Source organism: Neptunicella sp., assembly GCF_048268085.1.
Classification (GTDB): domain Bacteria; phylum Pseudomonadota; class Gammaproteobacteria; order Enterobacterales; family Alteromonadaceae; genus Neptunicella.
On the sequence record NZ_JBLWWF010000004.1, the window covers coordinates 1 to 57,671 of the forward strand.

Annotated in this window: 58 protein-coding genes (1 of these 58 running past the window's edge); 21 read left to right on the top strand and 37 right to left on the bottom strand. The window is 42.7% G+C overall.

Annotated features, from left to right (window positions below; genetic code table 11):
• Positions 1 to 136: 136 nt before the first annotated feature.
• Positions 137 to 2,311, bottom strand: coding sequence for a YgiQ family radical SAM protein (locus ACTD55_RS03840; protein WP_438862989.1), 2,175 nt, complete (start codon positions 2,309 to 2,311; stop codon positions 137 to 139).
• 256 nt (positions 2,312 to 2,567) lie between these two features.
• The gene (locus ACTD55_RS03845) at positions 2,568 to 3,467 is read right to left on the bottom strand and encodes a LysR family transcriptional regulator (protein ID WP_438862990.1); all 900 of its coding nucleotides are present in this window, start codon (positions 3,465 to 3,467) and stop codon (positions 2,568 to 2,570) included.
• A 140-nt stretch (positions 3,468 to 3,607) separates the two neighbouring features.
• Between ACTD55_RS03845 and ACTD55_RS03850 the strand changes: the two genes are divergently transcribed.
• Both ACTD55_RS03850 and ACTD55_RS03855 read left to right on the top strand, forming a co-directional pair.
• Complete coding sequence (locus ACTD55_RS03850; RefSeq protein WP_438862991.1) at positions 3,608 to 4,306, top strand: CoA transferase subunit A; 699 nt, start codon at positions 3,608 to 3,610, stop codon at positions 4,304 to 4,306.
• 2 nt (positions 4,307 to 4,308) lie between these two features.
• Positions 4,309 to 4,965 carry a 3-oxoacid CoA-transferase subunit B gene (locus ACTD55_RS03855; RefSeq protein ID WP_438862992.1) on the top strand — a complete coding sequence of 219 codons (657 nt, stop codon included), beginning with the start codon at positions 4,309 to 4,311 and terminating at the stop codon, positions 4,963 to 4,965.
• Positions 4,966 to 5,024: 59 nt separating this feature from the next.
• Here the strand turns inward: ACTD55_RS03855 and ACTD55_RS03860 are convergent, their stop codons facing one another.
• Together ACTD55_RS03860 and ACTD55_RS03865 are read right to left on the bottom strand one after the other, a co-directional pair.
• Positions 5,025 to 5,690, bottom strand: coding sequence for a glutathione S-transferase family protein (locus tag ACTD55_RS03860; protein ID WP_438862993.1), 666 nt, complete (start codon positions 5,688 to 5,690; stop codon positions 5,025 to 5,027).
• 123 nt (positions 5,691 to 5,813) lie between these two features.
• Complete coding sequence (locus ACTD55_RS03865; protein WP_438862994.1) at positions 5,814 to 7,865, bottom strand: methyl-accepting chemotaxis protein; 2,052 nt, start codon at positions 7,863 to 7,865, stop codon at positions 5,814 to 5,816.
• 276 nt (positions 7,866 to 8,141) lie between these two features.
• Between ACTD55_RS03865 and fur the strand changes: the two genes are divergently transcribed.
• Positions 8,142 to 8,570, top strand: a complete 429-nt coding sequence (gene fur, locus ACTD55_RS03870; RefSeq protein ID WP_438862995.1) for a ferric iron uptake transcriptional regulator — start codon at positions 8,142 to 8,144, stop codon at positions 8,568 to 8,570.
• 55 nt (positions 8,571 to 8,625) lie between these two features.
• Here fur and pyrF read toward each other — a convergent pair whose 3' ends face one another.
• The 9 genes from pyrF to gyrA form a co-directional block, all read right to left on the bottom strand.
• Entirely contained in the window at positions 8,626 to 9,321 is a 696-nt protein-coding gene (pyrF, locus tag ACTD55_RS03875) for an orotidine-5'-phosphate decarboxylase (protein ID WP_438862996.1), read from the bottom strand.
• The gene (gene lapB / locus ACTD55_RS03880) at positions 9,321 to 10,490 is read right to left on the bottom strand and encodes a lipopolysaccharide assembly protein LapB (protein WP_438862997.1); all 1,170 of its coding nucleotides are present in this window, start codon (positions 10,488 to 10,490) and stop codon (positions 9,321 to 9,323) included. Before lapB ends, pyrF begins: the two co-directional genes overlap by 1 nt.
• Before the next feature lie 4 nt (positions 10,491 to 10,494).
• Entirely contained in the window at positions 10,495 to 10,758 is a 264-nt protein-coding gene (locus ACTD55_RS03885) for a LapA family protein (protein ID WP_438862998.1), read from the bottom strand.
• Between the two features lie 206 nt (positions 10,759 to 10,964).
• A complete protein-coding gene (ihfB, locus tag ACTD55_RS03890) occupies positions 10,965 to 11,255 on the bottom strand; it encodes an integration host factor subunit beta (protein ID WP_438862999.1) in 291 nt (96 codons plus the stop codon).
• A gap of 77 nt (positions 11,256 to 11,332) precedes the next feature.
• A complete protein-coding gene (gene rpsA, locus ACTD55_RS03895; protein WP_438863000.1) occupies positions 11,333 to 13,006 on the bottom strand; it encodes a 30S ribosomal protein S1 in 1,674 nt (557 codons plus the stop codon).
• 105 nt (positions 13,007 to 13,111) lie between these two features.
• Positions 13,112 to 13,786, bottom strand: a complete 675-nt coding sequence (gene cmk / locus ACTD55_RS03900) for a (d)CMP kinase (protein WP_438863001.1) — start codon at positions 13,784 to 13,786, stop codon at positions 13,112 to 13,114.
• Between the two features lie 125 nt (positions 13,787 to 13,911).
• Positions 13,912 to 15,195, bottom strand: a complete 1,284-nt coding sequence (aroA, locus tag ACTD55_RS03905; RefSeq protein WP_438863002.1) for a 3-phosphoshikimate 1-carboxyvinyltransferase — start codon at positions 15,193 to 15,195, stop codon at positions 13,912 to 13,914.
• Complete coding sequence (serC, locus tag ACTD55_RS03910; RefSeq protein ID WP_438863003.1) at positions 15,195 to 16,280, bottom strand: 3-phosphoserine/phosphohydroxythreonine transaminase; 1,086 nt, start codon at positions 16,278 to 16,280, stop codon at positions 15,195 to 15,197. The genes aroA and serC overlap by 1 nt, the downstream gene beginning before the upstream one ends.
• 103 nt (positions 16,281 to 16,383) lie before the next feature.
• On the bottom strand, positions 16,384 to 19,017 hold the full coding sequence (gene gyrA, locus ACTD55_RS03915) for a DNA topoisomerase (ATP-hydrolyzing) subunit A (protein ID WP_438863004.1): 2,634 nt from the start codon (positions 19,015 to 19,017) through the stop codon (positions 16,384 to 16,386).
• A 395-nt stretch (positions 19,018 to 19,412) separates the two neighbouring features.
• Between gyrA and ubiG the strand changes: the two genes are divergently transcribed.
• The 4 genes from ubiG to yfaE all read left to right on the top strand — a co-directional run bounded on the left by ubiG (position 19,413) and on the right by yfaE (position 24,425).
• A complete protein-coding gene (gene ubiG / locus ACTD55_RS03920) occupies positions 19,413 to 20,138 on the top strand; it encodes a bifunctional 2-polyprenyl-6-hydroxyphenol methylase/3-demethylubiquinol 3-O-methyltransferase UbiG (RefSeq protein ID WP_438863005.1) in 726 nt (241 codons plus the stop codon).
• 431 nt (positions 20,139 to 20,569) lie between these two features.
• Positions 20,570 to 22,894: a class 1a ribonucleoside-diphosphate reductase subunit alpha gene (gene nrdA / locus ACTD55_RS03925; protein WP_438863006.1), complete on the top strand. Its 2,325-nt coding sequence runs from the start codon at positions 20,570 to 20,572 to the stop codon at positions 22,892 to 22,894.
• 127 nt (positions 22,895 to 23,021) lie between these two features.
• Positions 23,022 to 24,152, top strand: a complete 1,131-nt coding sequence (gene nrdB, locus ACTD55_RS03930) for a class Ia ribonucleoside-diphosphate reductase subunit beta (protein WP_438863007.1) — start codon at positions 23,022 to 23,024, stop codon at positions 24,150 to 24,152.
• 27 nt (positions 24,153 to 24,179) lie between these two features.
• The gene (gene yfaE / locus ACTD55_RS03935; RefSeq protein WP_438863008.1) at positions 24,180 to 24,425 is read left to right on the top strand and encodes a class I ribonucleotide reductase maintenance protein YfaE; all 246 of its coding nucleotides are present in this window, start codon (positions 24,180 to 24,182) and stop codon (positions 24,423 to 24,425) included.
• A 41-nt stretch (positions 24,426 to 24,466) separates the two neighbouring features.
• Here yfaE and ACTD55_RS03940 read toward each other — a convergent pair whose 3' ends face one another.
• The 14 genes from ACTD55_RS03940 to ACTD55_RS04005 form a co-directional block, all read right to left on the bottom strand.
• Entirely contained in the window at positions 24,467 to 24,688 is a 222-nt protein-coding gene (locus tag ACTD55_RS03940; protein WP_438863009.1) for a hypothetical protein, read from the bottom strand.
• Positions 24,689 to 24,720: 32 nt separating this feature from the next.
• Positions 24,721 to 25,353 (bottom strand): urease accessory protein UreG, encoded by a 633-nt coding sequence (ureG, locus tag ACTD55_RS03945; RefSeq protein WP_438863010.1) that lies wholly within the window; start codon positions 25,351 to 25,353, stop codon positions 24,721 to 24,723.
• 20 nt (positions 25,354 to 25,373) lie between these two features.
• On the bottom strand, positions 25,374 to 26,087 hold the full coding sequence (locus ACTD55_RS03950) for an urease accessory protein UreF (protein WP_438863011.1): 714 nt from the start codon (positions 26,085 to 26,087) through the stop codon (positions 25,374 to 25,376).
• A gap of 5 nt (positions 26,088 to 26,092) precedes the next feature.
• Positions 26,093 to 26,554 carry an urease accessory protein UreE gene (gene ureE / locus ACTD55_RS03955; RefSeq protein WP_438863220.1) on the bottom strand — a complete coding sequence of 154 codons (462 nt, stop codon included), beginning with the start codon at positions 26,552 to 26,554 and terminating at the stop codon, positions 26,093 to 26,095.
• A gap of 38 nt (positions 26,555 to 26,592) precedes the next feature.
• Positions 26,593 to 28,296 carry an urease subunit alpha gene (ureC, locus tag ACTD55_RS03960; RefSeq protein WP_438863012.1) on the bottom strand — a complete coding sequence of 568 codons (1,704 nt, stop codon included), beginning with the start codon at positions 28,294 to 28,296 and terminating at the stop codon, positions 26,593 to 26,595.
• The gene (locus ACTD55_RS03965) at positions 28,289 to 28,633 is read right to left on the bottom strand and encodes an urease subunit beta (protein ID WP_438863013.1); all 345 of its coding nucleotides are present in this window, start codon (positions 28,631 to 28,633) and stop codon (positions 28,289 to 28,291) included. Before ACTD55_RS03965 ends, ureC begins: the two co-directional genes overlap by 8 nt.
• Before the next feature lie 11 nt (positions 28,634 to 28,644).
• Positions 28,645 to 28,947, bottom strand: coding sequence for an urease subunit gamma (locus tag ACTD55_RS03970; protein ID WP_438863014.1), 303 nt, complete (start codon positions 28,945 to 28,947; stop codon positions 28,645 to 28,647).
• A gap of 40 nt (positions 28,948 to 28,987) precedes the next feature.
• Entirely contained in the window at positions 28,988 to 29,902 is a 915-nt protein-coding gene (locus ACTD55_RS03975) for an urease accessory protein UreD (protein WP_438863221.1), read from the bottom strand.
• An 8-nt stretch (positions 29,903 to 29,910) separates the two neighbouring features.
• Positions 29,911 to 30,606 carry an urea ABC transporter ATP-binding subunit UrtE gene (gene urtE / locus ACTD55_RS03980; protein ID WP_438863015.1) on the bottom strand — a complete coding sequence of 232 codons (696 nt, stop codon included), beginning with the start codon at positions 30,604 to 30,606 and terminating at the stop codon, positions 29,911 to 29,913.
• A 2-nt stretch (positions 30,607 to 30,608) separates the two neighbouring features.
• Positions 30,609 to 31,409: an urea ABC transporter ATP-binding protein UrtD gene (urtD, locus tag ACTD55_RS03985; protein WP_438863016.1), complete on the bottom strand. Its 801-nt coding sequence runs from the start codon at positions 31,407 to 31,409 to the stop codon at positions 30,609 to 30,611.
• A complete protein-coding gene (urtC, locus tag ACTD55_RS03990; RefSeq protein WP_438863017.1) occupies positions 31,406 to 32,557 on the bottom strand; it encodes an urea ABC transporter permease subunit UrtC in 1,152 nt (383 codons plus the stop codon). Before urtC ends, urtD begins: the two co-directional genes overlap by 4 nt.
• Complete coding sequence (gene urtB / locus ACTD55_RS03995) at positions 32,554 to 34,185, bottom strand: urea ABC transporter permease subunit UrtB (protein WP_438863018.1); 1,632 nt, start codon at positions 34,183 to 34,185, stop codon at positions 32,554 to 32,556. The genes urtC and urtB overlap by 4 nt, the downstream gene beginning before the upstream one ends.
• Before the next feature lie 81 nt (positions 34,186 to 34,266).
• Positions 34,267 to 35,550, bottom strand: coding sequence for an urea ABC transporter substrate-binding protein (urtA, locus tag ACTD55_RS04000; RefSeq protein WP_438863019.1), 1,284 nt, complete (start codon positions 35,548 to 35,550; stop codon positions 34,267 to 34,269).
• A gap of 106 nt (positions 35,551 to 35,656) precedes the next feature.
• Positions 35,657 to 36,613, bottom strand: coding sequence for a porin (locus ACTD55_RS04005; RefSeq protein ID WP_438863020.1), 957 nt, complete (start codon positions 36,611 to 36,613; stop codon positions 35,657 to 35,659).
• A 274-nt stretch (positions 36,614 to 36,887) separates the two neighbouring features.
• Here ACTD55_RS04005 and ACTD55_RS04010 point away from each other — a divergent pair, with 274 nt between their 5' ends.
• Together ACTD55_RS04010 and ACTD55_RS04015 are read left to right on the top strand one after the other, a co-directional pair.
• On the top strand, positions 36,888 to 40,256 hold the full coding sequence (locus tag ACTD55_RS04010; RefSeq protein WP_438863021.1) for an ATP-binding protein: 3,369 nt from the start codon (positions 36,888 to 36,890) through the stop codon (positions 40,254 to 40,256).
• Positions 40,246 to 41,139 (top strand): response regulator, encoded by an 894-nt coding sequence (locus ACTD55_RS04015; RefSeq protein WP_438863022.1) that lies wholly within the window; start codon positions 40,246 to 40,248, stop codon positions 41,137 to 41,139. Before ACTD55_RS04010 ends, ACTD55_RS04015 begins: the two co-directional genes overlap by 11 nt.
• 200 nt (positions 41,140 to 41,339) lie before the next feature.
• Here ACTD55_RS04015 and ACTD55_RS04020 read toward each other — a convergent pair whose 3' ends face one another.
• Positions 41,340 to 41,882: a hypothetical protein gene (locus ACTD55_RS04020; RefSeq protein ID WP_438863023.1), complete on the bottom strand. Its 543-nt coding sequence runs from the start codon at positions 41,880 to 41,882 to the stop codon at positions 41,340 to 41,342.
• 111 nt (positions 41,883 to 41,993) lie between these two features.
• Positions 41,994 to 42,521, bottom strand: a complete 528-nt coding sequence (locus ACTD55_RS04025) for a hypothetical protein (RefSeq protein ID WP_438863024.1) — start codon at positions 42,519 to 42,521, stop codon at positions 41,994 to 41,996.
• A 154-nt stretch (positions 42,522 to 42,675) separates the two neighbouring features.
• On the opposite strand from ACTD55_RS04025, the gene yfbR reads away from it, so the two are divergent.
• Together yfbR and ACTD55_RS04035 are read left to right on the top strand one after the other, a co-directional pair.
• Positions 42,676 to 43,287: a 5'-deoxynucleotidase gene (gene yfbR / locus ACTD55_RS04030; RefSeq protein WP_438863025.1), complete on the top strand. Its 612-nt coding sequence runs from the start codon at positions 42,676 to 42,678 to the stop codon at positions 43,285 to 43,287.
• Positions 43,284 to 44,603, top strand: coding sequence for an anti-phage deoxyguanosine triphosphatase (locus ACTD55_RS04035; RefSeq protein WP_438863026.1), 1,320 nt, complete (start codon positions 43,284 to 43,286; stop codon positions 44,601 to 44,603). The genes yfbR and ACTD55_RS04035 overlap by 4 nt, the downstream gene beginning before the upstream one ends.
• A gap of 24 nt (positions 44,604 to 44,627) precedes the next feature.
• On the opposite strand, the gene ACTD55_RS04040 is transcribed toward ACTD55_RS04035, so the two are convergent.
• On the bottom strand, positions 44,628 to 44,990 hold the full coding sequence (locus ACTD55_RS04040; RefSeq protein WP_438863027.1) for a hypothetical protein: 363 nt from the start codon (positions 44,988 to 44,990) through the stop codon (positions 44,628 to 44,630).
• A gap of 232 nt (positions 44,991 to 45,222) precedes the next feature.
• Between ACTD55_RS04040 and ACTD55_RS04045 the strand changes: the two genes are divergently transcribed.
• The gene (locus tag ACTD55_RS04045) at positions 45,223 to 45,603 is read left to right on the top strand and encodes a hypothetical protein (protein ID WP_438863028.1); all 381 of its coding nucleotides are present in this window, start codon (positions 45,223 to 45,225) and stop codon (positions 45,601 to 45,603) included.
• A gap of 62 nt (positions 45,604 to 45,665) precedes the next feature.
• Complete coding sequence (locus ACTD55_RS04050) at positions 45,666 to 46,067, top strand: YchJ family protein (protein WP_438863029.1); 402 nt, start codon at positions 45,666 to 45,668, stop codon at positions 46,065 to 46,067.
• Positions 46,068 to 46,197: 130 nt separating this feature from the next.
• Here the strand turns inward: ACTD55_RS04050 and ACTD55_RS04055 are convergent, their stop codons facing one another.
• Entirely contained in the window at positions 46,198 to 46,695 is a 498-nt protein-coding gene (locus tag ACTD55_RS04055; protein WP_438863030.1) for a VC2046/SO_2500 family protein, read from the bottom strand.
• 212 nt (positions 46,696 to 46,907) lie between these two features.
• Here ACTD55_RS04055 and ACTD55_RS04060 point away from each other — a divergent pair, with 212 nt between their 5' ends.
• Together ACTD55_RS04060 and ACTD55_RS04065 are read left to right on the top strand one after the other, a co-directional pair.
• Positions 46,908 to 48,554, top strand: coding sequence for a response regulator (locus tag ACTD55_RS04060; RefSeq protein ID WP_438863031.1), 1,647 nt, complete (start codon positions 46,908 to 46,910; stop codon positions 48,552 to 48,554).
• Positions 48,555 to 48,559: 5 nt separating this feature from the next.
• Positions 48,560 to 48,835, top strand: a complete 276-nt coding sequence (locus ACTD55_RS04065; protein WP_438863032.1) for a hypothetical protein — start codon at positions 48,560 to 48,562, stop codon at positions 48,833 to 48,835.
• Between the two features lie 88 nt (positions 48,836 to 48,923).
• Here the strand turns inward: ACTD55_RS04065 and ACTD55_RS04070 are convergent, their stop codons facing one another.
• On the bottom strand, positions 48,924 to 49,481 hold the full coding sequence (locus ACTD55_RS04070; protein ID WP_438863033.1) for a DinB family protein: 558 nt from the start codon (positions 49,479 to 49,481) through the stop codon (positions 48,924 to 48,926).
• Between the two features lie 101 nt (positions 49,482 to 49,582).
• Here ACTD55_RS04070 and tcdA point away from each other — a divergent pair, with 101 nt between their 5' ends.
• A complete protein-coding gene (gene tcdA, locus ACTD55_RS04075) occupies positions 49,583 to 50,377 on the top strand; it encodes a tRNA cyclic N6-threonylcarbamoyladenosine(37) synthase TcdA (protein WP_438863034.1) in 795 nt (264 codons plus the stop codon).
• Here tcdA and ACTD55_RS04080 read toward each other — a convergent pair.
• On the bottom strand, positions 50,369 to 52,012 hold the full coding sequence (locus tag ACTD55_RS04080; RefSeq protein ID WP_438863035.1) for a SufS family cysteine desulfurase: 1,644 nt from the start codon (positions 52,010 to 52,012) through the stop codon (positions 50,369 to 50,371). The two genes, tcdA and ACTD55_RS04080, sit on opposite strands and share 9 nt — an antisense overlap.
• Positions 52,013 to 52,202: 190 nt before the next feature.
• Here ACTD55_RS04080 and ACTD55_RS04085 point away from each other — a divergent pair, with 190 nt between their 5' ends.
• Positions 52,203 to 53,456, top strand: coding sequence for an MFS transporter (locus ACTD55_RS04085; RefSeq protein WP_438863036.1), 1,254 nt, complete (start codon positions 52,203 to 52,205; stop codon positions 53,454 to 53,456).
• Here the strand turns inward: ACTD55_RS04085 and ACTD55_RS04090 are convergent.
• From ACTD55_RS04090 to ACTD55_RS04100, 3 genes are read right to left on the bottom strand one after another with little or no spacing between them, the layout of a single operon-like run.
• The gene (locus tag ACTD55_RS04090) at positions 53,428 to 53,667 is read right to left on the bottom strand and encodes a VF530 family DNA-binding protein (RefSeq protein ID WP_438863037.1); all 240 of its coding nucleotides are present in this window, start codon (positions 53,665 to 53,667) and stop codon (positions 53,428 to 53,430) included. The genes ACTD55_RS04085 and ACTD55_RS04090 overlap by 29 nt on opposite strands.
• Positions 53,664 to 54,194, bottom strand: coding sequence for a DUF6942 family protein (locus tag ACTD55_RS04095; protein WP_438863038.1), 531 nt, complete (start codon positions 54,192 to 54,194; stop codon positions 53,664 to 53,666). The genes ACTD55_RS04090 and ACTD55_RS04095 overlap by 4 nt, the downstream gene beginning before the upstream one ends.
• 2 nt (positions 54,195 to 54,196) lie before the next feature.
• Positions 54,197 to 54,697 carry a GNAT family N-acetyltransferase gene (locus ACTD55_RS04100; protein ID WP_438863039.1) on the bottom strand — a complete coding sequence of 167 codons (501 nt, stop codon included), beginning with the start codon at positions 54,695 to 54,697 and terminating at the stop codon, positions 54,197 to 54,199.
• A gap of 101 nt (positions 54,698 to 54,798) precedes the next feature.
• Here ACTD55_RS04100 and xthA point away from each other — a divergent pair, with 101 nt between their 5' ends.
• The 3 genes from xthA to ACTD55_RS04115 are packed head-to-tail and all read left to right on the top strand — an operon-like array spanning position 54,799 to position 56,679.
• Complete coding sequence (xthA, locus tag ACTD55_RS04105; RefSeq protein WP_438863040.1) at positions 54,799 to 55,602, top strand: exodeoxyribonuclease III; 804 nt, start codon at positions 54,799 to 54,801, stop codon at positions 55,600 to 55,602.
• A gap of 30 nt (positions 55,603 to 55,632) precedes the next feature.
• Complete coding sequence (locus ACTD55_RS04110; RefSeq protein ID WP_438863041.1) at positions 55,633 to 56,277, top strand: energy-coupling factor ABC transporter permease; 645 nt, start codon at positions 55,633 to 55,635, stop codon at positions 56,275 to 56,277.
• A 57-nt stretch (positions 56,278 to 56,334) separates the two neighbouring features.
• Complete coding sequence (locus ACTD55_RS04115; RefSeq protein ID WP_438863042.1) at positions 56,335 to 56,679, top strand: hypothetical protein; 345 nt, start codon at positions 56,335 to 56,337, stop codon at positions 56,677 to 56,679.
• A gap of 116 nt (positions 56,680 to 56,795) precedes the next feature.
• On the opposite strand, the gene yfbV is transcribed toward ACTD55_RS04115, so the two are convergent.
• A complete protein-coding gene (gene yfbV / locus ACTD55_RS04120) occupies positions 56,796 to 57,242 on the bottom strand; it encodes a terminus macrodomain insulation protein YfbV (protein ID WP_438863043.1) in 447 nt (148 codons plus the stop codon).
• Between the two features lie 237 nt (positions 57,243 to 57,479).
• On the opposite strand from yfbV, the gene trxB reads away from it, so the two are divergent.
• A protein-coding gene (trxB, locus tag ACTD55_RS04125; protein ID WP_438863044.1) for a thioredoxin-disulfide reductase crosses the window boundary here: on the top strand, positions 57,480 to 57,671 show its 5' end (the start). It continues 759 nt past the right edge of the window; only the first 192 of its 951 coding nucleotides appear in the window; its start codon is at positions 57,480 to 57,482; its stop codon lies off the right edge, out of view.

Sequence of the window (57,671 nt, forward strand, 5' to 3'; positions counted from 1 at the left end):
GGCATTAAAAGCAGTATTGAGGGCTTGTTGAAGTTGCACAAAAAAATCCGATGACCTTATGATCATCGGATTTTGATCCTCTTATGCCAAATGTCAATTTCTTAACTGATCGGCATTAAGCCAATGGCTCCTTTTTTTAGTTTTTACCCGATGATTTGTTGTTCTTCTTCCACTTAGGCTGTGGCGGTAATCCGGTATGTTTGGTTAAGGCTCGTTGCCCTTTCGCGGCTTTAGCTGGTTTAGCGTACTTTTCCTGCGCGGTCTCTGGTGGCACTAAATGCTGTGGACCTCGGCCAATCAGCTCTTCACGGCCCATTTTAACCAATGCCTGACGGATCTGCGGCCAACTCTTAGGATCATGATAACGCAGTAACGCTTTATGCAGGCGGCGGTGGATCTCCCCTTTAGCCGATGGCACTTCGTCACTGTCTTTTTTAACTTTGCGTAACGAGTCGACCCCGGAGTGGTACATAGTCGTCGCACTGGCCATTGGCGACGGATAGAAGTTTTGTACCTGATCCAGCTTAAATTTGTTTTCTTTTAACCACAGTGCCAGATTAATCATATCCTCGTCCGTGGTGCCTGGATGAGATGCAATAAAATACGGGATTAAATACTGTTCCTTGCCTGCTTCTTTGGAGTACTTATCAAAAAGTTCCTTAAATTTGTAATAACTTCCCATACCTGGCTTCATCATTTTGCTTAACGGCCCTTCTTCGGTATGTTCGGGAGCTATCTTTAAATATCCGCCCACATGATGCGTAGCCAGCTCCTTAACATAGCGGGGATCTTCTACCGCCAAATCGTAACGAACGCCGGAAGCAATTAAGATTTTTTTAATTCCTTTAAGATCACGAGCCCGACGATACAGATCAATGGTTGGCGTGTGATCCCTATCCATATGCGCACAAATCGTTGGGTAGACACATGACGGACGTTTGCAGGTTGCTTCTGCTTTAGGGCTTTTACACCGTAAACGGTACATATTGGCAGTAGGCCCGCCTAAATCAGAGATTACCCCGGTAAATCCAGGGACTTTATCGCGAATATCTTCTATTTCACGGATAATGGAATCTTCTGAACGGCTTTGAATGATTCGGCCCTCATGCTCGGTAATAGAGCAAAAAGTACAGCCACCATAGCAGCCTCGCATAATATTGACCGAAAAACGGATCATTTCATAAGCGGGTATTTTGGCTTTACCATAACTGGGATGAGGTACCCTTTGATAGGGTAAATCAAATACCTGATCCATCTCATCCGTTTCTAGAGGAAATGTAGGTGGATTTATCCAAATATGTCTATCGCCATGACGTTGCATCAATGCTCGGGCGCAACCCGGGTTGGTTTCCTGATGCAAAATACGTGAAGTATGGGCGTATAGTACTTTGTTATCTTTTACTGTCTCAAAAGCAGGTAGTTTGACATACACTTGTTCCCAAGGGCGTCGGCGATTATCTGGCTGGATCACGATAGGCTTGGCAATGTTCACCTCTGATTCAGCACTATCACTGGTTTTATCACCGGTTTCGCAAGCGCTTTCCACTTGGTAAGGACTGCTAATAGGATCAATTTTGCCGGGTTTATCCAGATGGGTAGAATCTACTCCCTGCCACTCTGGCAAAGCCTGCTTAACTATCACGGCGGTACCACGCACATCTACAATGGTATCGATTGATTCACCGTTGGCTAATCGATGGGTTACCTCTAATAGTGGCCGTTCCGCATTACCGAACATTAATAAATCGGCTTTGGAATCAAACAAAACAGAACGACGTACCTTTTCTGACCAATAATCGTAATGGGCAATGCGACGCAAACTGGCTTCAATCCCCCCAATAATGATTGGTACCCCTTTATACGCTTCACGGCAACGTTGGGAATAAACCGTCACGGCACGATCAGGACGCTTGCCACCAATATTGTCTGGTGTATAGGCATCGTCATGACGTAATTTTTTGTCAGCCGTATAACGGTTGATCATCGAATCCATATTGCCCGCGGTAACCCCGAAATACAGGTTTGGTTGACCCAGTTGCATAAAAGCATCTTTACTGTGCCAGTCGGGTTGCGCGATGATCCCAACGCGAAAGCCTTGTGCTTCGAGCGTACGCCCAATCACCGCCATTCCAAAACTGGGATGATCTACATAGGCATCACCGGTGACTAAAATAATATCGCAGCTATCCCAGCCTAAATCATCCATTTCAGCACGGCTCATGGGTAAAAATGGTGCGGTACCGTAGCACTCAGCCCAATATTTACGTTGAGAAAAAAGAGGATGTTTGGCTTTGATGGTCGCTGCTTGCATAGGAATATCGTATTACTCAAAAATGGGCGCGGATTATACCTGAACTGTGCCAGAAAAGTATGCTTAAAAATTATACCACTTTATTGGAGTAATATTTACTCAGCATGTATTTTTCATTATGTGAGCAAGGCGTAGCTTTGCAGGAATAACTACGTTGGGAAAATTTGCAGTAGCAGCATAATATCTATTCCGATCCGTTGATGATTATCCTTGACAACCCCTTACGGAATATAGGCTTATCAAGGTTGATGAGGATTTAATCGTCTCTCTTAAAAGAATATTCTTGCAGTAAATTGAATAAATATTGCGCAGGAACCGATAAAGTACCTCGACTGCGGCGGATCATCCCTACCCGTTTGGTATTTTCCTGTCCTGCCAGAGGGACACAAACGAGCCCTTTAATTTGCATTTGCTGCCGACACAATGCCGGTATAACCGATAATCCTAAACCACTATTAACCAGCTGACCTACCGTAGCGAGTTGACTGGCCTCTGCCACGATATTAACGCTGGTCCTGGCGTTTAATAATGCGCTATCACACCAACTACGGATGCTGGAATCACGGTTCATCGCCACAAAATTTTGTTGATCCAGTGTCGGCCAATCAATCAAGCGATGAGACGACAAGGGATGCTGTTTATTCATTACGACAACAAAGTTGTCATTAAATAATGAAATAAAATCCACCCCATCCATTTTTTCTGCCTCAAAAATAATGCCCAGTTCGGCTCTATCTTCTCGCACGGCTTCTATTACCCGTTCCATTACCACATCCATGACAGCAATATTTATATTGGCATTGGCTTGGTGAAATTGAATCAATATATCTGGCAAAAAACTGTTGGCAAAAGACGGCATACTGGCAATCGTTAGTTTACCGCGTTGCATTGAAAACAAATTATGCAAATCATCGAAAGCGACGTCCCAATCATTTAGCAAGCGCTTGGCTATGGGTAAAAAGGTTTTGCCTTCGGGGGTTAGTTCTACCATACGGGTTGAACGGGATAACAGTTTTCCACCGATAGTTTCTTCAAATTTCTTTATTGCAATCGACAAGGCCGGTTGGGATAAATGTAATCTTGAAGCCGCGTCAGCAAAAGAGCGACTATTAGCCAGTTCAACAAAAATACACAATTGGCGATGACTAATATTCATTTAACCTCATTTATTGAAATATCCCATATATTAATAATATTTATTATTAACTAAATTATATTAATTTTACAAATGTTAATAACTCTTTAATACTGAATGCAAAGCACATTAATAATGTAGTTATTGGGGAGAAATAAGTAATGGCAGGATTTGATAAAGTCGTCAGCAGTTATGCGCAAGCAATGGCTGGGTTGACCGACAATATGACCATAATTGCCGGGGGATTTGGTCTGTGCGGTATTCCCGAAGGCCTAATTAGCCAAATTAAAACCATGGGCACCAAAGGCTTAACTGTGGTATCGAACAATTGCGGTGTGGATGGGTTTGGCTTGGGATTATTGCTGGAAGACAAACAAATTAAGAAAATGGTTTCTTCCTATGTAGGTGAAAATGCCTTATTTGAGCAGCAATTACTTAATGGTGAACTTGAAGTAGAACTGACCCCACAAGGCACTCTTGCAGAAAAAATGCGAGCCGGAGGGGCTGGTATTCCAGCATTTTATACTGCCACTGGTTATGGCACGCCAGTAGGTGAAGGTAAAGAGGTGCGCGAGTTTAATGGGCGTCCATATATTATGGAACAAAGCATCACCGGTGATTTTGCCATTGTAAAAGCTTGGAAGGCAGATCGTTATGGAAACTGTATTTATCGCCATACCGCACAAAACTTTAATCCGATGGCGGCAACGGCAGGTAAAATAACCGTTGTGGAAGTTGAGGAAATCGTTGAGCCGGGTGAGTTGGACCCAAGTCAAATTCATACACCCGGCATTTATGTTGATCGCGTTATTCAAGGGCAATTTGAAAAGCGTATCGAACGCAAAGTAACAAGGAGCTAAGCATGGCACTTACCAGAGAACAAATTGCCATGCGAGTGGCAAATGAATTTAAAGATGGGGATTACGTTAACTTAGGCATTGGCATCCCCACCCTTGCCGCTAATTATGTACCGGATGATATTTCAGTCATGCTGCAGTCAGAAAATGGATTATTAGGTATGGGACGTTATCCCACCGAAGATCAAGTTGATGCAGATATGATTAATGCTGGCAAAGAAACCGTTACTGCGGCTACAGGAGCCTCAATTTTTAATTCTGCCGACAGCTTCGCCATGATCCGCGGAGGGCATGTTGATTTTACCGTATTAGGCGCTTTTGAAGTCGATGTAAAAGGTAATATTGCGTCCTGGATGATCCCCGGTAAGTTAATTAAAGGCATGGGGGGCGCCATGGATTTAGTTGCAGGAGCCAAAAATATTATCGTGACCATGATGCACGCGGATAAACATGGTAACTCTAAATTATTGGAAGCCTGTACCCTGCCTTTAACGGGGGTAAATTGTATTACTAGCATTATTACTGATTTAGCTGTACTAGAAGTACGCGATAGTGCTTTTTATCTAAAAGAACGGGCGCCTGGCGTCAGTGTGGATGAAATACGTCAAAAAACAGCAGGTAAACTGGTTGTGGAAGGTGACATTCCGGAGATGCAGCTGTAGTTGTCGGTCAATTGTTGTAACTGGCAGTCTTAACTGCCAGTTACAGATTGAGTAAAAGGTTACGCGTAATCGTACTGCCCGCCTTTACTTAACCCTTGTTGATAGGCTGGACGTGAATGAATTCGCTGCACATAGGCTTGAATGTTGGGGCAATGATCTACTAGCCCTCTGGCACATAACGCTTCTAATTGAAAGCTCATCTGAAAATCAGCTGCACTAATGTTATCCCCCGCAAACCAAGCATTTAGCGCCAAGTGCTTTTCGACATATTTAATACTTGCATCCAGATTAGGTCCAAAATAGGCCGCCATTATTTTATCCAACAGTTTGTTGGCAATCATTTTGACAAAAAATGGTTTTGCTTGCGCTCTGGCTTTGCCAAATATCATTTTAACTAGCATAGGCGGCATTAGTGAACCTTCGGCAAAATGCATCCAAAAACTATATTGACGCCACTGTTCAGTATTTATCGATGGAATATATTGGTTCGGCGCGTAGGTATTAACTAAATACTCGATAATCGCTCCTGATTCGGCTACCACAATCTCGCCGTCGGTAATAACCGGTGAACGACCTAGCGGATGAATTTGTTTAAGCTCATCCGGGGCTAAACTGGTTTTAGGGTTACGTTGATAGTGTTTGATTTCATATTCAACGCCAAGCTCCTCCAGTAACCAAAGAATACGTTGTGAGCGAGAATTATTAAGGTGGTGGAGTTGGATCATAAAGTTTCCTGAATTATTTTAACCATGGATAACGGATTGATGTGCTCTTTTATCCCAGATTAAAGGAATGGAATAACAATGCTGCGGAGAATGTAGCAAAAATACGCTCAAGAGTCGTTATGACTAAACACTAAACTTGTTAATTGCATTACGCAACCGCTCAACTAATGCATCCAAATTATTGGTTGCATTGCTGGCCTGTTCAGTAATTTGTGCACTTTGTTGCGCCAACTCCACCATCCGCTCCAGATTAGCTGTGATATCGCCTAATAGCCTATCTTGTTCAGTGGTATCCGTGACGACAACTTGGTTGGTTTGTTGTACTTCATTTACCGCCTGTAATATTTGTTGCACAGCACTATCTACCGTTTCAGTTACTTCAACGGTGTCATTTGCCTGCCGTTTACCCATTTCGATCGCTTCAACCGCCCGCTCGGCATCAACTTGCAAACGACTGATCATATTCTCTATTTCAGAGGTAGATTGCTGGGTACGGGTAGCAAGAGTCCTGACTTCATCGGCGACAACCGCAAAGCCTCTTCCTTGCTCTCCTGCCCTGGCCGCTTCAATCGCTGCATTTAACGCCAATAAATTAGTTTGTTCCGCAATGTTTTTGATGACATCTAAAATGGAACTAATCCCGTCGCTATTTTTATGTAAACGATGGATTATATCGGCCGATTGTCCAGCCTGTTCTGCCTGCATCATGGTTTGTTGACGGTTATGAGCGACCAGTTGGTTGACTTTTTCGGCTTGTACATTGGCCTGTTCAATACTTTGCATGCCCTGATTAATTTGCGTCAAGATGGTATTAGAGCTATTTCTCACATGATGTGTTGTTTGCGATGTTTGATTAATCTGTGCTTGCTGTTGCTCAACCCGATCGAGAGTTTCTTTGCCTAGCCCAACACTGGCTGCAATAGCACTCTCTAACTGATCAGCCTGAAGGGATATTTCCGTTATCATATCGTGAATATTTTGTGTTAAATGATTCACGTTACTGGCTAAAGATGAAAACTCATCATTACCACTTGCATCTGCCTGATGGGTTAAATCGCCTTGGCTAATGGTAGCTAAACTTTGGCTAATTTTATCTAAAGGCCGATAAATACTGCGCGATACAATCAGGCCGATAATAATCACTAAAAATAATGCAACGATAGTAATTGCCGCACTTCGCCATATATTACTTTGCACTACGTCGAGTATGTCATTCTGTCCGGTCAACGTACTATCATTGATCAAGCTAAATAAATGAGAGAAATGCTGTTCTGCTTGGGCGAGGCTATCTTCAGCTTGTGTGGCGTTTTGTTTAACTTCATTTTTGATAGATAGCTTGTGCTTTTGTAAGGCAATAAGCCCCTGCTGTCCGGTTAATAGCGCTAATGCTTTATTTTTCTGCTGATGATAAGCGTCAACTAGTCCGTCTGTTTTCACCCCGGTAGAGATACGGTCGATAAACTCGGTATTGGTGGATAAATCCCCTAAGGTAAAATTGATTGTATCTTCAATCGCGTCACTTTTTTGTTTGTCATCCGTACTTATATAATCTTTACTGGCATTAACCAGCGCGACTAGAATGTAATCCAGCTTAGTGCCAACCCCAACCACCTCAGCTAACGCCGTATTCCCCTCTGCCCCGTCAAGATAAGACATATCTAATAGGTTAGCTCCAGCATCCTCGGCCGCAAAACGAAACTCTGTAAACTGGTTTTCGATTTGCTTGCTAAGTTTGAATACATCATTGCGTTTTTGATACATGGACCGAATTAACCCGATGTATTCGAGGGTGGCGGATTTTCCCTGTGCAAACAGGTTGCTCTCTTTTTCTGAGCCTAATAATACGGCAAGCGATTTCCATTTATTATCCAGTTCACCAACTAACTGGTTAAAGTCGGACTCACTGCTAGTTAGCGTTTCAGCATCACCAACATAATAACCGCGCAAGGATACCTTTGATATGGATAAAACCTGCGCTTGAAGCATCATCATTTGAGATTGTACTGGCATTTTTTGCTCAACAACCAGTTGAGCCGATTGACGAATATTGTCCAGTCCAAGATAGGATGAAACATTTGTGATTAATAATAATAAACCGAATAATACGAAGCCTGAAATGATCTTACCTACTACCGTAATCCGCATACTCGTTACCTGTCTGATTATTTGCAGCATTGTTTTTATTCTTATCGCGTTGATAATGCTTTAGGTTAGTTGTTGTTAAATAAGCATTAAGTAAATGTTAAGTCAATATCCATGCTTAATTCTATGTCTTGTATCATGCGCTTTTGTACTAGGGCTTAAAAAGACTAATAGAATTTGCGCGATAGAACAGCCAACTGAGGGAACTATTTAAGATGAGTAGTTCAGGTTAATTTACAAATGTTGCTATGAACTTCGTCCTCAACTTGCTTATAATAGATAACATTAAAGGCAATAAAAGTGGATGTAATGGATCAAAATCAAGAATTAAAAAAAGCCGGACTAAAAGTAACCCTGCCAAGACTGAAGATACTCGAAATTCTTAAAGATCCTGATAATCAACATATTAGTGCTGAGGATGTCTATAAAATTTTGTTGGAACATGGTGATGAAATTGGTTTAGCTACCGTTTATCGGGTATTAAATCAGTTTGATGATGCCGGGATATTGAATCGTCACCATTTTGAAGGTGGAAAGTCAGTATTCGAAATTGGCCATAAAAAACACCATGACCATTTAGTATGTTTAAAATGTGGCAAAGTGATCGAATTTGAAGACCCTATTATTGAAAAACGGCAAGACGAAGTCGCCGCTGAAAATAATATCACCCTGACCCACCACAGTTTGTATTTATACGGTGTATGTAAAGTCAATTGTGATATAGACGAATTTGAATAAATTATAATAGCTCAAATAAAAAGCCGACTTAATTGTCGGCTTTTTGCTTTTAGGATTAAATCAAAGATTGATTAATATCTATTAATGCCTGTAATGGATCCTGAGCTTGTGTAATAGGTCTGCCTATCACCATATAGTCCACACCAGCTTTAAGGGCTTCAGGAGGCGTCATAATGCGTTGTTGATCATTTGCTGCCGAGCCTACCGGTCTTATTCCAGGGGTGACCAGCTCAAATTTATCACCTAAGTTGCTTTTGAGTATTTCGGCCTCGTGGGCAGAGCACACCACACCATCCAGTCCGCTACTTTTGGCTAAGGTCGCTAAACGTAATACTTGTTGTGCCGGTGTGATATCTAAGCCAATTTCAGCCAAATCTTGTTGCGTCATACTTGTTAAAACAGTAACTGCAATAAGCTTGGGCCGCGTTTGACCATAGTCTTGTAGAGCCTGTTGTGTGGTTTCCATCATCTTACGTCCACCACTGGCATGCACATTCACCATCCACACGCCTAAATCTGCTGCGGCAATACACGCTTTTGCCACGGTATTAGGGATATCATGAAATTTTAAATCTAAAAATACGTCAAAGTCCTGTTTAATTAAGTTTGAGACAAAATCAGGACCAAAATGGGTAAACATTTCTTTGCCGACTTTAAGACGACACAGCGACGGGTCCACTTTACTAACAAACTCAAGTGCTTTTTGTTGCTGATTAAAATCCAGTGCCACGATTACTTTTTTACTCATCATTATTCTCCATCCAAACCTTTGATAGGTTTAACTACTCCCCACTTTTTGCATGACGGACATAACCAATGGACACTACGTCCAGAAAAACCGCAACTCACACAACGAAATTTAGGTCGGCGAGCAATCTGTTCTTCAACCAGTTCCTGCAACATCTTTAAACTGGTTATGCTGCCATCCTGAGAACTGGATTGCATATACAAATTAAGCAGCTCTTTAAAGCCTTTCATGGTTGGACTTTTGCGCAATTGTTGAAATAGAAAGTCAGCCGCATCTTTATCGGATAGTTGGCGCGCCATTAAACGGCTTTTGGCTAAATAGGCAGTCGCACATTGTTGCCAATACTGTTCCAATACCTCTTCAAATTTTTGCCAGTTGCCAGTTGCTTCAGCAACCTTTTCTAACAATGGCACGGCTTCACTTAACCAGATAATGTCACGCTTAGGGACTTCAATAAGGTATTCAAATGCTTGTTCAAAGTTACCTTGTTCAATACAAGTTGAACCAAGCATTAACCATGGTCTAACCGCGTGTTCATCAGATAAAATCGCTTTTTGTAATAATTTTTCAACCAGTCCAGGCTGATTATTATTTAATTCAATATTAGCCTGTTCACAGTAAAAATGGGCAACACGTTGACATAACTCTTCACTATCACCATGGCATTCAACCATTTTTTCAGCTAGTTCAATCGCTCTATCCCATTCTTTGGTGGTTTGATAAATATTGAATAATTGCTGCTGGGCTTCGAGATAAAACTTATCACTATCAAGGAGTTGTAAAAACGCGTTTTCGGCGCGTTCCAGGAAGCCGGATAAAATATAATCACGTCCAAGTTCTTTGAGCGCCAACGCTTTTTGTTCGGCTCCGAGTTCTTCGCGGGAAACCAAATTTTGATGAATCCGAATCGCCCTGTCCAATTCGCCACGATGACGGAAAAAGTTGCCCATCGCGATATGGGTCTCTACCGTACCGGTATTGACATCAATCATTTTGATTAATATATCGACGGCTTTATCAGGTTGATCTGATAATAGAAAATTTAAGCCTTTATAATAATGGCGTGACAGAATGCGAGATTGTCTGCGTTGAGCCTGACGGACACTATTGCGTCCCATCACCCAACCATACCCGGCTGCAACCGGTAAAAGTAAAAACAACAACTCAAGCATGTATTCAGGCCTGATTTTGTTTATTTAAATGAGCTAATTTTTTTTGCAAGCGAGTTAATTTCCATTTAAGGCGCAGAATATAGCCCATGCAGAGTATAAAACAGATCGCAATACCGATAAAAATTGATACGGCAATGACGGTGGATAAATGTAACTGACTGGCTGCAATCAAATAATTAACATTAACCAATTGTTCATTTTGAGCGCCGATAGCGATGGCTAGTAGTAAAACCACGATAATAATCAGGGCGGTAATCAGTGTTTTCAATTTCACCTCATTTTTTAGGGCTGTATACCTTTCAAATTCGCCATATGCTGGCAGCTATTTTTAATCTTACAAAGCAGACAATGCACAACGTATAATTATCTTTAAGCATTTAAATAACGCTTTGAAAAGAAATAATCCCAGTCCTATGGATATAAAAAAACGGCATCCAATTAGAATGCCGTTTATATTAAACCATTTTTTAGCGATCAATGAGTTAGATTTTCATTTACCCGTTCGCGTAATTCTTTTCCGGGTTTAAAGTGAGGTACATATTTACCATCCAACTTGACGGTTTCACCAGTTTTAGGATTACGACCGACTCTAGGAGCTCTAAAATGCAGAGAAAAACTGCCAAAGCCTCTAATTTCAATACGTTCACCTTTTTGTAAGGTCTGAGCCATTTGCTCAAGCATTTCCTTAACCGCTCCCTCCACATCCTTAGCAGGAAGTTGGTGAGCTTTACTCGCTAATCGTTCAATCAACTCGGATTTGGTCATATCTACCTCAGCGGTTCAATCTATAAAAATCAGTATAGGTTATCCTATAATAATTGGGAGCTATGCTCCCAATCTGATTACTCTTCGCCTTTGGCTGCCTTGAAAGCTTCAGCAAACGCGTTGGCAAAACCAACTTCTTCTTGCTGGTTAACTTTCTCAATCGCATCTTTATCATCAGCTTGATCTTTTGCCTTAACAGACAAATTGATTACGCGATTCTTGCGATCAACACCAACGTATTTGGCTTCGATTTCTTCACCTTCTTTAACCACGGTTGAAGCATCTTCAACACGGTCACGAGAAAGGTCGGCAACTCGAACATAACCTTCAACTTCTTCAGCCAGAAGTACAGTTACACCTTTAGCATCAACAGCGGTAACTTTACCAGTAACGATAGCACCTTTCTTGTTATCTGTCAGATACTTATTAAACGGATCTTCGTCGATTTGTTTAACACCAAGAGAGATACGCTCACGCTCTGGATCAACTTGAAGAACGATAGCTTCAATTTCATCACCTTTTTTGTATTCACGTACTGCATCATCACCAGTTTTGTTCCAGGAAATGTCAGATAAGTGAACCAGACCATCAATACCGCCATCAAGACCGATGAAGATACCGAAATCAGTGATTGATTTGATCTTACCAGTAACTTTATCACCCTTGTTATGAGTGGTTGAGAACTCTTCCCAAGGATTCATTTTGCACTGTTTCAAGCCTAGTGAAATACGACGACGTTCTTCATCGATCTCAAGTACCATAACTTCAACGGAATCGCCCAAGTTAACCACTTTAGAAGGATGAATGTTTTTGTTAGTCCAATCCATTTCTGAAACGTGAACCAAACCTTCAACACCGTCTTCGATTTCAACAAAACAACCGTAATCTGTAAGGTTAGTTACCTGACCAGTTATTTTTGCACCTTCTGGGTAACGTGCCGCAATTTCTTGCCATGGATCACTACCCATTTGCTTCATGCCTAGAGAAACACGTTGCTTATCTTTATCGAATTTAAGGATCTTAACGTTGATTTCATCACCAACACTAACAACTTCAGCTGGATTCTTAACACGTTTCCACGCCATGTCAGTAATGTGTAACAGACCGTCAACACCACCTAAGTCAACGAATGCACCGTAGTCAGTTAGGTTCTTAACGATACCTTTAACTTCCATACCTTCGTCAAGGTTAGCCAACAATTCATCACGCTCTGCGCTGCTTTCAGCTTCGATAACTGCGCGACGAGAAACAACGACGTTGTTACGTTTGGCATCTAACTTAATAACTTTGAATTCCAGTTCTTTGCCTTCCAAATGCGTTGTATCACGCACTGGACGAACATCAACCAAAGAACCTGGTAGGAATGCGCGTACTGCATTCACTTCTACAGTAAAGCCGCCTTTAACTTTACCGTTAATAATTCCGATAATAGTGGATTTTTCTTCGTAAGCTTTTTCAAGCTCAACCCACGCTTCGTGACGTTTCGCTTTTTCACGAGATAGGATAGTTTCACCGAAGCCATCTTCTACTGCGTCCAGCGCTACATCAATAATATCACCAACAGCGATTTCAAGTTCGCCATCAGCGTTTTTGAACTGCTCAGTGGGGATTGCACTTTCAGATTTTAATCCCGCGTCCACTAATACGATATCTTTATCGATACCAACAACAGTACCTTTAACAATGGCACCTGGACGGGTTTCAAGTTCTTTTAAACTTTCTTCAAATAGTTGAGCAAAATTTTCAGTCATGATTGATTGGTTTCATCTTTTTTGACATCCACAATGCAATCCAGCGAATGTGGGGTTGTTCTAATAAGCCTGTTTCATCCTGAAACAAGCAGGTTTCCTACGTTACTACGGTTTTTCTTTAATAAATTCCACAACGGAATCAAGCACTTGCTCGATACTCATTGATGTAGAATCGAGAACAAGTGCATCATCAGCAGGAACTAAAGGTGCAATAGCACGATTAGTATCTCGCTCATCTCTTGCTTTTATATCCAGCAAAAGGTTGTCAATACTAACATTGCGCCCCGCAGCTTTCAACTGATTGAAGCGACGCGCCGCTCTCTCTTCGGCACTGGCGGTTAAGAATATTTTCGCTTTAGCATTCGGAAAAACCACCGTTCCCATATCGCGCCCATCAGCAACTAAGCCGGGCATTTCCCGAAATGCCCTTTGGCGCCTCAGCAGTGCCTCACGAACAGTTGGTATAGAGGCCACTTTGGAAGCCAATGCACCCACTTCTTCAGTACGGATCAATTCGCTCACGTCTTCGCCTTCGAGAATAACTTTGCAGCCATGATTGTGACTGACAAAATTAACATCCAAGCCCGACGCTAATGGCACTAAACCCTGCTCATCATCAGCTTCAATCTGGTGATGGATAGCAGCTATTGCCAATACTCGATATAACGCACCACTATCAAGAAATTGCCACCCTAAATGCTTCGCTAACAACGCACTTACCGTACCTTTGCCAGCACCGCTTGGTCCATCTATTGTAATAACAGGGACAGTTTCTAACATAGAATAGAGACTCCGTTATTCTACTACTTAGTTCAAAATTCGCGCGGTATTATACGCACAAACCAGCAGATAGCAATCTAGCCTTATGTGTGCATAACCCGCCGTTTCAATCTGCAGAATAATAATTATTTAATACTGATTGATGACAAGCGTTGGAAATAATCAGGGAATGTCTTGGCGGTACAACCCGGATCGTTAATAATCACTGCAGTTTCGCTTAGCGCTACTAAGGAGAAGCACATAGCCATACGATGATCATCATAGGTATCAATCGCGGCCAGTTGCAGATTATCGGTTGGGGTAATTTCAATGTAATCTTCACCTTCTACCACTGTTGCCCCGACTTTACGTAATTCAGTCGCCATCGCAGCCAAACGATCGGTTTCTTTTAAACGCCACGTATAAATATTCGATATTCTGGTTGTTCCTTTTGCAAATAACGCCGTCGTCGCTATGGTCATTGCCGCATCAGGAATATGATTCATATCCAAATCAACACCATGTAAAGGTCGTCCCTCGACTTCGATATAATCATCTCCCCAGTTGATACACGCGCCCATTTTTTCTAATACGTCAGCAAAACGAATATCACCTTGTATACTGTTTTTACCAACCCCAGTGACCTTAACCTTTCCACCTTTAATCGCCCCTGCCGCTAAAAAATAAGAGGCAGAGGATGCGTCGCCTTCCACTAAAAATGCGCCTGGAGACTGATATGCTTGCCCTGCTTTGACCACAAAGCGTTGATACTGATGATTTTCAACTTCAACCCCAAACTGCTGCATAATATGGAGGGTAATATCAATATAAGGTTTGGAAACAAGTTCGCCCTGAATTTGAATTTCGCAGTCGGTTTTAAATAAGGGAGCGGCCATTAATAACGCGGTTAAAAATTGGCTGGATAGCGTTCCGTCTACCTTAATGACTCCACCTTGTAATGCCTGTCCAGTAATTTTTAGTGGTACAAACCCTTCATTTTTAAGATATTCAATTTTTCCGCCTGCTGTTTTCAGAGCTTCAATCAAAGGCTGAATAGGACGTTCTTCCATTCGTGGCTCCCCCAAAATGGTAAACTCGCCTTGCGATACCGCTAAAGCAGCACATAAAGGCCTTACCGCGGTTCCGGCATTACCCAGAAATAACTCTAATGGCTCAGCAGCCTTGAATGCCCCCGCGTTGCCTTGCAACCAACACTGGGTTTTATCTTCGGACAAACGATATTGAATTCCTAACTGGCTCAATGCATTTAACATGTGCCGAATATCATCACTGTCCAGCAGGTTAGTGAGATGAGTCTCGCCCTTTGATAACGCGGCTAACAGTAATGCGCGATTTGACAAACTTTTGGAACCTGGAACATTAACAGTGCCGCTAACTTGGCTTATAGGTTCTAATTTTAATGATTCCATTATCCCATTCTCCTGCTGAAATCTTGCATAAAATCGGTAAGTGCGACCACCCCTTCAATAGGCATCGCATTGTAGATACTGGCACGCATTCCACCCACAGAACGATGCCCTTTTAACGCTAATAATCCCGCCTGTTGTGCCTGAGTTAAAAACTCTTGATCTAAGGTTGAATCAGCTAATTGAAACGGAATATTCATTTTGGATCGAAACGATTCAGCTACCGTATTACGGTAAAAGTCGTTTTGGTCTATTGTCTGGTAAAGTAATTGCGTTTTTTGTGCGTTTAACTCGGCCATTTTGGCCACCCCACCCTGACGTTTTAACCATTGGAATACCAAGCCAGCCAAATACCAGGCAAAAGTAGGTGGAGTATTAAACATGGAATCATTTTGAGCCTGCAGGGCATAATGTAAAATCGAAGGCGTTTCGGTACGCGCTCTGTCGAGTAAATCTTCTCGAACAATAACGACCGACAAGCCTGATGGTCCAATGTTTTTCTGGGCGCCCGCATAAATCAATCCAAAGCGGCTCACATCAATTTGACGAGATAATATATTCGACGACATATCGGCGACTAATGGAACATTCCCTACTGCTGGAACATCATTAATTTCAAGACCGTCCACGGTTTCATTTGAACAGTAATGGAAAAAGGCAGCATTCGGATTTAGCGACCATGTTGATGGCGCTGGCATCCCCATTTTACCGTTCTCAATCTGTGGTTTTGCAACAATGGAAGTTCGCAGATACTTAGTCGCTTCTTGCAACGCAGAGCTTGACCATGAGCCACTTAATAAGTAATCAGCTGACTGCTCGGGGTGGGATAGATTCATTGGCACCGCAGAAAACTGTCCTCGTCCCCCACCGTGACAAAACAACACCTGATAATTGTCCGGTATGGCTAATAAGTCACGTAAATCCTGTTCCGCTTGCTTGGCTAAGCTGATAAACGCACTGCTGCGGTGACTGATTTCCATCACCGAACAGCCCTGCTCTTGCCAATTCAGCATTTCTTGCTGTGCTTGCTGCATAACTTCAGCCGGCAACATGGCCGGACCCGCGCAAAAGTTAAATGTTGAACTCAACTGAACCCCGTTATTCATAATTTAAAATTCATTCGACAAAATTAAAAACGAGCGGTAAAAACCGCCCGTTTGTTAACACTAACAATAATAATACCCGTCGGGATTAATTCTCGTCATCCTGGGAAGGCGTTGATGCGTCTTCTCCATCTTGTGTCGTGGCTGAAGCTTCAACTAGCTCGTCAATCTCTTCGGCTAACTCATCATCGGCAATAGCGATTTCTTCAATTCGCTGCAATCCGACTACATGCTCTCCCTCGATGGTTCTAATCAGAATTACGCCTTGGGTATTCCGACCGACGGTAGAGACTTCACTTACGCGAGTTCTTACCAGAGTGCCTTTATCACTGATCAACATGATTTCATCATCTTCATCAACTTGTACGGCGCCAACAACGGCACCATTACGTTCTGACACTTTAATCGAAACCACCCCTTGGGTAGCACGGCTCTTAGCGGGATAATCCGCTAATGGGGTACGTTTACCGTAACCATTTTCGGTGGCGGTTAATACTGCACCATCACTATGAGGCACAATGAGTGACACAACTTTTTGACCTTCTTTAAGTTTCATGCCGCGCACACCGGTTGCGGTGCGTCCCATTGCACGAACTTGAGACTCATGGAAACGTACGACTTTACCACTATCAGAAAACAACATGATTTCGCTGTCATCATCGGTTAAGGCCACACCAATCAATTCATCGTCATCGCGTAAATTAACCGCAATAATGCCATTTGCACGTGGTCGTGAATATTGGGTGAGTTCGGTTTTCTTCACGGTACCGGCGGCGGTCGCCATAAAGACATACTTACCTTCAACAAATTCTTTTATAGGTAAGATGGCCGTTATACGTTCACCTTCTTCCAATGGCAAAATGTTAACTATTGGACGACCACGGGCATTACGACTCGCTAATGGCAGTTGATAAGTTTTCAACCAGTACAAGCGACCACGAGTCGAGAAGCACAAAATGTGATCATGGGTATTAGCAATCAGTAATTTCTCGATGAAATCTTCATCTTTCATCTTGGTCGCCGACTTGCCTCGCCCGCCTCGACGCTGAGCTTCATAATCAACTAATTTTTGATATTTTACATAACCTTCATGGGACAGGGTGACGACAACGTCTTCCTGCTCAATCAGATCTTCCATGTCGATATCATGAGAAGCAGCAGTAATTTCAGTACGACGCTCATCACCGTATTCATCACGAATTAATTCGAGTTCTTCACGGATAACTTCCATCAGTCGCTCTGGACTAGACAAAATAAACATCAAGGCGGCAATAACTTCCATTAGCTCGCGATATTCTGCCAATATTTTATCGTGTTCCAGACCGGTCAATTTATGTAAACGCAAGTCCAGTATCGCTTGTGCCTGTTGTTCAGTCAGGAAATACAGACCATCACGTACACCATACTCTGGCTCTAACCAGTCAGGACGAGCCGCATCAACGCCGGCTTTCTCCAGCATTTGCGCCACATCACCCAACTTCCAGCCGGCAGCCGTTAATGCTAATTTCGCATCTGCAGGACTGTTAGAGGCTTTGATTAACGCGATAATTTCATCAATATTAACCAGCGCAATGGCCAAACCTTCCAAGATATGCGCTCGGTCACGGGCTTTACGTAATTCATAAACCGTTCTGCGGGTTACCACTTCACGTCGATGCAGAATAAAGGCTTTCAACATATCCGGAAGATTAAATATCTTCGGCTGATTGTTATCCAGCGCAACGATATTTATCCCGAATACGGTTTGTAATTGTGTATTACGGTACAACTGGTTAAGTAATACTTCACCGGATTCGTTACGTTTTACTTCCACTACAATACGCATGCCATCCTTATCAGATTCATCACGTAATGCGGAAACCCCTTCTATTTTCTTCTCTTTTACCAGTTCGGCGATTTTCTCAATCAAACGGGCTTTATTCACCTGATAAGGGATCTCGGTGATAATAATCGTTTCTTTGCCGTTGTCTTCGGTCTCGACTTCCGCTCTGGCACGCATATAGATTTTACCGCGACCAGTACGGTAAGCTTCTTCGATCCCCTTACGGCCACTAATAATAGCGGCAGTCGGAAAATCCGGACCTGGAATAAGCTCGATTAGCTCTTCGATGGTAATATCCGGATTGTTGATCATGGCAATACAGCCATTTACTACTTCTGTCAGATTGTGTGGAGGAATATTGGTTGCCATCCCCACCGCAATACCTGACGAACCATTAATCAGCAAATTCGGTACTTTAGTCGGCAATACTTCTGGAATATGCTCAGTACCATCGTAGTTAGGTACAAAATTAACCGTTTCTTTATCTAAGTCTGCTAATAACTCATGGGAAATTTTAGCCATGCGAATTTCGGTATAACGCATCGCCGCAGCCGAGTCACCGTCTACAGAACCAAAGTTACCTTGACCATCCACCAGCATATAACGCAATGAAAAAGGCTGCGCCATCCGAACGATAGTGTCGTATACAGCAGAATCACCATGAGGGTGATATTTACCAATAACATCACCCACCACACGGGCAGATTTTTTATAAGATTTATTCCAATCGTTTTTCAGTTCATTCATCGCAAATAATACGCGACGATGAACCGGTTTTAGCCCATCACGTACATCGGGTAATGCTCGCCCGACGATAACGCTCATGGCGTAATCCAGATAAGAATTTTTTAGTTCTTCCTCAATATTGATGGGGAGAATTTGGTTGGCATGATCAGTCATATACTGCCTTGTCCCTAATTGTTCATTTACGCTATTTGATTGGGCTGTTTGTAGCCTAATCAGTGCGATATTAGCGAGTTATAGATTATTGTTATAAGCGCCCGATTCTATCATTCAAATCCACAAATAAACAGCCATCTTTACCTTCTATTAACTTGTATCGCTAATCATATATTTGTATAAAAAATATCAAAACGAACAGTATTATATAAATAATTCAATTAGTTATTAAATTGTTGTGCGCATTTTGCTTTGACATTTTATTTGCTCATGAAATGTCTGCTGCGGTCAGCAAGTTTGTTTTTTCTTCATATGTCAAAGTGCATAAGGTAACAGATGCATTTATCACGTTCGGATGGTTATAATGGTGATAACTCAGTCCAAGAAAAATGATCATGAACGAAGTACTAAATCAACCAGATAATGTCGACCCAGCAGAAATTGAAAAGTTTTCAGCCTTAGCCAGTCGATGGTGGGATTTAGAAGGCGAATTTAAGCCTTTACATCAAATTAACCCGTTGCGCTTGGATTATATCGCCCACCAGGCTAACGGTTTGTTTGGCAAAAACATACTTGATGTAGGCTGTGGTGGCGGTATTTTAGCTGAGAGTATGGCCCGCCTGGGGGCCAATGTAACAGCGATCGATATGGCCAATGATTCATTGGCGGTGGCCAAACTACACGGTTTAGAAACCGGTATTAAGGTTGATTATCAGCACTGCACCGCTGAACAATTTGCCCAACAACATCCACAACAGTTCGACATCGTCACGTGCCTGGAGATGTTAGAGCACGTACCGGATCCCCAATCAGTAGTGAATGCATGTGAAACATTGGTAAAACCCGGTGGATTAGTGTTCTTTTCAACGTTAAATCGCAATTTTAAATCCTGGTTAATGGCAATAGTCGCTGCAGAAAAAATATTAAAGCTGGTTCCGGAAGGTACCCATCAACATGATAAATTTATTAAGCCATCAGAATTATTAGGCTGGCTTGATCAAACCGCATTAAACGCAAAACATATGACAGGATTGCATATGAACCCGCTCTCGCGTCAGTATTATCTCTCCGAGCATAATGTCGATGTAAATTACTTATTATGCTGCCATAAAGATGATTAGAAACCGCTAAACATCGCACCATTGCTATAAAAATCAACATTGTCAAGAATCACTATATATAGTGCGCTCAAATGTCAAACAACACTATATATCGTATAGCTATTAAAAAAAGTATTTTAAAATTAAAAAAACTTAGAGGCTTTTTTAACACTATTTTTGTATTGCATTTAAAAGATCTCGGCACACTTAAAGGCTTTGCGGTGAGCTTTCACTAACTGGCAAATATGCATTGTTCACGATGTTGAATAAACCACCATATATTGGGTTGCATTCATCCTAATACCTCACTATCTTGTGCTTAATCCTATAAATCTGAATCTATTAATAAGAAATCAAAATAATCGACAAAATTTCAGACCACAGGATCAGATAACCCAAGGTATTAAGCCTTGAATTTGCGCTAAACATAACAACTAAAATGGCTGACTGGCATGAACGACAACATATTTGTTGCTAAACGCAATGGAGAAAAAGAACCTATCGACTTGGACAAAATCCATAAAGTCATTACTTGGGCTGCAAAAGGATTAAAAAATGTCTCGGTCTCACAGGTAGAAATTAAAGCTCATCTGCAATTTTATGATGGCATCAAAACCGAAACCATTCATGAAACCTTAATAAAATCAGCGGCTGATCTTATTTGTGATGACAGTCCTGATTACCAATATCTAGCCGCTCGATTAGCAATCTTTCATCTGCGCAAAAAAGCCTATGGCCAATTTGAACCGCCAGCATTGGTAGATCATGTCAAAGCCATGGTTGATCTGGGTAAGTACGATAAACACTTGCTGGAAGACTTCAGTACAGAAGAGTTGAATGAACTTGGTGATTATATCGATCACTGGCGTGATATGAATTTTAGCTACGCTGCGGTTAAGCAATTGGAAGGTAAATACTTGGTACAAAACCGGGTTACCGGGCAAATTTATGAAAGTGCCCAATTCCTTTATATGCTGGTGTCTGCCTGCCTGTTTGCTAATTATGACAAATCTGTGCGTCTGGATTACATCAAACGTTTTTATGACGCGACATCTTTGTTTAAAGTGTCCTTACCTACTCCCATTATGGCAGGCGTGCGAACCCCGACTCGTCAATTTAGCTCCTGTGTATTGATTGAAGCGGATGACAGTCTGGATTCTATTAACGCCACCACCAGTGCCATTGTAAAATATGTCAGTCAACGCGCTGGAATTGGGGTTAATGCGGGACGCCTGCGGGCATTAGGTAGTGAAATTCGTGGTGGAGAGGCCTATCACACCGGTTGTATACCTTTTTACAAATATTTCCAAACTGCGGTAAAAAGCTGTTCTCAAGGCGGTGTCCGTGGTGGTGCAGCCACCTTATTCTATCCTTTGTGGCACCTTGAAGTAGAATCACTATTGGTACTTAAAAATAACCGTGGTGTAGAAGAAAACCGGGTTCGCCATTTGGATTATGGTGTGCAATTTAACAAGCTGATGTATCAACGTCTGATTAAAGATGATTATATCACGCTGTTCAGCCCTTCTGATGTGCCGGGCATGTACGATGCCTTTTTTGCCGATCAGGAAAAATTCGAACAACTGTATGTCAAGTATGAGCAAGACGATAGTATTCGCAAAAAGCGGATCAAAGCCATTGAGTTGTTTAGTTTATTTATGCAAGAACGCGCCAGTACCGGGCGAATCTATTTGCAAAATGTTGATCACTGTAATACCCACAGCCCATTTGATCCGGCGGTAGCACCAGTAAGACAAAGTAACCTTTGTCTTGAAATCGCTCTTCCGACCAAGCCTTTGAATAACGTAAATGATCCTGAAGGTGAAATTGCTTTATGTACCCTGTCGGCCTTTAATCTGGGCGAAATTAACGAACTGGATGATTTTGAAGAGCTAGCCGATATTACCGTGCGGGCTTTGGATAATTTGCTTGAATATCAGGATTATCCGGTACCGGCTGCTTTAAATGCCACGATGGGTCGTCGTACTTTGGGTATTGGGGTCATTAACTTTGCCTATTATTTGGCTAAAAACGAGGCAAAATACTCTGATGGCAGCGCCAACGGGCTTATTCATCGCACGTTTGAAGCAATGCAATATTATCTACTTAAAGCCTCATGCAAACTGGCTCAAGAAACTGAACCTTGTAAAAAGTTTAATGAAACTACGTATGCCAAAGGGTTGATGCCAACGGATACCTACAAGAAAGAATTGGATGCCGTTTGTAATGAGCCTTTGCATTATGATTGGGACACGTTACGCCAAGAAATCGTAAAACACGGACTTCGTAACAGTACCCTGTCGGCCTTAATGCCCTCAGAAACGTCATCACAAATATCTAATGCCACAAATGGCATCGAACCACCTCGTGGACATATTAGTGTTAAATCCAGTAAAGATGGGGTGTTAAAACAAGTCGTTCCGGAATACGAGCGACTAAAAGATAAATACGAACTATTGTGGGACATACCTACTAACGATGGCTATTTGCAATTAGTTGGTGTGATGCAAAAGTTTGTTGACCAAACTATCTCGGCCAACACCAGTTACGATCCAGCCAAGTTTGATGGTGGCAAAGTTCCCATGAAACTGTTGCTTAAAGATTTGCTAACGGCTTACAAACTGGGTGTGAAAACCTTGTATTACCACAACACCCGAGATGGTGCTTCAGATACAATGGAAGACAAAAAAGTCAACGTTAATCAGGCCGAAAAAGCCGTAGTTGAAGTTGTTACGGAAGACGATGACGGCTGTGAAGGTGGAGCCTGTAAAATATAACAACAATCACTATTGCCCTTAGGATCAGGAATCGATTCTGAAATAGTGATTATAAAAAAGGGGAATGGGCTCATTGTAGTTCGCTGTAATGGGCCCGTGCGTTAATTTATCTTTATTCAGAAGTGCTATGAAATATACAACCTTTAATCAAAATACCACCAACGCTCTACTCGAACCGATGTTTTTTGGTAACCCCGTCAACGTTGCTCGCTACGACCAGCAAAAACACAATGTGTTTGAGAAGCTGATTGAGAAACAGATTTCATTTTTTTGGCGGCCTGAAGAAGTGGATGTCAGTAAAGACAGGGTTGATTTTCAAAAATTATCTGAGCCAGAAAAACATATTTTTATTTCCAATCTAAAATACCAAACACTGCTTGACTCCATTCAGGGACGCAGCCCGAATATCGCTTTTTTGCCGATACTATCCCTGCCTGAATTGGAAACCTGGGTTGAAACATGGTCATTTTTCGAGACTATCCATTCGCGTTCCTATACCCATATACTGCGTAATTTATTTACCGATCCAAGCGCTATCTTTGAAGATATTGTGGTGAATGAAGAAATTAAAAAACGAGCTTCAGATATATCCCAATATTATGACGACCTGATATTCGCCACTCAGTTATGGCAAACATTGGGCGAAGGTGTACATAACATCAATGGCGAAACCCATAACATCACCATGCGTGAGCTGAAGAAAAAGTTGTATCTATGCATGTGTTCTGTCAATGCGCTAGAAGCCATTCGTTTTTATGTTTCATTTGCTTGTACGTTTGCCTTTGCCGAACGCGAATTAATGGAAGGTAATTCCAAAATAATCCGTTTAATCGCCCGCGATGAAAACCTGCACCTGACCTCGACACAGCACATAATTAACATCTGGATGAAAGGTAAAGACGATCCTGAAATGGCCGAGATTGCCGAAGAACTGAAAGAGCAATCAAAAGCCATATTCATGCAGGCCGTTGAGCAAGAAAAACAATGGGCAGAGTATTTATTCCAGCATGGCTCCATGATTGGATTAAACAAAGAAATTCTGTGCCAATACGTTGAATACATCGCCAATCACCGGATGGATTCTATTGGTTTAGGCAAGCCTTTTGATGTTACCAGTAACCCACTGCCGTGGATGAATAACTACCTGGTATCGGATAATGTACAGGTTGCACCACAAGAGTCGGAAATCAGTTCTTATTTGGTGGGACAAATTGATTCAGAAGTTGACGCCAACGAATTTGATGATTTCGATCTCTAATTAATGACCGATAAAGCAACACCTTTTATGATTGTAGTCAAAGATCACGGTGAATATGTTCAACAGCAAGAGCGAACTTTGCTGCAATCATTGGAAGATAATCAGCTGGACGTGCATTACCATTGTCGGGAAGGTTTCTGCGGTGCCTGCCGCACCCGCCTACTAAAAGGTTCAGTACATTATGTTACTGAACCTTTAGCTTATATTGATGACGATGAAATACTGCCCTGCAGCTGTATAGCAACCAGTGATATCGAAATCGAACTGAGCTAATCCCTGTTTAGCAATTTCTCACTGCCTTTTTAATAATCCGCTCAGCCACGTAAATTATCTGATTGTTTATCCTGATTAAGGTTTTTACGTTGCCGAAAGTAATTCACCGCTTTGATGCCAACCGATACGACCAAGGCAATAAATAGCAGATGAAAAAAACTATGCCCCATCCCATCACCTAAAAAATGATCTTCGTGTGCACTGACTAGACTAGAAAAGCCCATGCCTGAGATCATTAACGCTAAACTTTTTATTAATCGCATATTTTGTTCCTACTGTTCTTGTAATTAATCGATTATGCATCTGCGGCTAGAGGCGCTTGCAACATCCCCTCGGTTTCAATAAAACCGATGATCTCATCAACACCTTGTAGCGTTTTGAGGTTGCTAAAAACAAAGGGCTTATCACCTCGCATTCGTTTCGCATCCGTATCCATAACTTCAAGGGATGCGCCAACCATGGGGGCCAAATCAATTTTATTTATAATTAACAAGTCTGATTTGGTGATGCCCGGGCCACCCTTGCGCGGAATTTTGTCACCGGCAGAAACGTCAATGACATACAAGGTTAGGTCGGACAGTTCCGGACTAAAGGTCGCACTCAAATTATCCCCGCCACTTTCAACCAGCACAAAGTCCAACCCGGGATGACGGGATTCCAGCTCATCGATGGCGGCCAGATTCATTGACGCATCTTCTCGAATGGCAGTATGGGGGCACCCCCCGGTTTCCACGCCCATAATCCGATCAGCGTCGAGTGCGTTATGTTTGGTCAAAAACTCTGCATCTTCGCGGGTATAAATATCATTAGTCACCACCGCCATATCGTATTTATCCCGCAACGCCAAACATAGCGTACGTAACAGTGCGGTTTTGCCTGAACCTACAGGCCCCCCTACTCCAATTCTCAATATTTGTTTATGTTTCATTTTTACTCCTCGTCCTGTAATCAGGATCTAAATAGGCGACTATATTGGGTTTCGTGCCAGGCGCTGGCCATTGCCAAACGTGGCAAACTACTACCCAATTGTTCATCTTCAAGAGTCATTGCGGTATCAATAGCCGCTTCAACTTGCTGTGTTAAACCAAATAACAAATTTTGTGCCTGCGTTTGTCCCAACGGAACTAATTTAGTGGCCGCCGCTACCTGATTATCAATAAAGGTCCAACCGTAGCCACTTAAAGCACTGTTTAAGTCAATTCCCCATAACCAGGCCGCGAACGCAAATGCCGCCACAAAACTAATTTCAGTCAGGTTTGTTAATTCGCCGTAGTCACTCAGATCCAGTTGCTCAATATTGTTCAATAAGCGTATCAGCGCCTTGCCCATGGCTAAATCGCCCATGCGTAATTCAGCACTTTCGCGACAAGCCAGCAAAAACTGGTTCCACTGACAGAAACCGGCTAAATCATGCTCAACCAAACATTGATAACAACGTTTCAATAGCGCTAAATCAGTCGGAGCGATGGACTCGCGCAAATTCAGTTCGATCCAGCTGCAGGTGCTGTCTGCATCTTTAATCCATTGTTGTTCGATGGCGTATTCCAACCCTTGTGAAAACGCAAAACCGCCGATAGGCAAATTCGCACTGCATAGTTGCAATAAGCGAGATAGTTTCAACGCGTTAACCTGAGGATGAATGGATGTGACATTAGCAGACATCTTGATCAGTGCTCATGTTCATGATGATGACCCGCGCCATGTTGTGCCCCATAAGCGCCACTTTCCGGTTCAAACAGCGCCGGTTGATGATCGGTGTCTAATGCATAGTTTGTCACCAGCTCTTCCAGCACATGATCCGGCTTAAAGCGCAACCATCGATCACCTATCTGGATTTTGGTGTGCCGGTTGCCAAGGTGGTAACACATTTTGCTAAATACCTGCCAGTCATCCGTTGTAGCGGTTACCACAGCTTCTAACGCGCCTTTTACTTGTACTAATTTACCGCATTCGGTTTTGAGTATTTCTCCTACTTTTAATGGATGGCCGCGCTCAATAAAAATCGCAATCGCTTCTCCCTGATCGGTAGTGGATTTTATTCTGGCTTTTTGGCGAGTGTCATAGTCCAGCGTAATACTGTCATTAATCGGCTGATGGGCGTGATCCAGTCGTTGATAAACTTGCAACATCACTATATTTTCCTTAAAAACATATACATAAACAGCGCTTAAAATAAACAGTAGCGCTGAGCGAGCGGCAGTATGGTTGCAGGCTCACAGCTGAGTAACTCGCCATTAGCCCGCACCTCATAGGTTTGCGCGTCCACGTCTATTTGCGGCAACCAGTCGTTGTGGATCATGTCTTTTTTACTGATATTTCGAGTATCACGACATGCTCCAATCAGGCGGGTCAATCCAATCTTTTCCGGTACTCCGAGTTCCACGGCCGCTTTTGACAGAAAGGTCATGGAGGTTGCAGCGACCGCTTTGCCCAAGGCGCCAAACATAGGGCGATAGTAGACGGGCTGAGGAGTAGGAATTGACGCATTTGCATCCCCCATTGGCGCCGCTGCTATAAAGCCGGATTTAATAATCAGTGCCGGTTTAATCCCGAAAAAAGCCGGTTTCCACAAGACTAAATCGGCTAATTTACCGACCTCCACCGATCCCACTTCATGACTGATACCATGACTAATAGCCGGATTAATGGTGTATTTAGCGATGTAGCGTTTAACTCTGAAGTTATCATTACGATCGGTATCAGGTGCAAGTGAACCACGCTGTTGTTTCATCTTGTGTGCGGTTTGCCATGTCCGAGTGATCATCTCACCCACTCGCCCCATGGCCTGAGAGTCAGAGGCAATCATGCTAATTGCCCCCAAGTCATGCAAAATATCTTCAGCGGCAATACTTTCTTTCCTGATCCGCGAATCGGCAAAGGCAATATCTTCCGGGATGGAAGCATCCAGATGATGACATACCATCAACATATCCAGATGTTCATCAATAGTATTGATGGTATAAGGCCGGGTCGGATTGGTTGAAGAAGGTAAGACATTTGCTTCACCACAGGCTTTGATTATATCCGGTGAATGACCACCACCAGCCCCTTCAGTGTGGTAGGTGTGAATGGTTCGGCCCTTGAAGGCACCGATGGTACTTTCCACAAAGCCGGATTCATTCAACGTATCGGTATGAATTGCCACTTGGACGTCATATTGTTCAGCCACTGCCAAACAATTATCAATCGATGCAGGTGTGGTGCCCCAATCTTCGTGTAATTTAAGCCCGCATACTCCTGCTTCGATCTGTTCTTTAATCGCTAAGGGTAAACTGGTATTACCCTTACCCAAAAAGCCAAAGTTCATCGGCATATCATTAGTCGCTTGCAACATTTTATGAATGTTCCAAGGCCCCGGAGTGCAGGTGGTCGCATTGGTGCCAGTGGCCGGTCCGGTACCGCCGCCTATCATGGTGGTAACACCCGACATCATGGCTTCTTCAACCTGTTGAGGGCAAATAAAATGAATATGGGCGTCAATTCCGCCGGCAGTCAGAATTTGACCTTCACCGGCGATGACTTCAGTACCCGCTCCGATTTCAATATCAACGTTATCCTGAATATCCGAGTTACCGGCTTTACCGATGATCGCTATTCGGCCATTTTTAATTCCCACATCGGCTTTGATAATCCCCCAATGGTCGACAATCAACGCATTGGTAATCACTACATCTACACATTCGGCGCAACATATTTGTCCCTGTCCCATGCCATCACGAATAACTTTTCCGCCACCAAACTTCACTTCTTCGCCGTATTCGGTGTAGTCACGCTCCACTTCAATCCACAAATCGGTATCAGCCAGTCGTACCCTGTCCCCTGTGGTTGGGCCAAACATATGGGCATAGGCTTGTTTATCAATATTAGCCATTGTTTGGCTCCTTTGAATCGTTCTGATCAGCGCTTAAACTCCCCATAACATCGGCACGGAAACCATACACATTGCGTTTGCCGGCATAGGCCACCAGTTCCACCTCACGCTGCTGTCCCGGCTCAAATCGAACAGCCGTTCCCGCGGTGATATTCAGGCGAAAGCCTTTACAAATATCCCGTTCAAAATGCAGCGCCGGATTGACCTCATAAAAGTGATAATGGGAGCCCACCTGAATCGGCCGATCACCAGAATTAGCCACGGTAACTTGTATGGTTTGTCGCCCTACATTGAGCTGGTGCAGACCTGAATCAGTTTTAATTTCGCCGGGTATCATGTTGGCCTCCACTAAATAATCGGATGATGAACGGTCACCAATTTGGTGCCATCGGGAAATGTTGCTTCAACCTGTACATCGGGGATCAGTTCGGCAATGCCGTCCATGACTTGCTCCTTGCTTAATAAAGTTCGGCCGTAATCCATTAATTCTGCGACCGTGCGACCATCTCTGGCTCCTTCCATTATTTCCATCGAAATATAAGCGACCGCTTCGGGGTAATTTAACTTTACCCCGCGTTTTAAACGGCGTTCAGCCAACAATGCTGCGGTAAATATCAATAATTTATCTTTTTCTCTGGGTAATAAATCCATCGTTGTTTCTCATATCTGCTTTTTAACGACTAAGTCCGATTCAGGTAAACCAGATGCGCGGTTGCTGAACATCCTGTCCTTTACAATAAGGACGCGTAAGTTGCCATATTTGAATAAAATAATGCTTACATTGCTGGGCTTGTGAGCCCAAATAGCGCGCCACTAACACGCCATCAAGATTGGTGATACTAACCAGCTGTGAGGCGTTCATTTCACTAATGAGTGCTCTAACTTGTTCAAGCAATTCACGCCGTTGATTTTCATTTAAATCGGGGACATAAAGAATAAAACTGCCAAATACCGGATTACCGGCCAGTCCCGCGGAATGCTGTAACAGCTTATTGCTAGCATTAATGACTATACGGTCGTGATAAATCAGTTTTTGCTGGCAAAATAATCGATTTAATTGGGTGAATTGGCCTTTATTAAAGGGTTGCTGTGAGGCCGGCAAACCCAAACAGGTAATTTCCCAACCTAAATAAATACTGTCTGATTGCAGATGAATATCTACCTGATTAAACGCATCGGCACCGTTATAAATCAGCGTCTCTTGCGGCAGATATTCGAGCATCGCTTGGGAGCCAATATAAAAGGTGCTGATTTGGGTTTGTTTCGTATCACCAATATTCAGGTCATCGCGAGCACGATAGAAACGATTGGCACCAGGCGTGGTAATCAAAGCTTGTGCATCCTCTCCCAACCTTGATAGCAGATGCAATTCGTCACCGGAGACGATACCGGCAGGAGGATGTAATAAATACACATGGGCGCATTGTCGGCCTTCGGGATAGAACGCTTTTTGCACCGATAATGGCCCCTGACGCCTGACCTTGTTGAGTCGGGTTCCATCGTTATTACAAGTAAACTCCAGTTCCAGACTGGCAATCCAGCTATTTTTGCCCGTTTTTAGCGATGGCGCTGTGACCACTGCATTTTTTACCGCATTATATTGCATCAATAAATTTACACCGCCAGATGTTGACTAACCAATTCGGCATCCAATTTTTCCATTTCCCCTGATGCAATTACCGAGCCTTTTTCCATTAAATAGAAAAACTCTCCCACCGCCCGGGCAAAAGGCAGTTTTTGCTCAACCAGTATGATGGTCATACCCTGTTCTTTGTTAAGCTTAAGCAATACATCACGGATCAGTTGCACGATATTGGGTTGTATGCCCTCATTTGGTTCATCGAGTATCAATACGTCGGGATTCAGTACTAAGGCGCGGGCTATCGCTAACTGTTGCTGCTGGCCTCCGGACAAATCGCCGCCACGCCGATGTAACATTTCCTTTAACACCGGAAACAACGCATAAACCGATTCGGGGATCTTTTTCGAACGCTGGCGCTGACAATTCAGACTCAACTTGAGATTTTCTTCTACCGTTAACTGGGGGAAAATATCCCGCCCTTGTGGAACATAACCAATACCAATGTTTGGCCTTAATTCAACACTCTCACGGGAAACATCCTTGTTGCCAATCTGGATCACGCCACTATCAATAGGAAGTAAGCCCATAATGCACTTAAGCAAGGTGGTTTTACCCACTCCATTACGTCCCATGATACAAGTTCTGGAACCCGGCTTGATGCACATATCCAGATCCCACAAAATTTGAGTGCCGCCATATTTTTGATTTACTGATGTCAATTCGATCATAATTAACTGTGATCCTCACCCAAATAAACTTCAATCACTTGTGGATTTGACTGAATCTGAGCCATGCTACCTTCAGCCAAGACTGAACCTTGATGTAATACAGTCACCGTTCTAGCAATTGAACGGACAAACGCCATATCATGCTCCACAACCACTACCGAATGCTCCCCTGCCAATGAAGTAAGCAATTCAGCAGTGCGCTCTGTTTCTTGCGCCGTCATCCCCGCCACCGGCTCATCAACCAGCAATAATTGCGGTTCGGCCGCGAGTAACATGCCAATTTCCAACCACTGTTTCTGTCCGTGAGACAATGCTCCCGCCATCATGTTGCGGTGCTGGCTCAGACCAATAGTGGTCAGAATTTGATCTATTTTGTCTTGTTGATAAGTGGTTAATTTGTGCACCAATGCCGACCAAACTCCCTTATCACCAGCCAAACTTAACTCGATATTTTCAAACACCGTGAGAAACTCAAACACTGTCGGCTTTTGAAACTTTCTACCGATACCAGCCTGAGCAATATCAGCTTCAGTCATTCCAAGTAAATTGATTTGCTGACCAAAGCTCACTTTACCGGTATCAGGGCGGGTTTTTCCGGTGATCACATCCATTAAGGTGGTTTTACCTGCGCCATTGGCGCCAATCAGGCAACGTAATTCGCCTTTTTTGATATACAAATTAAGATCATTCAGCGCCTTGAATCCATCAAAACTGACACTGACATCTTCCACATACAAGATCATCCCATGACGAGTATCCACCGATGATTGGAGGTTCTCTGCACTATCTATCAACGCCGTCATGACTTCACCTCCTTTGGCGATTGACCAACCGCAGGTTGACGGGATTTAAATAACTGGCCCTGCAATGAAGGCAATAAACCAGCAATTCCCTTAGGCAGTAGCAATGTGACTAACACAAACAGTCCACCTAAGGCATACAACCAGGCTTCTGGCATCACTGCTGTTAAACGGGTTTTGGCATAGCTGACAATAATCGCACCTATGAGTGCACCGTATAATGATCCCCGTCCACCAATCGCCACCCATACAACGATTTCAATCGAATTGAGCGGTGAAAACTCTCCGGGATTAATAATGCCCACTTGAGGCACATAAAGGGCGCCGGCGACGCCGGCAAACATGGCGGAGATCACAAAGATACACACTTTATAATGCTCAGGTTTATAACCAATAAAACGCACACGACTTTCTGCATCACGAATGGAGACCAGCACCCGTCCCATTTTTGAATTAACAATATAATGGCTGATCCAGAACCCTAATCCCAAAGCCAACGCGGTCATGGCAAATAGCACTACACGTGTGTTGTCAGCCTGCAATGAATAGCCCAGAATTTCTTTGAAATCTGTCAGGCCATTGTTACCACCAAAGCCCATCTCGTTACGGAAAAAACTTAATAACAATGCGTAGGTCATTGCTTGAGTCATAATCGACAAATACACCCCGCTAACTCGTGAACGGAAAGCCATCGAGCCAAACACAAAAGCTAATAGTCCGGGCCCAACAAACACCATCACCACCATCCACAGAAAACTGTCAGACCCCAGCCAATACCATGGCAAGCTATCCCAATTGAGAAACACCATAAAATCCGGTAATTCCGGGTTGCCATACACGCCACGATCACCAATTTGGCGCATTAGGTACATGCCCATGGCATAACCGCCCAAGGCAAAAAAAGCCCCATGCCCCAAGCTCAATATCCCGCAATACCCCCAGACCAAATCAACTGCCAACGCCAATAAGGCATAACACAGATATTTACCCATTAACGTGACGGTATAAGTACTCACATGTAATAACGAACCTTCGGCAAATACCAGGTTGCAAAAAGCCACATAAAAGGTGCTGTTCAACAAACAAACCACGACTGTTTGCAGACTATTGGCGAACTTAATCGCTCCGTGAATTTTGGATAAATAACTCATGATTCCGCCGCCCTTCCTTTGATTGGAAATAATCCTTGAGGACGCTTTTGCATAAACAGGATCAAACCGATTAATACCAGAATACTGGCCAGTACCGAGCCGGTTAGCGGCTCCAGAAATTTATTAATCGTGCCCAGTGACATGGCGGCCAATAGTGTGCCCCACAAGTTGCCCACGCCGCCAAATACTACGACTAAGAAGGAATCGATAATATAGGATTGGCCCATATTAGGGCCCACATTGGTTAATTGACTTAGTACTACCCCTGCAATTCCCGCAATACCGGAACCCAGACCAAAGGTAATCGCGTCGACCCAGCTACTACGTATACTCAGGGCTCTAGCCATTTGTCTGTTTTGCGACACCGCTCTGACATGAAGCCCCAATGAGGTTTTATTCATAACCAACATTAAGATGAAAAACACGGCCAGTGAAAACAGCAGGATATACAGGCGGTTATAGGTAAGTGAGAAAATTGGATTAATCTGCCAGGAGCCACTTATCCAGTCAGGACTACTGACTTGGCGATTGAGCGGAGAAAAAACCGTGCGTACCAGTTGCTGCAAAATAAGGCTGATGCCGAACGTGGCCAACAAGGTTTCTAACGGGCGGCCCTTCAAAAAGCGAATGACACAACGTTCGATGACTATTCCCATACTACCGGATACCACAAAGGCTGCAGGGATGGCGATAAACAGAGAATAGGCGAGTAACTCCGGAAAAAGTTGCTGTACCGCATAAGTGGTATATGCTCCGAGCATAATCATCTCGCCATGAGCCATGTTGATTACCCCCATCACGCCAAAAGTAATCGCCAAACCGATGGCAGCCAGCAGTAATACCGAGCCCAAACTTAATCCAAAGAAAATGTTTTCGATAAACTGATAAAAGCTACGCTTGTTTTCAATACTATCAATGGCTTTTTCCAGCGCTCTTTTTAGTTGAGCATCATCTTTATCGACTTGACGTAATTCCATCGCCATCACATTTTTAACGCTCGGCTCCAAACTACTGGCAACAATCTTAATCGCTGCCAATTTTTGTGCTCTATCACCGGTTTTAAGTTGACGCACAGCAATCGCTGTTTGCATCAAATTTTTAACATCGTTGTTTGATTCGGTCTTGACCAGTTTTTGTAATCGCTGGGTTGCCCCCTGATCCGGGTTATCCAGAATTTGCTGCACCGCTTGCAAGCGGATATCCGCATCGGAATGGGTAAAATTAAGCTGTGCCAAGAGGCCCCGTAGTTGGCTACGTAGATTATTATTGGTACGTATTTTTTTAAGCCCTGATTTGGCTTGGGGTGCAAGGTTTGTGGAGCTAAGAATGTCTTGTGCAGCATACAGACCGTCGGGTTGCTTTTTGATCCATACCACCCGTTTATCCTTTTTAAGATAATACAGGTCCCCTTCGATTAAATATTTCAAGACCTTGTCGACTCTGGGATCACCGCTATCGGCCAGTTCTTCGGCCAAAATGGAGAGTTGCTTGAAATTGGCATCGGGCAATTGCGCGACGAGTGTAGAGAAATGAGTCTCATCGTCAGCAAAGCTCACATTAACGACGCTCAACCAGCACAGTATCCCACAAAAAAGCACGCCAATAGTGTTGCTATACGAACGACGCATTCATTATTCCTCGGGAAATTGGTTTAGGTTATTAATACGCTTGTGATGGAAGCAGAGCGTTATACTCTGCTTCCTCAATAACTACATATTTTGACCAGAACACTTGGCGGTTTTGGTGTCAAAATTTCCGCATTTAACCGGGAACGTCCAATCTGAAATCAAATATTTAGAGCTGTCTAAATAATTTGACCAGGCATCACCGATTACCGTATCTGGCGTGGATGACACCACTTCAAACTGACCATTTTCCTGAATTTCACCAATCAATACCGGTTTGGATAAGTGATGATTTGAATTCATTACCGCGATACCGCCGGTCAAATTCGGGGTAGTCACGCCAATCATGGCCTGTTCTACACTATCAACATCAGTAGTACCGGCTTTTTCAACGGCTTTAGCCCACATATTGAAACCGATATAAGTGGCTTCCATCGGATCGTTGGTAACACGTTTGTCATCCTTAATGTATTTCTTCCAGTCTGCGATAAATTTTTCATTCTCTGGTGTATCAACACTCTGGAAATAATTCCAAGCGGCCAGATGTCCGACTAAGGGTGATGTATCAAACCCGGATAGTTCTTCTTCCCCTACAGAAAACGCCACTACCGGAATATCTTCCGCCGAAATGCCCTGATTACCTAGTTCCTTATAAAACGGTACATTAGCGTCACCATTGATGGTGGAAACCACAGCGGTTTTCATGCCTTCCGAGCCAAATTTTTTCACTTCAGCCACAATACTCTGCCAGTCAGAGTGCCCAAAAGGCGTGTAATTGATCATGATGTCCTGTTGCTTTACGCCTTTGGATTTCAGATAGGCTTCAAGAATTTTATTAGTGGTACGTGGGTAAACGTAGTCAGTTCCCATTAATACCCAACGCTGTACTCCGTGCTCATTCATCAAATAGTCAACGGCAGGGATCGCTTGTTGGTTTGGCGCTGCGCCGGTATAGAATACATTTTTGGAAGATTCTTCCCCTTCGTACTGGACGGGGTAAAACAGCAAACCATTAAGCTCTTCCAATACCGGTAAAGCAGATTTGCGTGATACTGATGTCCAGCAACCAAAGATCACATCGACTTTATCTTTGGATAACAATTCACGGGTTTTTTCGGCAAATAATGGCCAGTTAGACGCGGGATCCACAACCACAGGCTCAAGCTTTTTGCCCAATAATCCCCCCTTTTTATTTTGTTCTTCTATCATCATCAAAACCGTATCTTTAAGGGTGGTTTCACTGATTGCCATGGTGCCTGACAGGGAATGTAAAACTCCAACTTTGATAGTGTCAGCCGCGCTCACAGCCTGACTGACGAGACTGCTGGCGATAATGGTGCTGGCCAGTATAAGTTTTTTAAATTTCATGATTCATATCCTATTAATTGTTTATTTGAATAAGAAAGTCTGGTTAACCAACGCTTTTTAAGAACGTGGTGGTTAATTAAAAAATCTTTTTATTTAAACGGTGTTTTTAAAATGTCACCAGGGCTTCAACGGCGATGCTATCGGAGTCCATGCCGCTTACATCGTCTGAATCCTTGCGGTATTCAAACACCATCAGCAAGTTGTCATTTACGGCATAGCTCGGTGAGATAGTGATCGCGCTCATATCTTCCCAAGTGGTCCCCATGGCATCTTCAACTTCATAATCGTGGTATCTAACGGTTAAACCGAAGGTATCGAAGGCATAATTAGCCATGACTAGATAACCACTGGCATCAGCAGCGGCTAAAGAGGTGTATTCTGATGAGTTATACTCGGCTGCGAGTGTTAGCGGACCTTGTGCGTAACTGGCCCAAAGGTTAATCATTTTGGTATCTTCATCAGTACCGGCTAACTTATCAAAGGAATAAAATCCTTTAATGGTGATGGAATCGGTTGGCATGATAGCAATCATGGTTTCCACCCCCGGGGTTTCAGAGTCGGTGGACTCAGGTCCAGCCAAATCATTTACCACCGATACGGCAAAAGCATAGCCGTTACCGTTATAAAGACCGGAAACACCTTGCTGGTAGTAACCATAAAAATATTTGGCATAACCGGTACCGGAATATTGAAATAATCCAGTGGGCTCTTCCGTTTCCCAGCCTGAATAACTTAAAAAGCGCCCTGCCTTTACGGTAAATTGGTCAGATACCGCATAGGTAATAAAGGCTTGCTCAACATCCACTTCACTGTTTTGATACTCAACATCCACAAAAGCCTTAAGTTTATTACCAAAATCATAAGCGAAATCGATTTCAACCTGATCAATACCAGAGTCATGTGTTGACCCCACCCCATCGGTATCGATTGACAGATATGACATATCAATAAAGCCACTGTAAGTTAACTTGCCGGTTGATTCGTCTGCATGAGCTGCAGACAGTGTCCCCATAGAAAGCATTAACGTCGCTGCTACAGGGGTTAATCTAGTGAGTCGTTTCATTATGTTGTGTCCCAGTTTTTTAAGAGATTAATAAATGTGTGGTTATCTTTTTGAGTGATAACTTTTCACATGCCTATTTACAGCTGGGATTAGTATGTGGATTGTTGGCAATAGATAACATTCGCAAAAGCGCGCAATGGACTACGTAAATTTACGCATAGGATATGGCACAAATATTGTGTAGGATGATTACGCGTTAGCCAAAAAAGCAGAATAAAGCCAGTGACTTAGCTAAAACGCCTCTTAATGATAAATAATGCGAAAATAGTATCTGATGCAGTCAAACGAAAAAATCCTCCCCACCAGACGAACCTATAACAAGCTCGTGGCCAACGAGATGATGGAGGACTTTGCGTTACGCTTTACCGCAAAACGTGCACGTATATGGTCGTTAAACCGAATTGCCAGCACGGCCTTGGGGATTGTGTCTTTTTTGGTGCTCGAAGCCATTGGCGGGGCTATCACCTTAAATTTTGGTTTTGTTAACTCGGCATGGGCTATTTTTGCGGTAATTGGCGTGGTTTTCCTGACGGGATTACCGATTAGCTATTACGCGGCAAAATATGGTGTCGATGTTGATTTACTCAGCCGTGGTAGCGGCTTTGGCTATATTGGTTCCACCATCGCTTCACTCATTTATGCCTCTTTTACTTTTATTTTCTTTGCCCTGGAAGCCGCCATTATGTCCATGGCGCTGCAAATTCTATTCGGGTTACCCTTGTATTTAGGATACGTCGTCAGTGCGTTAGTGGTGTTACCGCTGGTTACTCACGGCATTGCCTATATCAGCCGTTTTCAGGTATGGACTCAGCCTATCTGGCTAGTATTGCAAATGTTACCGTTATTTTTTGTTTTCAGTCATCCGGATAGCCATTTTCAAGGGTGGCTTGATTTTAGTGGTCAAAGCGGTCAACAGGGGGAATCGTTTAACCTGTTGCTATTCGGTGCTGCATCGGCAGTATTACTATCGTTAGTGGCCCAAATAGGTGAACAGGTCGACTTTTTACGTTTTTTACCGGAACAACCCCAAAAGCAACGTTGGCGCTGGTGGGGAGCATTGGTAATTGCAGGCCCCGGCTGGATATTGTTTGGCGCACTTAAATTATTTCTCGGATCCTATCTGGCTTATTTCGCCTTACGCCAAGGCATATCGCCAGACGTGGCCGACGATCCTGCCCATATGTATAATTTGGCCTTTAGTTATGTGTTTGATAATCCAGCGATTAGTGTCATCGTTGCTTGTACCTTTGTATTTATTTCCCAATTAAAAATTAATGTGGCTAACGCCTATGCAGGCTCCCTCGCCTGGTCAAATTTTTTCTCCCGCGTAACCCATAATCATCCCGGTCGTGTGGTGTGGATGGTATTTAATGTGGCGATTGCATTATTGTTGATGGAGCTGGGGATTTATCAAACCATTGAAAGCATGTTATCGGTTTATTCAGTACTGGTACTGGCATGGTTAAGCTCGGTGGTAGCCGATTTGGTGATCAACAAACCCTTAGGTATTAGTCCCAAACATATCGAGTTTAAACGTTCGCATTTATACGATATTAATCCGGTTGGTGTCGGTTCCATGTTTATAGCCAGTTTTGTGGGGTTTACCGCACACTTTGGCTGGTATGGCGAAACGGTCAAAGCTCTCGCCTCTTTTATTGCCTGTGGATTACCTTTTATTACCGTCCCCTTAATCGGCTACCTAACCAAAGGCAAGTTCTATTTAGTCGATAACAAACGCATAATGATAACCGGTATTAGCCAGTGCCATATTTGTGAGAATGAATTTGACGCCGAAGATATAACCTATTGTCCGGCCTATCAAAAGTCTATCTGTTCGTTATGTTGTTCGCTGGATGTACGTTGCGGCGATCAATGCCGACCCAATGCGACTTTAGCCAGTCAGTCACATCACTTTTTCCATCGTTTTTTGACCACTCAATTACTGCGCATTATGACCACCCCACTGGCTCAGTTTGTGGCAGTGACGTTAGGCATGAGTCTGACTGGCGCTGGCATTCTATTTTTAATTTATCTACAAGTGCCAGTAGATGATCAAAGTGTGAAGCAGGTTTTTGCCGTCACGCTGGTCAAAATATTTTTCTTACTGTTAATCATTATCGGGGTAGTAAGCTGGTTATTTATTCTGGCTCGGAGTGGAAATCATGCGGCCTTAAAAGAACTGCGCTCATTAACCAATACGCTGGCCAAGGAAGTCAATGCCCATGAAAAAACATCACAGGCATTGCAGGATGCCAAAGTGATTGCAGAATCAGCGAATGAAGCCAAAAGCCGATATCTGGCAGGGTTAAGCCACGAGTTACGTACACCACTCAATGTTTTACTTGGTTACGCGCAGTTACTCAGTCAAGATGACAGCATCCCCCAGAAGCAACGCGATACGTTAGGCATTGTAAAACGTAATGGCGAGCATTTGGCCGATTTAATTGAAGGATTACTGGAAATTTCCAAGATTGAGGCTGGGCGAGTCACTTTGCAACGTGATGAGTTTAACCTTAAGGCCATATTGCAGCAGTTGGTCGATATGTTTCAAATTATCGCAGCGCAGAAAAATATCGCCTTTTATTACCTTCCTTGCAGTAACCTGCCCGACTATGTGGCCACCGACAAACAGCGCTTCCGGCAAATTTTAATCAATCTTATTTCCAATGGGATTAAATACACCGAACAAGGCTCAGTGACGCTAAAAGTCAGTTATCGTAATCAGGTGGCTAATTTCAGCATTATTGATACGGGAGTGGGCATTTCTGCTGTCCATCAAGAGCAGATCTTTAAACCCTTCGAGCAGATACGAAATGCCCATACGCAGGCTATTGGTGGTACCGGTCTAGGACTGACCATTTCACGTTCCCTGACCGAATTAATGGGAGGCGAAATAACCTTATCCAGTGTACCAGGCAAAGGCTCCACCTTTAATTTACGGTTAATGCTGGTGCCGTTAAGCGAAAATAAGAATGCCCCCGAATACACAAAATTACGCGCAATAGGGTATCAGGGACCAAGGCAAAGCATACTGGTTGTAGATGATGATTTTCACCAACGGAAACTGATCAAGGATTTACTTCAGCCTTTAGGATTTAACGTATTTCAAACCGCCGAGGCTGACGCCAGTTTCAATCTGCTGGCCGAGCAGCGGATTGACTTGCTAATTTTGGATGTACGCATGCCCAATACAGATGGCTGGCAGATGGTTAAATTACTGCGCGAACAATCTTATGCCATGCCAGTGTTAATGCTCTCTGCCAATGCCCGTGACGCTGAATCAAATTTGGCGTCGGAAGGCTATCATAATGGTTATATTGCCAAACCGGTTAATCTTGATGCCTTACTGGGGAAAATTGGTGAGCTTCTGGCGATACAATGGCAATATCCGTCAACGTCATCAAAAACACCATCGCATAGTAAAAGCGCTGTCAAAAAAGTGCCTATCACTAGCGAGCAATATCAATCCCTTATTGCCTTAGCTGAAATTGGTTATTTATCCGGTTTTAAAGATAAGTTGCACGATATAAGCCAGCAGTTTGAGTTTCCTGTGGGGGTTGAAACGCAAATTTTTGAATATGTGGAATTATGTCATTTCCCCCAAATTATCCAATATTTAACGGAGTTAAGTGATGAGCACTAAATTGAATGATGTTGTGCTGGTCGTGGATGATTCACCTGAATCTTTAGGCATGCTCAATGTGGCATTAAATAATCAGGGATACACCGCATTAGTCGCACTTAATGGCATGCAGGCACTCGCAATTGTTGACAAAGTGCAACCTGATGTCATTTTGCTGGATGCCATGATGCCCAACATGGATGGTTTTGAAACCTGTCATAAACTTAAACAGCTGTTACCTAGTACACCGATTATTTTTATGACTGGGTTGAGTGATGTAGAGGACATAGTTAAAGGCTTTGAAGCCGGTGCAATAGATTACGTCACTAAGCCGATTTTCCCCGATGAAGTTATCGCACGGATTAAAACCCATATTGAAACGGCCAAACAGGCATTGAGCGCCCAAGATGCTCTCGACCATGCGGGTAACAAGGTTTTTTGTGTGAGTGAGCAAGGACGCTTGTCCTGGGCAACCCCATACGTACATAAATTGATTGATAATATTGCCGGAGATGATCTTAGCCCCTGGGCAACAATAGCCAATAGAATAACACTCTGGCTAACCTCCGATACCTCCCACGATCTGCTAATGGATTGCTTTAGTCAGCCGCTGAAGGTGTCCTACGTGCGCCAGCAACATGACAAGCACCTGCTACGAATTACCGAAACAAAAGCACCAAAAACCGCAGCACATTTGCAGCAACATTTACCGATCACCAAACGTGAATCCGAAGTGTTGTATTGGGTTTCCTATGGCAAAACCAGTTGGGAAATATCACAAATACTGGAAATGAGCCCACGTACGGTAAATAAGCACCTGGAACAGATATTCAAAAAATTAGGCGTGGATAACCGCACCAGTGCCGCTTCAATTTCCATCCGGATTCTGGATGCCGAACATTAACGGTCTTGATATTGCGTTATCCTCGATCCAAAAAGTGATGCGGTACTGCATTTATCCAATCCGCATCAGCCTTTTATTGTGCCAGTCCCTATTTGTCAGGGGGAATACAGTGAGGATTAAATTCCTCCGCTAGTCCATAAAATAAGGGCCGGGTAAGTTGTTAACCAAAACACCAACATGTAGGGATGAGTTTGGGGTTATCAATGCTCAACATGAGCCGTTTTGACATTGCGTAACGGATTGTCAAACGAATCATCTTGTCCCACAAAAGCAGCGTCAGGATGTTGCGCAGTAATAATCTGTTTAATTTGTCCCGCATGGGCTTCATCGGTATATACCAACATAATCGCCTTACCTTGCTGTAGCTCTTTCTCCAAGTTGGTAATGCGATAATTACGATGACTTATTCCCACTAATCCTCCAATCCAGCCGCCAAAGCCGGTGGTCAGGAACAGGATAAAGACCGAGTTAATCATTTCGACTTGCCAGCCATAAGGCTTAGAATAGAAAAGTACTGTGGATAAAATCGCTCCCGCGACCATCCCCACAATGGCACCTCTTACTATTTTGTGCACCACGTCACGCTCCTCAATAATTGAAGCGGCTTTTACTTGATGGCCAGCATAGTCATCGCTGCGTTCACTAACAAAGTGAATATTATCCACAGCCACACCCAGCTCAACAATTTCAGACTGGATCTGATCACTGTTTTTTAGATTGTTAAGTAAGAATTGATATTGCATAACAGGCACCTCTAATGGTTGTTACCTGTATAAGCTTATGTCTGATTGGAGAAATTGGGCATGTATATACTCAAATGGTCTTAAACACACCATCGATACTGCCTAGAGCGATTAAAAATGGATTGCAGCGGGTTGCCAATGCACTGGCGTTAGGAACAATTCCGCCAGTCTGTCGTTCAAATCGGAAAACTGAGTCACCTTATCTGACTGCCCACTGACACACTGCCAACTGAATCGGTGACAATTGTTTTTGAATAAATCATAGGGAGCATAATTGAAAATCATACTCACCGCCCGGCTAGCACATTCGGATTTGACTAACACTTGCCGTTGCGCGTTACAGGCAACATATATCTGTTCACCACTGCGGTTGGCTAAAAAGCGTTGGGGCGAAATCGCTCGAATAAGGCCATTTCCTTTTAGTTCAATAATTTGATCATCAAACCAAATGCCGGAATGTTCAAACACCCCATAAATTCCGCAACATACAACGGCGCCATTTTGCGGCTTAACTTCTACCGAGTCTTCGCTCGGAAAGCGTCCTACCGTAAGGCGATTACGTTGTTGTTCTTTATGTAAATGATGACCTAGCGCTAAACTACTCAGTCCAGCCCCAAGCCAAAGTAACGGTATTGGCATCTGTTTCTCAGAACGGTCTTTTCGTTGAGTTTTGATTAGGCCACTCATTTGGGCAAGATAAACAATGTAAATTTGTGTGACATCACCAGTTGTGACTTAACAGCTACGCCTGACTGTATTAACCTGTAGCTAATTTATTCAAACAGACCTAACAATGACTCAAAATAAAACCGCTAGCCACTTTTTTGCCCACCTTGCGCGTATGAAACTAATTAACCGTTGGCCGCTGATGCGTAATGTCAGCACCGAAAATGTTCAGGAGCACAGTTTACAAGTCGCCATGGTTGCTCACGCATTAAGCCTAATAAAAAACCGTTATTTTGGTGGACAGGTGGACCCCTACAAAGTGGCCACTATTGCGTTATTTCATGATGTATCAGAGGTACTAACTGGCGACCTCCCTACTCCGGTTAAATATTCCAACCCGGCTATTCAGCAAGAATATAAAAAAATTGAAAAATTAGCCGAACAAAAGCTAATAGAAATGACCCCGGAAGATTTTAGACAAGATTACGCTGAGCTTATCGATGCCCAATACCATAGTGATGACGAGTGCTTTTTAGTTAAAGCCGCTGATGTGATCTGCGCTTATCTTAAAACCTTAGAAGAACTGGCAGCGGGCAACCAGGAGTTTGATTTAGCCAAAAAACGACTGGATAAAATAATCAGCGCTTATGAATCCGATGAAGTAAATTACTTTATGCAAATGTATATGCCCAGCTTTTCGCTCAGTCTGGATGAAATAACTCAGGAGGATCTGCAATGATGTCATCGGTATGGACTGAACGCTGTTTTGAACATAATCCAAACCGTGAGGATGATCACCGCTCATCTTATCAGCGCGATAAAGCCAGGGTATTACATTCGGCCGCATTTCGTCGTTTACAATCTAAAACTCAGGTTTTAGGGGTGGGTCTGAATGACTTTCATCGGACTCGGCTAACGCACTCATTAGAGGCAGCCCAAATTGGTCAGGGAATTGCGGCCCAACTTAAACAAAAGCATCCAGAGCTAACCAACCAGCTGGATCTGGACAATAACCTAATCGAAACTATCTGCTTGGCGCACGATATTGGCCATCCTGCTTTTGGACATGGCGGCGAAATTGCCCTGCATTACATGATGCGTGAACATGGTGGTTTTGAAGGAAATGGCCAGACATTCCGGATTATTTCTAAACTGGAACCCTATACGTTAAATCATGGTATGAATTTGTCCCGTCGCACTGTGTTAGGTTTGGTAAAATACCCAAATACCATGAGCCAGCTGGGTTATCAGCAGCAATCTGCTGAACCTGCCAGTTTTCGTCAGCTCAAAGCCTCTGACTGGCATCCACCCAAGGGGTTGTACGATGATGATCAAGATGTATTTGATTGGTTATTAGCCCCCTTATCTTCTGCTGATCGAGATTTATTTTGCAGTATGCAAAATGGCAACAAACGCCATGGTAAAACTCGATTCAAATCCTTTGATTGTTCCATTATGGAGCTGGCCGATGACATTGCCTACGGAATCCATGATTTAGAAGATGCGATTACCACTGGAATTGTCAAACGTGAAGATTTTATAACTGGTGTCACTGATAAGTTACTGGCGTTATCTGATCCCTGGTTCACCGCCAATATTGCTAATCTGACTGAAAAACTGTTTAGCCACCACCATTATCAACGCAAAGATGCGATTGGAGCGCTAGTGAATAAACTAATCACCTCGATCAGCATTACCAGTGTCAATGAGGCGTTTGAATTACCCTTGCTTAAATTCAATGCAGCGTTAAACGCGCCACACCAGCAAGCCCTGAATGTATTTAAAGATTTTGTATTTAAGCATGTGATTAAAAAAGCCAATATTCAACGACTCGAATATAAGGGGCAACAAGTCATTATGGAGCTATTTGAAGCTTTTAGTTCCGATCCTGAACGACTATTACCCGAAAATACCAGCGAACGCTGGCTAGCGGCCGTTGAACGCGATAAAGGTCATCGGGTCATTTGCGACTATATTGCAGGAATGACTGATGGTTATGCGGCACGAATTCACCGCAATCTTTTTGTTGCTGATACCGGTGGTGCTTTTATCTAAATCGCTGGAGCTAAGGTATTTAAATTAAATAAGTGGGCCGTTAATGGCGAGAAGCGGGATCCATAAACAAGCAGAAACCAACACCGAGCTGCTTACGATAAACATCATGCCAGTGGCTGCGACATGGCTAAAATAAACACTTGGCTGAGATAACGAATGGCGTTGCACAGACAACTTAAGTTGTTCAGTGACTGCCCTGATTTCCTTGAATTTAAACGTTAGCCACAATCGAAACGGCTTTAACATCGTTAATAAACAAATAAACGCCACCTCAATCCCGCCAAATTCAATAAAAATCAGCAGTTCAAGTGCAAACGGAGCCGCGGCAAGCAATAACAATAGCATCAACGTCTTTTTAAGTTTGTGATGATTATTTAGAAAATACATTTCCGTTCCTTGGCTTATTCCATCTTCAATTTATGAATTAACTCAGCAAATTGTTAAAAACAATATTGAGGCAATATCATTTTTTTCAATGTTATTAATACGTTAATCCGTCTTATTCTGTCATTTTACTCATCTTATGGAGAATGTTGTTAAAAAATAAACAAAAACACTTGCATGTTTATTTATACAGTATTACTGTATATAAAACACTGTACAAACAAACAGGTTAGATATGGCAACTTTACAATTTAGTAATCCTAATACTGATGAATCCGGTTTAATCAATTTGCACATTAGCCAACAACAACGGCTTGCACATGTGGTGCAACACAATCAGCAGCAGCGTAAATGGTTATATGTATTAAGTGACCAATTATCTGCTCGTGATTGCCCCGCTTTTTGTATTAAACTAACCAAACCACAGCCGGATATGCTATTTAGCTGGCTGGAGAAGATTATCTTGGCAGGACAAGCCAATACCATTGTGGTGGAAAACCTACAGTTGAATGAAATGGCCAAGAAAAGAATAAAACTGTTATGTGAACAATATAGCGTAACGGTAGTTAACCTTAATTTACACAACACCAATAACCTGATTCATGGGCCTTGGTAATATCCATCAGTGTGGACATTTAATTTATTGCCACACTGATAATAATTTTTAACTGGAATAGAATGTTGAATTGTTACTGCGGGAATACGCTTTCGTACCAACTATGTTGCGCCAAATATATCAGCGGTACAGAACACCCCAAAACACCTGAGCAATTAATGCGTTCACGCTATTCAGCTTATGTGGCGGGTGAGTTTGACTATATCCATCAAACCTACAGTGAACAACATACCGATATTCCCAGCAGTGAAGAAATTCGTCACTCTGCGCAAGACACCACATGGCTACAACTGACGATTGAGAGCAGTAATATGGTGATGAATAATGGCGAAGTTGAATTTAGAGCCCTATATCAACAACAAGGCACTCTATATCAATTACATGAACATTCTTATTTTATTACCGAAAAAGGACAATGGCGTTATTTACGAGGTGATATTTTAGCCGACTCCGGCGCGTTGTAATGTCAATGCGATAGCCCCTAGCATCTCCGCAATTCTCCCCAATCAGGCCTGATAGCCTAATTCAACAATATTGATTAGAGCAGTAACGCCAACAATACGCAGAAGCATCATTAAAAGTGTAAGTTATTGGCTATGCGGCTTGCTCGTTATGATGAATTTGATTTAGCAAATCAAATAGTTCGGTTTCATCTACTTCCACTTGCTTATCTGTATTATCAGGTTGTTGCATTTTACGCTGCGCACTAAAAGTACAATTTTGCAGTACTTCGTCACTAATACGTAAACTGTCGTTATATTGCGATAAGGGCTCAGGATACATATTTTGATATAACCTGACATCTTCAATGGGTTGGCTATGTAACATCTGATTGATTTTTGTAAGCTGCTGCCAATGTGCATCCTCTGCTTTAAGCGGGGTAACCGGATAACACTGTAATCCTTGGATGTCTGATGAAAGTGTTTGCTGAGCAGATTTATCCTGCTCGTCATGAATATGCAATCTATCCAAATAATTCTGTTCTAACATGGCCAGTAGCAAACTAAATTGCTGTTGGCCTTGTTGATTTAAGGCGCTGGTCAGTTGGCCATTAAATTCAAGATCAGAAATAGTGGTAATAGTTTGATTCATCTATAATATTTTTATAAAAGTTCTGCCTTATATATCGTAGAATTCCTAGCTTTCTTGACTGTTAGTTTGAATAACATCGATTTAAGGTGTCTAACTTCATACGCTTGGGTGATCCTTTGCCTTGCTTTGTGGTGTTATATCAATAAATATGTCAATTAAATCACCATACTAACAATTGTATTTTTTAACTGAACAGGAGCGCGTAATCGCCCATGGATAAAATGACCTATCATGATAAACGGGTACTTATCGTCGATGATCACAGGCCATTCCTATTAATGTTGCGTAGCTCACTTAATACATTAGGTGTTACCGCGGTTACACTGGCCGAAAGCGCTGAAGAAGCAATAACAGCCTCAAGTCGAACCCTTTTCGATATTGTCATTTCAGATTTGAATTTGGGCGGCAACCAACAAAATGGTTTGCAGCTACTTCAAGAGCTACGGGTAAAGAAGCTACTTAATCCGGATACTATTTTTATCATGATCAGTGGTGATACTGAGCGTCCTATGGTTATAGGCCGAATTGAAGAGCAGCCCGATGATTATCTTATCAAACCCTTTTCACAGGCCCAGTTAGCCAACCGATTAACTAAAGCAACCGCAAAACGCAGGGCGTTAAGAAGTCTTTATATCAAGCTGATGAATAACGATGTCAAAGGCGCAATATTAGCTTGTAAAGATGCGATTACATCAGGCAGTCGCTATCGTCAGTATTGTTCTTTAGTCATGACCGAATTGCTCTGGCGGGAAGATAAATTTGATATGGCCCTGTCGGTATTAGAACCATTAGTACGTGACTCCCAACTGCCATGGGCGGTGATGGCCATGGCCAAAACCATGATGTATATGCGCCAATTTGAAGAAGCGATCAACCTGGCCAAGTCAATTTTGGATAATCGTATCTTAGCAGCAGACTCCCACGAGATATTGGCTCAGTGCTATTTGCGTACCGAAAAACTGGAAGAAGCGTGCATTGAAATCAAGAAGGCTATTGAATTGTCCCCCCACTCAATTGAACGCCAATATTTAGGCTGTGAAATTGCGCAAGCCAGTGGCGATTATGAATTTGCAAAAAATTGTTGCTTAGCCATTTTGGAACAATCGCGTTACTCAATACATAAAAATATTGCCCACATGTGTAATTACATTCGCAGTATTCTTGAACTGGCAGAGCATGCAACAGACAAAAAATCAGGCAATAAATATCATCAGGATGCTATCCTGGCCTTACAGCGACAAAAACAAACCGAGCTGGTTAAAAACAGTCCACAACCTTTCGACTTTGATGCCTTCGAAAGTATTGTATCTGCCAGAGTCAATGTGATTCAGGGCAAATTGCAAAACGCCCGTCGAGCATTGTGTGAATCTCAACAACAAATAGAACAGCATCATGATGAGTATCCGATGTCATTGGTTCCGGATAGTCTCAAAGTTATGTTTGATTTGGGCGAATATGAACAAGCCTCTTCATTAATGGAAAAAATGAAGTCTAGCCCGGAACCTGTCGATCCGAACACACAACGTTTATTGAAACAGGCTGTTAATAATGCCAAACGCCCTAGTGGTGATTACGATAAACTGCGGCAAAAAGGAATTGATTGCTATAATAATGGCCAATATCAACAGGCTTATGACGTATTCCATCTAGCATTGAAAATCGCACCAATGAACACGGGTTTAGTGTTAAATTTGCTGCAAGTTATCGTTAAGTTACTCAGTCAGAAAAGTAAGCCTGATGCGTCATTAAAATTAGAATGCAGGCAACTTTACCGGTCAATCGAAGGGCTGCATTTGCCCGAATCCCACCGTAATAAATTGGTATCGCTAAACCAAGAATTACAACCTTATTTAGGATGAATTTAATGTATAAGATGTTATTAACCAGCAGTGTTTTCATTTTGGCAAGTTGTGCCCAGCAGCCTCAAAATTGTGAGCAAATTCTTGAAGTAAAAGATCAGCAATTGGAATGTAAAAAATTACAATTTCAGATCCAAAATAATAAAAACCCTCAGCAAGTCACTGAAGCCAAACGACGTTTTGATGAATCCTGTACTGATTTACGCTATTACCGGGATCAATACGATACCATCTGTAAAGGCAATGAAACGCCTATAGGCAAACAAAAAGAACAGCCTTAACCCCAATCAAACAATCCAATGGCATTGGTTTAGCCGCGAGTAAACGAGCTAAACCAATGCAGCTAGGACAGGTTCCCCACCGCTGATATTATGTCTCATCCGGGGTAATCATCAGTAAATCGGTAATTCCGCAATCAATTTCCATCTGAGATAGCAAGGTGGTTACCTGCCCTCGATGATGAGTTTGATGATTAAAAAAATGCTGTAGTACAAAACCCCATTTTTTATTAAAAGCGTGTCCTTTGGTATTGTGATAAGACAAACGAGTTACGAGGTCGATGTCACGGATCTGCTGGCACATATCAATAATAACATTATCCAGTTTTTTACGTGCTTGGTGTAACGAGGAAAAGTCTGCGAATAAAATGCTGGAAAGTGCTTTAGGGGATGGAAAATCCGTCATTCCATTCAGTGAGCTAAAACCAGTTGGATGGGCTTTAAAACGAGTTAACCAAATAATATCTGCCACCATAATATGATTCAGCGTTCCAGCAATCGAACCAAAAAAAGCCCCTTTTTGTTGCGTAAAGGTATCCTCATCCAGTTGGCTAACTAATTGGTACAAATTATTATTCATCCACTGATTATATTCGGCGGCTAAATTAAAATGAGCTTGCATTGTATAACTGGTTTGCGACTGCACCATTATTCCTCCCTATGAGTAAAAGCCAAAACTACTATTCACATTTGCTAGCGTGTCGCCCATAATTGCGCCCGCATTCTTGGCTGTCACAATATCAGGTTTTTATGTCCGAAAATCAATTTCAACAACGCTTTGGTGGTACTCAACGTCTTTACGGGATACAACCCACAGAAATATTGCGCCACGCTCATGTCACCGTCGCTGGAATTGGAGGTGTGGGTAGCTGGGTCGCTGAAGCGTTAGCCAGAACAGCCATCGGTCAAATTACTCTGATTGATTTAGATGATATTTGTGTGACTAATACAAATCGTCAAATTCATGCCTTAAACGACACCATTGGTGAGGCCAAGGTCGACGCAATGGCAAAGCGGATTAAACAGATTAACCCACAATGCCAAGTCAATATTATTGAGGATTTCGTGGTTGCCGACAACGTAGCCGAGTTACTCAATTCATCAATGGATTATGTGGTAGATGCCACTGACAGCGTAAAAGCTAAAGCGGCCATGATCGCCTATTGCAAGCGCAATAAAATTCCGATTATTACCATTGGCGGTGCCGGAGGCCAAACCGATCCAACCCAGATTGCGGTAACGGATTTAAGCAAGACCATCCATGACCCCTTAGCGGCAAAATTGCGCAATATTTTACGCAAGGAATATCATTTCAGCACCAACCCCAAACGCAAGTTTGGTATCAGCTGTGTTTATTCAACCGAACAACTGGTTTACCCACAGCAAGATGGCAGTGTATGCCAAACTAAAAATTTAACCGATGGCAGCGTCAAACTGGACTGTAACAATGGCTTTGGAGCATCCGTTGCCGTAACCGCGACATTTGGATTTGTGGCTGCAGCTCGAGTGATTGATAAAATAATCGACAAAGCCCAATTAGCTTGATTGATCCGAGCTAACGACCCGGTGAATATGTTGAATAACGGCCAGCAAACCGTTACTGCGACTCGGACTTAAGTGTCGACTTAATCCCAGTTGCTGCAAGTAATCAGGTAAATCAAACAGTTGAATATAGTCCTGGCTTTGCGCATTAAGCGCTTCAAATATAAGGGCTAATAAACCTCTTACAATTTTACTGTTAGAGTCAGCATTAAACTGCACTTTCCCTTGTTGTATTTTTATTTCTAACCAGACTTGTGATTCACAGCCACTAATTTCATATTCAGGAGTCTTTTTGTCATCATCAATTTTAGTCAGTGACTTACCAGCCAACATGATTTGCCGATATTTTTCATCCCAACCTTGTGCTTGCCCAACAGCTACGGCAATTTTACTCTCAGGGGGATCAACAAAAGTTTGAGGATGCTTGATCTGCATGATGACTTGTTTAAGCGCTCGAATAAAACGCTCAACTTCCTGAAGCTGATTATAAATTGCTAATGACACCCGAATGGTGCCGTCAATCCCCAACGCCTGCATAGCTGGCATGGCACAATGATGCCCTGACCTTATCGCAATATGCTGTTCGGCTAATAATTCCGCTACATCCTGATGATGAACTCCGTCAATCGTAAAGGATATTAACGGTACGGAATGGGCAATATCTCCCCATAAACGAAGTCCTTCAATCTCCCTCAAACCATGGCACAAAGCTGCATATAGCTGTTGTTCATGCTGCAAATAATCGCTACCTTGATTTGAGGTTAACCAATCAAGTGCGGCACTTAATCCCAACACTCCCTGAATATTCGGTGTGCCGGGTTCAAACTTAAGTGGCGCGGGTTGGAATGTGGTGCCGCTAAAACTGACTCGCTTAATCATTTCCCCGCCACTTTGATAAGGCGGTAAGTTATTCAATAAATGATACTTGCCATAAAGTACGCCAACACCAGTGGGGGCAAACATTTTATGCCCGCTGAATAGATAAAAATCACAATCCAGTTGTTGCACATCAACGCTAAAATGACTAATGGCTTGGGCTCCATCGAGCACGCTAATCGCGCCTACTTGACGGGCACGAGCCAGGATTTTCTCTACCGGATTAATATTTCCAAAGGCATTTGACACATGACCGACTGATACCACTGCAGTGCGTTCGTTGATAATATTATCTAATTGGGATAAATCCAGAACACCATCCTGATCGACTGGTATCACCTTGATCATTAACTGGCAACGTTCAGCGATAAGTTGCCAAGGCACTATATTAGCGTGGTGTTCCAGCGCGCTAAGTACTATTTCATCACCGGCTTTTAGATGTGTTTGAGCCAAACAGTGGGCTAACAAATTAATACTTTCTGTCGCCCCTTTGGTAAATACAATTTCATTAACCGTATTGGCGTTAATAAATTTAGCTACCTTCCCTCTTGCGGCTTCATAGGCAGTAGTAGCTGAAGCCGCCAACGCATACGATCCACGATGCACATTTGCGTTTTGATGCCGATAAAAAAGCTCGGCAGATTCGATTACCGGTAACGGTTTATGGGATGTGGCGGCATTGTCAAAGTAAATCCAGTCACCCGAAGGCACGCTAGCATCGAGTAGCGGAAATTGATGGCGAAGGGATAATACTGATGACATAACAAAGCCGGTAAATTGAGATGCCGAGATTGTTAAGCAAAGCCTTCCATCATTCAAGTTTATGTCGACATCTTAGTTGAATTAAATCACTATCCCACTTAATATAAAAACAAATAACTTTATATATTTGTTTATATTTCATCTTCACCACAGGTGAGAAACGAATCTTTTCCTCAATCGAAGCGCAAACATGACCTCAACCAAAGCCCATTTGATTCTATTAACGACTATGCTAGTCAGCATCGTCAGTACTATCGGGATTGCTTTACCTTATCCCGTACTCGCTCCACTGTTTTTGGCAAATAACGACAGTCACTTGTCTGTTTTCATGCAAATAGATCCCAAATTACTATTGGCAGCATTACTGGCGGCTTATCCATTTGGAATGTTATTAGGAAGCTCTTTTATTGGCGCACTATCAGATAGTTATGGGCGAAGAAAAGTATTGCTTATATCCTTAATACTGAGCACAGCAGGTTATATTCTGACCGTGATTGCAGTGATAACTGAACATTTCTTACTGTTTTTTATTGCCCGTTTTATTACCGGATTATGTGAAGGTAATATTTCGATAGTGCGCGCCATTGCTGGTGACTTACATCCTGTTATTGATAAAACCCGTTCATTCTCGTGGCTATACGCCATTACCTATTTAGGGTGGCTAATTGGGCCACTGCTTGGTGGATATCTAATGCTTTACGGAGCTGAAATAGTGTTTTACACCGCAGCACTGATGGTGGGATTGTCAGTAATATTGGTCTGGTTATGGGTGCCGGAAACGACAATTAACAACGAATGCGGCCCAACCCGTTTATTTACAAAGATACGTCAACAAAATTCATTCGGATTGTTAAAGTTTCCACTGATCAGACATGTTTTCTGGATATATCTGCTCATTATGTTGGGGTTAAATGGCTTGTACGAATTTATGCCGGTATGGCTAGTGGATCAATTTCAATTCAATAGTCTGCAAATAGGCTGGGCTAATGCCATTTTCACCATGTTAATGGTGATTACCAGCGCTTTAATCGTGGAACGTGTTAAACAACGATTGGGATTGTTGCCGACAATATTATGCGGGATCACCAGCTTAAGTATATTGATGCTATGCGTATTCTGGATCCCATTAAAGTATCTATACCTCTATGTTGCTTTAATGGGAATTGCCAATGCGTTGTATAACGGTTTACTACCGGTATTCATTACCGATACATTCAGTCAGCAAAATCAGGGACGTTTGTTAGGCTTACTATCCAGTATATTTTGTCTGGCCAATATGCTATTTGCCTTGTTGGGCGGTGCGATTAGTTTACTTGGTGCGCAATGGAGCATGTTTACTGGAGGCATAATGTTGTTACTAGGGCTTTGCTATTTACTTGTTTTTAAACACCACCTATCGACGAACCCCAATTTGATTACTGATCCTTCACCCAAGGGCTGTTAATTGTGCGGATATATAAGGCTTCAACTTCAGCCCTAGCCCAGGGAGTACGTCGCAAAAACTTGAGGCTGGATTTCACACTGGGATCATTCTGAAAACAACGAATATTGATTAATTTACCCAGCTGTGACCAACCGTAATGCTGCTCTAGCTTTATGACTATTTGTTCAAGAGTTATTCCATGTAATGGATTGTTTGGCTGCTTTTCAGTCAAGGGTAATTCTCTCTAAATGTATTAATTAATAGCGCCAGTCTTTCGATACGCTCATTGGTTAACTGACGGTAGTCGAAATAAGGACACACAATCATGTTATGTTCACGACATACAGCAAAATGCGCATCAAGCCATTCAAAGGCGTAGTCAGTGAAACTTGTTAAACCGTGGGTTTTACCACAAATAATCCGAATGACTTGTCGATTACCACTGTTTTTGGGTGAACCAAAAATCAATGCCGTACCACTGCCCGCTTGCAACAATGTGCTATCACGATAATCCTGCCATGTTGACGTCGACGAGGTAAAGGTAAATCGCTCCGCACTAAGGGCAAATATCAATTTAGCATAGACATTAAATACTTTACGCCAGCCATTGCCACAGCTTTGCCCTATGGCATAAAGTTCACCCGGCAATAAGGGGGAAATCTGTTGCAATTGCAGGTATTCAGTTAGCGGTGGTGTATTGGCAATATAAACCGCAATTTGATAGTTGTTATCACCCAGGCCTTTTTCTAGTTCTTTCATCTTTAGCTGTACAATTGGCAGTCTTGTTGCTCGCCAGGTAAACGGACTAATTGTTGGTAACCTAACCCCAATTTTTCCAATAATTGGATCGAGGCAATATTATCAGGCGAGACTATCGCAATCACTTTATCTTGTTTTAAATCTGTTCTCGCATATTTCATGATGGCCTGAGCGGCTTCAAAAGCATACCCTTGGCCACGATATTTTTGCAAAAATCCATAACCGATATCAATATGCTCCAATCCTTCTCTTTTAATCAGCCCAGCCATTCCGATGGGTTCATTACTGCCAGCCATACAAACTAACCATAGCCCAAATCCATGGGTCACATAACTCTTTTGCGGGCCATTAATAATATAACGACGGGCATCTATTTTATTACGCACCCCACGATCACCAATAAACCGGATAAAGTCAGGCTCATTAAGTAATAAGTAAATAAATTCAGCATCATCAGTGGATATATGCCGAATCAGCAAGCGTGGAGTGTTGACTATATTCAATGTAACTGTGCCCTAAATTGATCAGCATTGTTCGGTCTCACTGGCAATATCAGCAAACAATTTGCTACCATGCGAGCAATATATCTGTTTGAGAAAAGTAAATGAAGTTTATCTCTTTTAACATTAATGGCCTACGAGCCAGACAGCACCAATTACAAGCACTAATCGACAAACATCAGCCCGACGTTATAGGTTTACAGGAAACCAAAGTCCACAACGATATGTTCCCCCTAGAGGAAGTTGAAGCTACCGGATATAAGGTTTTCTACCATGGACAGAAAGGTCATTATGGCGTGGCTTTACTTTGTAAACAACCGCCAGTTGATGTGCAGTACGGATTCCCAAGCGATGAAGACGATGCCCAGCGACGCATGATTATGGCAACGGTAGAAATGCCGGATGGACAGAAAGTGCGAGTGTTAAATGGTTATTTTCCACAAGGCGAAAGTATTGATCACCCACTCAAATTTCACGCCAAAAGAAAATTCTACGCTGATTTAAACCAATATCTATCGACTCTTGGCTCTGATGAACAAGTGATTGTGATGGGTGATGTCAACATATCTCATCAAGATTGTGATATTGGTATCGGTGAACCTAATCGTTTGCGTTGGTTAAAAACTGGAAAGTGCAGTTTTTTGCCCGAAGAACGGGAGTGGTTAGATCGTTTGTTAGCTCGCGGGTTTAAAGATAGTTTTCGTGAATTACATCCGAATGTGGATGACCAATATAGTTGGTTTGATTATCGCTCCAAAGGTTTTGACGATAATCGTGGGCTACGCATTGATTTGATCCTTGCCACAGAAAAACTCCATACTCGTTTGGTGGATGCCGGCATTGATTATGAACTGCGCGGCATAGAAAAACCGTCAGATCACGCTCCTATTTGGGCAACCTATCAATGAGTCATATTATCCGATTAAGTCGTTGTTAGTATGGATATAATGCATAGTGTGGCCCTGCTTATATATGTTTTTGTCGTTGGTTGGGCTCTAAAAGCCTCACCGTTACTGCAATTAGTCCAACATGGTAAGACTCAACATTTAGTTTTCGGCAGTAGTGTTTGTCTCTTTTTACTCTGGTTATTTCGTACCGGAATTTATCCCGGTTTGAATGTGCACTTTTTGTGGTTATCAGCCTTACCCTTGGTATTAGGATTAAGGTGGGCCATTATCGCCTCCGCGATTGCCTTAATCTGTACCACCTTAGCGGGTTTGGAAGATATATCGATGTTAGGGATTAACGGCCTGCTCGGTTGCCTGGCCCCCATCGCAATGAGCTATCTAATTTTTAGTCTATCGTTTCACAAACTGCCTCGACATTTGTTTATTTATATATTTGTATGTGCTTTTGCCGGTGGCATTATTGCGTTAGCGTTAAAAATGTTACTCATGAGTGGTTATTATTACTTAAATGGTATTTATGATTGGCAAACCATCATGGATAACTATTTGATCCTTACACCATTGTTACTATTTCCAGAAGGCATGCTCAATGGCATGACTATCACTCTGCTAATTATTTATTTACCCGGCTGGGTTAGCACTTTTTATGACAAACATTACTTGCATAATAAATAATCAAAACCTCTAAAGTTCTAATTTATAGCGCCGATATATTCGTTGGAGGGTAGTAAAATGAATATATCGGTAAACTTTGCTTCCGATGTACCAGTTCAGCCATTTGGGCATCGGTCAGCAACAACACAACAGGCTCAATCGTCTGATAAAGTGGCTGTGCAAGCGGCTGACGCAACAACAGACGTTAATAAGGCCAATATTGCTCGGGAAATAAACGCTCAACCGGATGAGTTGGCTTCCAGTAAGATGGAATTACAAGCCAATAACAAGGATTATAAAATTAAAATGCTGATTGAACGCCCAGCTGGCACGACAACGTTAAAAACTGAGTTGAATTTTTACAAAAAAAATCCTCAGCAAGCCGCGTTGATGGATAAACATAATGTGGATCTTTTAGCCTAAAATTAACGGCCAAAGTTAATATTGGTAAAAGATCCTCTTATATTACTGTTGAGACTTGCCTTAGGCATCACACAAATTCCGCAAACCATCTTGGTCACCCATTCTTTTTTTAAAACCTAAAACCACTGACGGGTAAATACCTTATCTAACTCATCAAATGCGGTTTTTAATAAACGGGCTAATTCTTTATAAGTAGGTTTGGCTTTGACTGCCTGCAATCGACAACCTTGTGCCTGCATTTTCTGATGGATATCACGATACCAATGCACCATTGAAGGTGGTAACGCCTGATTAGCTCGATGCCCTAACCACAATAATCCTTGTAATGGCAAACTAAGTAAAAACGCAGCCGACGCCAACGCCTGAGGTAACTGTTCAACCCCAAAATAATTATATTGCAATGTGACGACCGCCACAGCCATAGGAGGAACGACTTTAATACTGAACTTGGTCGCAGCAACCACCCGACACTCGGGAAATAACCCGTACAATTCCTTTTTTTGAGGCCATACCTGCATATACTGCTGACCTTCTCTAAACATCATTGCCAGTGTCTGTGCCATAACAACAACTCCTCTTTCGATATGACTAAGATTACCTTTTAATCACCTATATCGCTAATTTAAATTAGACTTTAATTATGACTATTAGTTACAAAACATATCCAATTAACACCAAAATCATGCAGATTAATTTTAAGATAAACTTGAAATACAACAATTTGCGCCCATTTATTCAAAACATTACATTGTGTGCTTATCATGTAAGCCGCTGTTACTCATAAATTGATGGAGTTTTTCATGTCCGAATCAAGACATTGTCGTCTACTTATTTTGGGCTCAGGCCCTGCTGGTTACGCCGCTGCCGTTTATGCCGCCCGAGCCAATTTAAACCCGGTGTTATTAACCGGGATCCAGCAAGGCGGCCAATTGACCACCACCACAGAAGTTGAAAACTGGCCTGGTGATCCGGAAGGCTTAACTGGCCCGGAT

Bases quoted from the DNA above. Each gene is read 5' to 3' on its own strand.
- ACTD55_RS04070 (WP_438863033.1), bottom strand. From the start codon at position 49,481: ATGGTGCAGTCGCAAACCAGTTATACAATGCAAGCTCATTTTAATTTA.
- ACTD55_RS04055 (WP_438863030.1), bottom strand. From the start codon at position 46,695: ATGAATCAAACTATTACCACTATTTCTGATCTTGAATTTAATGGCCAA.
- aroA (WP_438863002.1), bottom strand. From the start codon at position 15,195: ATGGAATCATTAAAATTAGAACCTATAAGCCAAGTTAGCGGCACTGTT.
- ACTD55_RS04060 (WP_438863031.1), top strand. From the start codon at position 46,908: ATGGATAAAATGACCTATCATGATAAACGGGTACTTATCGTCGATGAT.
- nrdA (WP_438863006.1), top strand. From the start codon at position 20,570: ATGAACGACAACATATTTGTTGCTAAACGCAATGGAGAAAAAGAACCT.
- ACTD55_RS03865 (WP_438862994.1), bottom strand. From the start codon at position 7,865: ATGCTGCAAATAATCAGACAGGTAACGAGTATGCGGATTACGGTAGTA.
- ACTD55_RS03850 (WP_438862991.1), top strand. From the start codon at position 3,608: ATGGCAGGATTTGATAAAGTCGTCAGCAGTTATGCGCAAGCAATGGCT.
- xthA (WP_438863040.1), top strand. From the start codon at position 54,799: ATGAAGTTTATCTCTTTTAACATTAATGGCCTACGAGCCAGACAGCAC.
- urtD (WP_438863016.1), bottom strand. From the start codon at position 31,409: ATGACGGCGTTGATAGATAGTGCAGAGAACCTCCAATCATCGGTGGAT.
- ureG (WP_438863010.1), bottom strand. From the start codon at position 25,353: ATGAAACATAAACAAATATTGAGAATTGGAGTAGGGGGGCCTGTAGGT.
- ACTD55_RS04065 (WP_438863032.1), top strand. From the start codon at position 48,560: ATGTATAAGATGTTATTAACCAGCAGTGTTTTCATTTTGGCAAGTTGT.
- ACTD55_RS04015 (WP_438863022.1), top strand. From the start codon at position 40,246: ATGAGCACTAAATTGAATGATGTTGTGCTGGTCGTGGATGATTCACCT.
- yfbR (WP_438863025.1), top strand. From the start codon at position 42,676: ATGACTCAAAATAAAACCGCTAGCCACTTTTTTGCCCACCTTGCGCGT.
- nrdB (WP_438863007.1), top strand. From the start codon at position 23,022: ATGAAATATACAACCTTTAATCAAAATACCACCAACGCTCTACTCGAA.
- lapB (WP_438862997.1), bottom strand. From the start codon at position 10,490: ATGCTTGAGTTGTTGTTTTTACTTTTACCGGTTGCAGCCGGGTATGGT.
- ACTD55_RS03840 (WP_438862989.1), bottom strand. From the start codon at position 2,311: ATGCAAGCAGCGACCATCAAAGCCAAACATCCTCTTTTTTCTCAACGT.
- ACTD55_RS03970 (WP_438863014.1), bottom strand. From the start codon at position 28,947: ATGGATTTATTACCCAGAGAAAAAGATAAATTATTGATATTTACCGCA.
- ACTD55_RS04080 (WP_438863035.1), bottom strand. From the start codon at position 52,012: ATGTCATCAGTATTATCCCTTCGCCATCAATTTCCGCTACTCGATGCT.
- ACTD55_RS04095 (WP_438863038.1), bottom strand. From the start codon at position 54,194: ATGAAAGAACTAGAAAAAGGCCTGGGTGATAACAACTATCAAATTGCG.
- ACTD55_RS04045 (WP_438863028.1), top strand. From the start codon at position 45,223: ATGGCAACTTTACAATTTAGTAATCCTAATACTGATGAATCCGGTTTA.
- ureE (WP_438863220.1), bottom strand. From the start codon at position 26,554: ATGTTGCAAGTTTATCAACGACTGGATCACGCCCATCAGCCGATTAAT.
- ACTD55_RS04085 (WP_438863036.1), top strand. From the start codon at position 52,203: ATGACCTCAACCAAAGCCCATTTGATTCTATTAACGACTATGCTAGTC.
- cmk (WP_438863001.1), bottom strand. From the start codon at position 13,786: ATGTTAGAAACTGTCCCTGTTATTACAATAGATGGACCAAGCGGTGCT.
- gyrA (WP_438863004.1), bottom strand. From the start codon at position 19,017: ATGACTGATCATGCCAACCAAATTCTCCCCATCAATATTGAGGAAGAA.
- ACTD55_RS03965 (WP_438863013.1), bottom strand. From the start codon at position 28,633: ATGATACCCGGCGAAATTAAAACTGATTCAGGTCTGCACCAGCTCAAT.
- pyrF (WP_438862996.1), bottom strand. From the start codon at position 9,321: ATGATGAGTAAAAAAGTAATCGTGGCACTGGATTTTAATCAGCAACAA.
- urtB (WP_438863018.1), bottom strand. From the start codon at position 34,185: ATGCGTCGTTCGTATAGCAACACTATTGGCGTGCTTTTTTGTGGGATA.
- yfbV (WP_438863043.1), bottom strand. From the start codon at position 57,242: ATGGCACAGACACTGGCAATGATGTTTAGAGAAGGTCAGCAGTATATG.
- ACTD55_RS03975 (WP_438863221.1), bottom strand. From the start codon at position 29,902: ATGCAATATAATGCGGTAAAAAATGCAGTGGTCACAGCGCCATCGCTA.
- rpsA (WP_438863000.1), bottom strand. From the start codon at position 13,006: ATGACTGAAAATTTTGCTCAACTATTTGAAGAAAGTTTAAAAGAACTT.
- yfaE (WP_438863008.1), top strand. From the start codon at position 24,180: ATGATTGTAGTCAAAGATCACGGTGAATATGTTCAACAGCAAGAGCGA.
- ACTD55_RS04025 (WP_438863024.1), bottom strand. From the start codon at position 42,521: ATGCCAATACCGTTACTTTGGCTTGGGGCTGGACTGAGTAGTTTAGCG.
- ACTD55_RS04115 (WP_438863042.1), top strand. From the start codon at position 56,335: ATGAATATATCGGTAAACTTTGCTTCCGATGTACCAGTTCAGCCATTT.
- ACTD55_RS03950 (WP_438863011.1), bottom strand. From the start codon at position 26,087: ATGTCTGCTAATGTCACATCCATTCATCCTCAGGTTAACGCGTTGAAA.
- ACTD55_RS04110 (WP_438863041.1), top strand. From the start codon at position 55,633: ATGGATATAATGCATAGTGTGGCCCTGCTTATATATGTTTTTGTCGTT.
- ubiG (WP_438863005.1), top strand. From the start codon at position 19,413: ATGAACGAAGTACTAAATCAACCAGATAATGTCGACCCAGCAGAAATT.
- ACTD55_RS03860 (WP_438862993.1), bottom strand. From the start codon at position 5,690: ATGATCCAACTCCACCACCTTAATAATTCTCGCTCACAACGTATTCTT.
- ACTD55_RS04035 (WP_438863026.1), top strand. From the start codon at position 43,284: ATGATGTCATCGGTATGGACTGAACGCTGTTTTGAACATAATCCAAAC.
- urtE (WP_438863015.1), bottom strand. From the start codon at position 30,606: ATGATCGAATTGACATCAGTAAATCAAAAATATGGCGGCACTCAAATT.
- ACTD55_RS03845 (WP_438862990.1), bottom strand. From the start codon at position 3,467: ATGAATATTAGTCATCGCCAATTGTGTATTTTTGTTGAACTGGCTAAT.
- ihfB (WP_438862999.1), bottom strand. From the start codon at position 11,255: ATGACCAAATCCGAGTTGATTGAACGATTAGCGAGTAAAGCTCACCAA.
- ureC (WP_438863012.1), bottom strand. From the start codon at position 28,296: ATGGCTAATATTGATAAACAAGCCTATGCCCATATGTTTGGCCCAACC.
- ACTD55_RS03855 (WP_438862992.1), top strand. From the start codon at position 4,309: ATGGCACTTACCAGAGAACAAATTGCCATGCGAGTGGCAAATGAATTT.
- urtA (WP_438863019.1), bottom strand. From the start codon at position 35,550: ATGAAATTTAAAAAACTTATACTGGCCAGCACCATTATCGCCAGCAGT.
- ACTD55_RS03940 (WP_438863009.1), bottom strand. From the start codon at position 24,688: ATGCGATTAATAAAAAGTTTAGCGTTAATGATCTCAGGCATGGGCTTT.
- ACTD55_RS04050 (WP_438863029.1), top strand. From the start codon at position 45,666: ATGTTGAATTGTTACTGCGGGAATACGCTTTCGTACCAACTATGTTGC.
- ACTD55_RS04020 (WP_438863023.1), bottom strand. From the start codon at position 41,882: ATGCAATATCAATTCTTACTTAACAATCTAAAAAACAGTGATCAGATC.
- ACTD55_RS04005 (WP_438863020.1), bottom strand. From the start codon at position 36,613: ATGAAACGACTCACTAGATTAACCCCTGTAGCAGCGACGTTAATGCTT.
- ACTD55_RS04010 (WP_438863021.1), top strand. From the start codon at position 36,888: ATGCAGTCAAACGAAAAAATCCTCCCCACCAGACGAACCTATAACAAG.
- fur (WP_438862995.1), top strand. From the start codon at position 8,142: ATGGATCAAAATCAAGAATTAAAAAAAGCCGGACTAAAAGTAACCCTG.
- urtC (WP_438863017.1), bottom strand. From the start codon at position 32,557: ATGAGTTATTTATCCAAAATTCACGGAGCGATTAAGTTCGCCAATAGT.
- tcdA (WP_438863034.1), top strand. From the start codon at position 49,583: ATGTCCGAAAATCAATTTCAACAACGCTTTGGTGGTACTCAACGTCTT.
- ACTD55_RS04040 (WP_438863027.1), bottom strand. From the start codon at position 44,990: ATGTATTTTCTAAATAATCATCACAAACTTAAAAAGACGTTGATGCTA.